Origin of the sequence: Saccharibacillus deserti (genome assembly GCF_013618475.1) — a bacterium.
GTDB lineage: Bacteria > Bacillota > Bacilli > Paenibacillales > Paenibacillaceae > Saccharibacillus > Saccharibacillus deserti.
The window spans coordinates 57,672-115,342 of the sequence record NZ_JABJVN010000011.1 but is presented as its reverse complement, the minus strand read 5'-3'; the positions used below and the strand labels follow the sequence as shown (position 1 = coordinate 115,342).

Genomic DNA, 57,671 nt, shown 5'->3' with positions numbered 1-57,671 from the left:
TTGGGAGCGCTGTTTACTTGGCTTACCGGCCATAATTATCGTGTTGGCAGAAAATCAGAAAAAAGGAATCGAAGAGTTGGAGAAACATGGAGCATTCATTAATTTAGGATGGTACAGCTCGGTAAATGAAGAAACGATCGGAGCATATTTGCGTGATTTATTCGATCATCCGCTTCGAATAGTCGAAATGAGCAACCAAGCTTTTAAATTGGTTAGTCGAAATTCTTTATGCGATGAGGAGAGTTGGAAAGAAATTTTTGACGGTTATATTTAAACTCCGACGGGTATGTCTTTTTGGCGCTTAGATGATGATGTCCAACAAATTGCCTTTACTGAAAATGATACTTCGTTTGCTTATGCGCAATTAAGACACGATATACACGAGATGAATGAAAATTGGAGAAATCGTTCGAAATCTCTTGTTTTTTGTTGCGGAAAAATACGTATTCGGCTATCTGCATTTATCTCCCGGCGCTACAGAGCAAGTATGTCGTTTGTATGCTGCCGTCTGAATTCGAACCAGAATTGCTTTCAAATCTCATCGAAAAATACGAACCGGAATGGATTGCGTTTGCCGATTCGTATACGTGGGCTGCTGGTTTGCGACAAGCAAAAGCGGTTCAGATCAATGACTACCGACTGCTGCATCTTGAGAGAAAAGCAGAAAAAATCCAATATCTGCAGAGCTTGCTGTACTTCGTTCGGCATTCGGAATGACCGGAAGTTCTAGAATGGTTAGATTGTCTTATGAAATTATATAATTATCGCATATTCATAAAGGGGTTCAGCCATGCTAAGCTTTGTTGCTATGAATAAGGATCATTTGGAAAAAGTTTTGCAATGGCGCACGTCGCCTGAAGTTACGAAGTATATGTTTACGGATATTCCGTACGATTTAGATAACCAGTATAAGTGGTTTGACAAAGTCAAAGAATCCGAAAAAGAAATATATTGGATGATTTGTTATAAAAACACCGAAATAGGCGTCGTTTCTTTGAATGATATTGATTTGAAAAACAGAAAAACGAGCGCCGGTTACTATATCGGAGAAAAGAATTTCAGGCGATTGGGGGGGATGGTTCTTCCTTATCTGTATAACTTCATTTTTTACGAGCTGGGTTTGAACAAAGCTACAGCTGAGATTATGTCAGAAAACAGCAATGTCATTAAACTTCATCAGATGTACGGATTTAGAGAAGTGGGGGTCTTCTATCAGCATATTTACAAGAATGACCGATATTATGATGTGAATGTACTTGAGCTTTTGCGCGAGGACTGGGAAGTTTCAGGTCAGAGGTATAAAAATTTATTACTGAGTTTTTAAATTCGAGGAGTTTACCGGGGGGGTTTTTTCGTGTCTAAATTTTTCGCAAACCATTCTAAGCCGTTTATCATTGCAGAAATGTCGGGGAATCATAATCACTCGTTGGAACGGGCCATGGAAATTGTGGATGCAGCTGCAGCGTGCGGCGTACAGGCGTTGAAGCTGCAAACGTACACCGCCGATACCATGACGCTTGATCTAAAAGAAGGAGATTTCTTTATTAGCGATCCCGACAACCTTTGGACGGGGCAATCTTTATACGAATTGTATCAGCAGGCCTATACGCCGTGGGAATGGCATAAGCCCATTTTTGACCGTTGTAAAGAGCTCGGCATCATTGGATTTAGTACTCCGTTCGACGATACGGCTGTCGACTTCCTGGAAACGCTGGACGTTCCATTCTATAAAATCGCTTCTTTCGAAATGACGGATCACAAGCTGATCAAAAAAGTGGCGCAGACCGGAAAACCGATGATTATTTCGACGGGAATGGCTTCGGTTCGAGAAATCGACGAGGTCCAGCAGACTGCTTATGAACATGGATGCCCGGAAGTGGTACTGTTGAAATGTACGAGCACTTATCCCGCGAAAGCTCAGTACTCCAACTTGTTGACCATTCCTAACATGATGGAAACGTTCGGCTGCGCAATCGGGCTTTCCGATCATACAATGGGTATTGGAGTTTCGGTGGCGAGCGTAGCTTTAGGCGCGCGCGTGATCGAAAAGCATTTTACGCTTAACCGTGCAGACGGAGGGGTTGATTCCACATTCTCTATGGAGCCCGCCGAAATGAAGAGTTTGGTTGAGGAAGCCAATCAAGCTTGGAGCGCGTTAGGGGAAGTGCATTACGGGTTGACTCAAGGCGAGAAACCGGAAGGACGCCGTTCGCTTTATGTTGCCGAAGACATTAAGCAGGGAGAAGTTTTTACTGCTGAAAACGTTCGTGCTATTCGTCCCGGAAACGGAATGGAGACCAAGTATTATGACATTATCATGGGCCGACAAGCCAAAACCGATATCAAAAAAGGCACACCGATGTCTTGGGATTTGTTTTAATTTGAAAAGGGAGGTCGATTTATGAATATCCTACTTACCGGAGGCGCCGGATTCATCGGCCGCTGGGTTGCCAAAAAGCTGCTTGAAGAAGGTCATCATTTATGGATTTTGGACGACTTGTCCAATGGACAAGAGTCTAATATTGCCGAACTGCGAGACCATGCCAACCTTAAAGGATTCGCTGAAGGAACCATTCTCGACGAAAAGCTGCTGGCAGAGTTATTCGAAGAACACCGTTTCGATATCTGCTACCATCTCGGTGCTTCCATCAATGTTCAGGATTCGATCGACGATCCGCGCACTACATTCAACAACGATACCGTAGGGACTTTCTATATTCTGGAGCAGTGCAAGAAATACAATACGAAAGTAGTATTCATGAGCACTTGCATGGTCTATGATCGCTGCAGCAACGAGACAGGGATCGATGAACTTCATCCGACTAAACCAGCTTCGCCATATGCAGGAGCGAAAATTGGAGCGGAAAACATGGTGCTGTCCTATTACCATGCTTATGGACTTCCTACCGTAGTTATTCGTCCGTTCAATACCTATGGACCTTTTCAAAAAACCGGCGGAGAAGGCGGCGTTGTGGCTATCTTCATCAAGAATGCGCTTGAAGGAAAAGAGTTGAACATTTACGGAGAAGGCACTCAAACCCGCGATCTTCTGTACGTGGAGGACTGCGCACGCTTTGTCGTGGATGCAGGATTCAACGACGCCGTGAACGGAGAAATCGTAAATGCGGGACTCGGACGCGATATTTCCGTCAATGAGCTGGCGCTTCTGATCGCAGGCGACGCTTCGAAAATCAAATATGTCGAGCATATTCATCCGCAGAGCGAAATTCAGAAGCTGCTCTGCAATTCGGCCAAAGCGAAAAACCTGCTAGGATGGGAACCTCGGGTTTCCTTGGAGGAAGGCATTGCGCGGACGCGGGAATGGATCAAACAGGGTGGGCTGGCTTAAGTCAGCCTTTTCTTTTTGGAAATCGAAGGAGGGACAGAAATGGAATGGACGGACAAGCGGTCGACGATGCTTCCCTACGGTCAACAGTGGCTGGACGAAGCCGATATCGAAGCCGTTGTGCAGGTGCTTAGAGGCGATTTTATTACGCAGGGACCGGCTATTCAAGCTTTCGAGCAAAAAGTAGCCGCTTATTCCGGGGCCAAATACGGTGTCGCTTTTACCAACGGAACGGCAGCGCTGCACGGAGCCTGCTTTGCGGCAGGAATCGGTCAGGGCGATGAAGTCATTACGACGCCGCTCACTTTCCTGGCAAGCAGCAACTGCGTGCTTTATCAGGGAGGAACGCCCGTATTTGCCGACATCGATCCGGAGACTTACAATATTGATCCTTCAGAAATCGAGGCCAAGCTCACTCCGCGCACGAAAGCCGTAATTGCCGTCGATTTCAGCGGGCAGCCTGCGGAAATGGACCGGATCATGGAGATCGGCAGGCGGCATCGGCTCGTAGTGATCGAGGATGCCGCGCATTCGATCGGAGCGGAATACCAAGGTCGAAAAGTCGGGTCTTGGGCAGATATGACGATGTTCAGCTTCCATCCCGTCAAACACGTGACGACGGCGGAAGGCGGCATGATCGTTACGGACAATGAAGCTTTTTATAAAAAACTTCTGCAGTTCCGCAGCCATGGGATGACGCGTGATCCGCAGGAACTTACCCGCAACGAAGGTCCCTGGTATTACGAGATGCAGTCGTTGGGTTACAACTACCGGATGACCGATATGCAGGCTGCGCTTGGAATTTCCCAAATGGACAAGCTGGATCTTTTTGTGGAACGGCGCCGCGCGATTGTGGAGACCTACAATCGGGAACTGGCCGGGATTCCGGGAATCGTGCTGCCCAAACAGCACCCCGATGCCCGATCCAGCTGGCATTTGTATGTGGTACGTTTTCTGCCGGAATATTTCAACGCTTCCCGGAAAGAGATCTTTGAAGCTTTTCGCGAAATGAATATCGGAGTGAACGTGCATTACATGCCGGTCTATCTTCAGCCATACTACGAGCAGTTGGGATACGTCAGGGAACTTTGTCCGAACGCGGAAGCTTATTATGAGACGGCGATTACGCTCCCGTTATTTCCGAAGATGCAAGAGACGGACATCTATGATGTATTACGAACTTTAAAGCATATATTAGCGTGATATAAAGTCCGTTTTTAGAAATTCACAAATATTAAAAGGCGGGTTTAATGTTGAATACCGATAAAGTAAGAGAAATCTCAAACGATAGCCGACTAAATGTCATGGAAAAAGAAGAAAGATTAAAAAGATTATTTGATTCAGCATACCTGGATCAGTCAACAACGGATACATTTGATTTTGCTGAAGAATTAGAAGATATGGATTGGCGTTTAAAAGTATATTTGGCTTCTTTTAAAGCTTTGCATACTAAAGAAGCCCAAGATTTCGAAAAACTGATTGAAGTGATTAATTCCGGCACATCGATAGATATCTCGGAACTCCACTATCTGTACTGGCAGTTAACCCGTACTCTTTTTATTTATTCGTCATTCAATACTCCAAATAATAGAAAGCTTTTAAAAGAAATTTATTCTAGCCTATATAATTTTTTTGATGAACAATTGGATAAAGAAAACCGATGGATTGTTGCGGAAGAAAGAGAGCCTGATACGTTTATCGTATTAATTAATCAATTTTTATCTTTACAGCACGCGCCTACAAAAATCGCGCTTGACCACTGCAAAAATATAATTGAAAAATTAGGGAAAAAAGTAATCTTGATAAATACTGCCGAAATGCCCCGTACAAAACATTTCCCTTATTATGACTACACGTTATTCAATTACGTAAAAGAGTACAATGGACAGAAAAAGGTGGATTACGAAGGCGTAGACATTCCTTTTTACCAAGTGGAAGGCGAGTTTCCAAGTACGGTGGAAATTAATGGAATCATTGAAATGGTCATGGATATAAAACCAACCTGTATTTTTTCCGTAGGAGATTCAAATATAACGGCTGATTTATGCTCCAATTTTGTTCCGGTCGTTACTCTACCTACAGTTAGCGATTTTCCGGTTACTGAAGGAACTTTTGTCGCGCTTTTAAAGAAACTGAGCGAATCGGATCCGAATAGAGTTTCGGAATATAAACATGGAGCAGGCAGTATAATCAATGTGGATGTACGTTATGTAAAAGCCAGGTCTGCAAAGACAATGAATCGGGAAGATTACGGCCTTCTGAAAGAGGATCTAGTGATCGCTATTGTAGGCAACCGTCTTGAACAAGAGATCGACACGGCATTTATGGAAAATCTGGATCTTCTGCTTGAGAGTGATCCTACATTGAAGATCATCTTTGTAGGCGGATTTAAAGAGTTTCACAAATATGCTCAAACGTATAAGAAGGTGTCTAAGCGGGCTAAAAATTTGGGCTATCAAGAAGATTTGATGGCTGTTTATAGCTTATGCGATATTTATTTGAATCCGAAGCGTTTAGGAGGGGGGATTTCGGCAGCATATGCTTTACAAGCGGGAATTCCTGTTTTGACTGCACCGTTCGGCGATGTTTTTGAAGTTGTCGGAGGTTTGAATACAGTAAATGATTTTGCTGATATCAAAAAATTTATTTTGAAATGGAGAGAGCATGATTTTAAAAGAAAAGTGCTGCATGATATTTCAAATCGCGCAAATCAAATTTTCGATCAAAATGACACTTTAGAAACGATTTTAAAGCAAATGGAAGAATCTCCTTACTTCAAATGATTATATTGATATTTTTGGGATGCAGAGAGCGACCTACGGATCGCTTTTAACAAAATCAGAAGTTATAGATGGGGAAGAAGAGTCGATAAACGAAGATATATTTGCTTGCTCTAAAACGGTGATTCGTTTTGTGAAAGATGGGTGAAATTATAGGCATCTGCGAAAATACCAGGTGCTGTTATTTTTATGGAATATAATTGCATGTAATCAGTTTATATTCCAATTGACAGCCCCGAAGACGCGATGGTATATTCGAAGAGCAGTTCATCATTTTTATCTGATAATGAAGGGAATGTTCGTGCATGCAAGGTAAAGTGAAATGGTTTAACGCGGAAAAAGGTTACGGTTTCATTGAAACGGAAGAAGGCGGCGACGTTTTCGTTCACTTCTCGGCGATTCAAATCGAAGGATTCAAAACGCTGGAAGAAGGACAATCCGTTGAGTTCGACATCGTTGAAGGCGCTCGCGGACCGCAAGCCTCCAACGTCACTCCTCTGTAAGTCGTCGCAGCCGTATACCTGACCTACATAGATGATTAAGGATTAATGATTTATGCTGGTTAGAGAACACATGGCTCAGCCGGAGGGTCCCGCTCGCGCGGGGCCTTTTTGATGTGCTCTTTTAGGCGTCGAGGAAATTATTGGTCTATTAAACAAATATTCATCAGTTTACTTTGCTCCCTTTGCGTTTAACGATTGGGTAGGACCAATTTAGCTTTTTTCCGCAAAGTTACTCGAATTTCGCTGCGCTTTGAACAACTCGGAACTACAGGAGGAATCATGAACGTGAAAAAAAGAATAGCGGCAGGCCTGATTGCCCTTATACTGATGCTGCACAGCCTGCTCGGGTTTGGAGCAGGCTTATCCCGCGCACAGGCTGCCGAAGCGCCACCGGATACGGCGGCTTCTGCCTCGGCACGGCCGCATGGCCTCCCCGCTGATACCGCCGCATCTCCAAGCGAGGCAACGCCACCAGCCCCGGCGGACCCTTCATCCGCTCCGGCCGGCACCGCTTCTTCAGCCGTACAGCCGGATAACGAAGCCGGTCTTACCATTCAGGAAGCCGTGTACGCCTCTCCTCAACCCGCAAATATTTTAACCTCGGTTTCCTTGACGGACGATGACGGCAATGCCATCGGAAGCAGCGGAAGCGACCCCGCAGATCGTATCGACCCTACCGAAGCGATCAATGTTCATTACCTCTGGGAACTGCCGAACGACCACACCTACAAGGACGGATCGACTTTTGAATTCAACCTGCCCGACTCTTTCCGTATTTATACGGACCTGCGCGACCTGCCGCTGTCTACGGGCGGAGATAACGGAGAATCGGTCGGAACGTTCAGTGTGAATACGGATGGACAAGTTACCGTGACATTCAATCGTTTCGTCGAAGAGTATTCAAATGTTTCCGGAACATTGACGATACGCTCGGAGCTAAAAGAAGAGATCGTCAAGAGCAGCACGGAAATCCGGGTGGACTTTCCAATCGGAGAATCCGGCCAGGTCTTCGTCTTGTATCTCCTGCCGCGCAGCGGCACGCTGATCGACAAAAAAGGGACGGCCGACAATACGACGGGGCGCATCAACTGGAGCGTCGATCTCAATACCTCGCTGCAAAAGCTGAACGGCGTTTCGCTGAGCGATCCGATTCCGGAAGGATTGACGCTTGATCCGTCTTCCGTGAACGTCTTTCGTTTGAACGTTTCGTCTTCCGGCGAACGGACGCTTGGCGAGAAGCTGTCGGCCGATCAGTATGCGCTTGGCGGAGAGAACGCTTCGGAGCTGCAGCTTTCTTTTAACGGAGCAGCGATCGACGGCGCTTACCGCGTGACGTACGCCACAGCCGTAGAATTGGGAACGCAGACACGCTTTACGAATACGGCGACGCTGGCAGCGGATGGCCGGGACCGCGTGTCGGCATCCGCAACCGTTACCGTGCAGCGAGGCGAACTGCTGGCCAAAGCGGTAGGCGGATACGATCCGGCGACGCAGTCGGTCGACTGGACGATCCGCTACAACGGCGGCGCCTTGGTGATTCCGCAGGCACAGGCGCTGCTGAAAGACCGTTTTAACGCTTCGCAGCGCCTGGTGGAAGACTCCCTTAAAGTGACGGAAACATCGAGCGGACGCCTTCTTGCGGCCGGCAGCGACTATACCGTCACGAATGTGCCGGTGTCGGGCGGGAAAGTCGGTTTCGATCTCCAGTTCCTGGGCGATGTGCGTTCCGCTTATACGATCGTATACCGGACGACTGCCGCAGGACCCGTGTACAGCAGCGAGAAGATTACCAACACGGTTACTGCAGGAACGGTCGTCAAATCCGCTTCGCAGACGCTGCAGCGCAGTTTGTTGACCAAAGTGAACACCGGCGTCAATTACAGCGCAAAAACCTCTTCGTGGCGCACCGTGATGAACGAAGACGCGTTTACGATGGAAAATGCGCGAATGACCGATACTTTCCCGAACGGCGGCCTGGAACTGGTGCCGAATTCGGTGAAAGTGCTCGACAGAAGCGGAGCGGCGATGAACCCGGCCGATTATACGCTGACGATTCCCGAAGGCGGCCGGTCGGGCTTCACGATCCAATTCAATCGTACGCTGACCGATCGGGTGACGGTTACGTACACCACGATGTTCAACCAGGAATGGAAAAACGACCGCAGCCAGAACAACTTCGTGAACGCGGTGCAGCTGACCTGGACGGAAAAAGGAACTTCGTACACGCGCGACGTGACGGCAAGTTTCGCTCCTGGTTCCCTGACGCTGCAAAACGGTTCCAAATCGGGCAGCTACAATCCGCAGACGAAAGAACTGACCTGGGACGTCAAGCTCAATTATAACAAGCTGACGCTGGACGAAGCGGTCTTGTCCGACGTCATCCAGCCGGGGCAGCGGTTCGTGGAAGGCTCGCTGAACGTGAACGCGATGACGCTGACGAATTCGAAAGACGGTTCCCAAAAAGGAGCGGCGGTGCCGCCGTCCGACTACAGCGTCGTATCTCCGAGCGCAGAGAACGGTCAGCGGCTTGAGGTCGCGTTCAAGAACACGATCAACACGCCTTACTGGATTACGTTCAAAACGACCGTAGACGGCCAGATTGTCGGTCCATCCGCTTCGAACGAAGCGGTACTGACCAGTGCCGGAGCGGCTCTCGGAAGCTGGAAAGGCACTGTACCGATTCCCGGCGGAGGCGAATATGTAGCCAAAACGGGCGTCCAGCAAAACGGCAAAATCGCGTGGAGCATTACGATCAACAAAGGCCAATCCTACGTGGAAAACGCCAAAATCATCGACACGCCGACAAGCAATCAGATCCTGGACGAATCTTCGTTCCGCCTCTATTCGGCCGTGACTTCGGCAAACGGAGCGCTGAGCAAAGGCACCGCGCTTGTCAAAGACCGGGATTACCGGTTGACCCTGACTTCGGGGGATACGGAACGGTTCGAACTGACCTTTGTTCAGCCGATTCGCAGTGCTTTTATTCTGGAATATACTTCTACCGTATATGCCGCGGACCGCGAGACGGTCAGCAACAAGGTAAGCTTCGAAGGTACCGGCGTCACCACCGGCAAGACCGATACGACCCAGGCGATCGTCGTCCGGGCGTCTTCCGGATCGGGGACGGGCGGCGGCGTTCGCGGAGCGCTTGAAGTGACGAAAGTCGACGCGGCCGATAAGGCTAAACTTCTGCCGGGCGCCACATTCGTTCTGCAGGATGCCGGCAAACGCCGCCCTGCGATTACCCGCACGACCGATGCGGACGGCCGGATCGTATTCGGGCAGCTGCTTCTCGGCCGGTATATATTGACCGAAACGCAGGCTCCGGCAGGATATCTGCTGTCGTCCGAACCTCAAAGCATCTTGATCGATTCCGCCGTGCGTCAGGGCGTTGGAGCCAAAGCCGTTATCGTAAAAAATGCAGCCGCACCTCCAAAGCCGCCCGAAACTCCGGTGACGCCGGAAACACCGGTAACCCCCGGAACTCCCGATGATCCCACTCCGGGAACTCCCGAAACCCCGGTAACCCCGGGGACGCCCGAACAGCCGGTAACGCCGCCAAGCGGCGGCGATACGCCGGTTGTCCCGGCAGATCCGGTAACGCCGCAGCCGGAAGTTCCGCTTCCGGACGGCGACGTACCCGCAGGCGTTCCGGTTGTGCCCGCAACGCCAGTCACCCCCGTTACTCCGGGAGACGTTCCTTCCCTGCCGGCGGTGCCGAATGTTCCGGCAGATCCGCAGACACCGGGAGATCCGGAAGTTCAGATCCCCGATGGCGGAACTCCGGCAGGGACTCCGGAACTGCCGTCGACCCCGACCGGCGAACCGGGGATTCCGGTTCCGGGCGAACCGATTCCTCAAGGCACAACGCCGGTTGTACCGGGCGAACCCGAAATCCCGGTTCCGGACGAAGCCGTGCCGCAGGGAACGCCTCCGGTTATTCCCGGAACCGTGGTTCCCGGAACGGTTGTACCGAGCGAGCCGGAGCACGTTCCGGGTTCCGTACTGCCGCAAACGGGCGAGGAAAGCCGGCGGCCTTACGTCCTGGCCGGGGCTGCGCTGATTCTGGCCGGATTGTGGCTGCGGCTGCGCATGTCCCAAACGGCGAAGCGGCATCTGTAATCAAGAAGCCGGCACAAGTGCCTTCTGTCCGCTTGCGGGGACGGCCGATACCGGAGAATTTCGACGCTTAAATCAAATGATCCGTTTTCCCGGCCGTTTTCCCGGTTAAGATAGAGAAAGCGGCATCGGTCGGGCAGACGCTTTGCGTCCAAAGACTTAATTTATCGCTTGGCGTTAACACTCTTTTTACTCGGCGTTGACGCTGTGTTATAATGGTGACATAAGGAGGAGTGCCCTATGGATTTTGCGATTCGAGGACAACAAATTGAGGTTACTGACGCTCTGAAAGACTATGTCGACAAGAGACTCAGCCGACTCGACAAATACTTCGATATTCCCCCTGCTACGGAAGGCACGGTTACGCTCAGCGTGACCCGAGGTATTCACAAGGTAGAGGTGACGATTCCTCTCCCGGGCGGTATTTTCCTTCGTGCGGAAGATCGGAGCGACGATATGTACACGTCGATCGATTCAGTATTGTCGAAGCTGGAGCGCCAGATTCGGAAACACAAGACCAAGATGAACCGCAGATTCCGTCAAGACGAGAGCCTCAAAGGCTTGTTCGTGGACGAAGGTGCCAATGCTTCCGTTTCCCCGTCTACCGACGAGGAAGAGGACGAACTCCAGGTTGTGCGCAGCAAGCGATTCCTGCTTAAACCGATGGACGTGGAAGAAGCCATTCTGCAGATGAACATGATCGGCCACAACTTCTTCGTATTTTCGAACATCGAATCCGAAACGGTCAACGTGGTTTATCGCCGGAACGACGGCAAATACGGCCTGATCGAACAGGAATAAGGCATAACTTTCACAAAAAATAATTTTTTTAAAGAAAAAGGGCCTTATCCGCATCGGATGAGGCTCTTTGCGCGTATATAATATGTCGGAAAGTTTTACGGAAGAGCGGCCAGGCGGCCTTTTGCGCGGTTGCCCGTGCCCGCTCAAGCTGGTACAATTTAGGCAAACCATCCGTTTTGCACGAAAGGGGCACAACATGTTAGGACTTGTCAAAAAAATCTTCGGGGATATGAACGAACGGGACGTCAAGAAGTTCATGCGTACCGTAGAGATCATCAATAAAATGGAACCCGATTTCGAAAAGCTTACAGACGAACAGTTGAAGCATAAGACCGTCGAGTTCCGCGAGCGTCTGAACAAAGGAGAAACACTCGACAGCCTGCTGCCGGAAGCTTTTGCTACGACGCGCGAAGCTTCCAAGCGCACGCTCGGCAAGCGCCATTACGATGTGCAGCTGGTCGGCGGTATCGCCCTGCATAACGGCCGGATCGCGGAAATGAAAACGGGGGAAGGCAAGACGCTGGTAGGCACGCTCCCGGTTTATTTGAACGCGTTGACGGGCCAAGGCGTTCACGTCGTAACCGTCAACGATTATCTCGCCCAGCGGGACAGCGAGGAAATGGCCCAGGTCTATAATTTCCTCGGGATGACCGTCGGTCTGAACCTGAGCGGGATGGAGCATTCGCAGAAGCAGGAAGCCTATGGCTGCGATATCACGTACGGAACGAACAACGAGTACGGATTCGATTATCTGCGCGACAACATGGTGCTGTACAAAGAACAAATGGTACAGCGCCCGCTGTACTTCTGTATCATCGACGAAGTGGACTCTATCCTCGTCGACGAAGCGCGTACGCCTCTGATCATCTCCGGTCAGGCACAGAAATCGACGGAACTGTATTTCCTCGCGGATCGCTTCGTCAAGCGTCTGCAGGCGGAAGAGGATTACACCGTCGATATCAAGATCAAATCGGTTTCGCTGTCGGATAAAGGCGCGGCCAAAGCCGAACGCGATTTCGGCATAGACAACCTGTACGACCAAAAGCATGTCATGTTGAACCACCATATCGTACAGGCGCTCAAAGCGAACGTGATTATGCGCCGCGATGTCGACTATGTCGTGGTCGAAGACGAAGTCGTCATCGTCGACGAATTCACGGGCCGTCTGATGGCCGGACGCCGTTACAGCGACGGTCTGCACCAGGCGATCGAAGCGAAGGAAGGCATCACGGTTCAGAACGAGAGCATGACGCTTGCGACTATCACGTTCCAGAACTACTTCCGGATGTACCGCAAGCTTGCCGGCATGACCGGTACGGCGAAGACGGAAGAAGAAGAATTCAAGAAGATCTACGGTCTCGAAGTGCTGCAGGTACCGACCAACCGGCCGAACCAGCGGGTCGACGCGCCGGATATCGTCTATAAGAGCGTGCCGAGCAAGTTCCGGGCGGTCGTAGCGGAGATCGAAGAACGCCATGCCAAGAATCAGCCGATTCTGGTCGGTACGGTCTCGATCGAGAACTCCGAAGTGCTGTCGGAAATGCTGAAGAAAAAAGGCATTCGCCACCAGGTACTGAACGCCAAGTATCATGCCGAAGAAGCGGAGATCATCTCGAGTGCCGGTCAAGCAGGTTCCGTGACGATCGCGACCAACATGGCCGGACGCGGTACGGATATCGTGCTGGGCGAAGGCGTCTCCGAAGTCGGCGGTCTGCATATCATCGGTACGGAGCGTCACGAATCGCGCCGGATCGATAACCAGCTGCGCGGCCGCGCCGGACGTCAGGGCGATCCGGGCTCGACCCAATTCTACCTGTCGCTGGGCGACGAATTGATGAAGCGGTTCGGCGCGGACAACGTGCTGAACATGATGGAACGTCTGGGCTTCGAAGAAGACCAGCCGATCGAGAGCCGCATGATTACCCGCGCGGTAGAATCGGCCCAGAAACGGGTCGAAGGCAACAACTTCGATACGCGCAAAGTCGTTCTCCAGTACGATGACGTGATGAATCAGCAGCGCGGCGTAATCTACAAGCAGCGTTTTGAACTGCTGGAATCCGAGAACGTGAAGCAGATCGTGCTGGATATGATCCGCGCCACGATCGAACGGATCGTAACGGTCCATACCGGCGACGATATCCCGGAAAACTGGGAATTGGAGCAGGTAGCCGATTACGTCAATGCCAAGCTGCTCGAAGAAGGCGAAATTACCCGCGACGAGCTGTGGGGCAAGGAAGCTTCGGAAATTACGGAATATCTGTATGACCGGGTTCTGCAGCGGTACAACGAACGCGAAGATTCGCTCGGCGAAGCCATGGTCCGCGAATTCGAGAAAGTCATCGCGCTGCGCGCGGTCGACCGGAAATGGATGGACCATATCGACGCGATGGATCAGCTGCGTCAGGGTATCCACCTTCGCGCTTACGGCGGTACCGATCCGCTGCGCGAATACCAGTTCGAAGGGTTCGAGATGTTCAATCAGATGATCGCCAGCATTCAGGAAGAGGTTGCGACGTATATCATGAAAGCCCGCGTCGAATCGAACCAGCAGCGCGAAGCGGTTATCGATGAGAAGAAGATCAGCACGAACAGCCCGACACCGGACAAGAAAGCTTCCCGCAAGGAACGCCGCGCTCAGCGATAATCTCCCGGGCTAGGCAGCAAATCAGTGAAAGCTCTCCCGGCGCATGCCGGGGATACGGCCCGGTTTCCGATATGCTTTTCGGGGGCCGGGCCGAAGGGCTGTTTACGGGCGGTTTATCCGCCGACATAAACCAGAGAAGCCGCAAGCGGCTTTTTAGACTACCAACGAGGTGAAGAAAAATGATCGATCCGAATGTCAGACACGATCTGCGCGAGTTGACGCAGAAATTAACCAACCTTAGGGGGTCACTTTGACTTAGATCTCAAAGAAGAAATGATCTCCAACTTCGAAGAGAAAATGGCCGCTCCCGGTTTTTGGGACGACAGCGATAAAGCGCAGGCACTGATCGCGGACATGAACGCGGTCAAAGGCTCGCTGGACCAATACTTGAAAATGCAGCAGGATTTCGACGATGCCGTGCTGATGGCGGAACTCGCCGACGACGAAGACGATCAGGAAATGGCTGACGAAGTAGCGGCAAGCGTGGCCGATCTCATGACGCGCATGGGCGAGTTCGAACTGCAGCTGCTGCTGAGCGAACCTTACGACAAGCTGAACGCCATCCTGGAGCTGCATCCGGGCGCCGGCGGTACCGAGTCGCAGGACTGGGGACTTCAGCTGCTGCGGATGTACACGCGTTGGGCCGAGAAGCGCGGCTTCAAAGTCGAGACGCTGGATTACCTGCCGGGCGAAGAAGCAGGCATCAAAAGCGTCACGCTGCTCATCAAAGGCCATAACGCCTACGGCTATCTCAAAGCGGAAAAAGGCGTGCACCGTCTGGTCCGTATCTCGCCGTTCGATTCGTCGGGCAGACGCCATACGTCGTTCGTATCGTGCGACGTCGTGCCGGAGATCGACGACACGATCGATATCGATATTCGTACGGAAGACCTGAAGATCGATACGTACCGCGCCAGCGGCGCGGGCGGTCAGCATATCAATACGACCGATTCGGCCGTCCGGATTACCCACCTTCCGACCGGCGTGGTCGTCACCTGCCAGAACGAACGCTCGCAGATCAAGAACCGTGAACAGGCCATGACGATGCTCCGTTCCAAGCTGTACGAGCGGGAGATCGAAGAACAGAAACGGCAGTTGGCGGAAATTCGCGGCGAACAGTCGGAGATCGGCTGGGGCAGCCAGATCCGCTCGTACGTGTTCCATCCTTACAGTATGGTCAAAGACCATCGTACATCGCATGAAGTCGGCAATATCGGCGCGGTCATGGACGGCGATTTGGACGGATTCATCGACGCTTATCTGCGCAGCCAGCTGAAGATCGAACCGTCGGAGTAAGCGGGAGCCATGTCAACGAGCAAAGGCGGCAGAAAGCCGCTGGTCCCGCTTCACGGCGCCAAGCGAAACGTCCTCGACACGACGCTTATCGTCGTGGGCGCTTTTATTACGGCGATCGCGTTCAACCTGTTCCTGCTGCCCAATCAGATCGCGTCCGGCGGGGTATCCGGACTGTCGATTATCATCAAGGAATGGTTCGATTTCGAACCTGCTTTTACCCAATGGATCTTCAATATTCCGCTCTTTATCGCCGGAGTGATTTTCCTGGGCAAACAGTACGGAGCGCGTACGCTGGTCGGTACCGTCTGTCTGCCGCTTTTCATTTTTCTCACGCGCGACTGGCCGATCTCCACGACAAATCCGCTGCTCGGCTCGCTGTACGGCGGAATCGGCGTCGGCCTGGGACTTGGGCTCGTGTTCCGCGGGCGCGGTTCCACCGGCGGACTCTCGATCGTCGCTCAGCTGCTGCAAAAGTTCAGCGGACTCAGCCTCTCGCTGTGCGTGATGCTGGTCGACGGCACGGTCATCGTGCTGGCGGGCTTTACCTTGTCGCTCGAGAATGCGCTGTACGCGCTGATCGGCTTATACGTGACCGGGAAAGTGATCGATGCGGTCGAGATGGGGTTGGGTTATACCAAAGTCGCCTACATCATCACCGATAAACGCGAAGAACTCACACAGGTTATCTTGAAAGACCTCGACCGCGGCTTGACCGAACTCAGCGCGCGCGGCGGATATACCGGCGAATCCCGTCCGGTGCTGATGGTCGTGATCGGCCAGAGCGAAACCAGCCGCCTCAAAACGCTGGTCCGCTCGGTGGATCCGGAAGCTTTTGTCGTCATCAGCAACGCGCAGGAAGTGCTGGGCAAAGGGTTCAAGATTCAACTGTAACCGCAGCTCTTGATTCGTAAGAAGACCGTTTCCAAAGTCCAGAGACTTGGGAAGCGGTTTTTTTGTAAAAACGCACGGATTCCCCTTCCTCCCGCAGAATGTGAACTTTTCCTCTAAAGGTTGTATTTATATGACTCCGAACGTATAATAATACATATTATTCGGGTTCTATACAGCCTATATGCATGGATGTGCAGCAGGCATGCGTTTGAACCCTACAGAGCGGAGGCCGGAAAGAATGAGCAAAGACAAGATCAAAGCGGCGATCGTGGGCGCGACCGGTTACGGCGGTGCGGAGCTGATCCGTCTGCTGCAGGCGCATCCCCAAGTGGAAGTGAGCGGTGTGCTGTCGTCTTCGAGCAGCGGTACGCCGCTGAGCGCAAGCTTTCCCCACCTGACGGATATCCTCGAGCTGGAGCTTGGGCAGATCGAACCGGCGAAGATCAAAGCCAAAGCCGATGTCGTCTTCCTGGCCACACCTGCCGGCGTAAGTGCCGAGCTGACCCCCAAGCTGCTGGAACAAGGACTCAAAGTCATCGATTTGTCGGGCGATCTGCGTCTCAAGGACGGAGCCGTCTACGAGAAATGGTACAAGCGTCCTCCGGCGTCCGAAGAGGTGTTGGCCCAGGCGGTATACGGGTTGAGCGAAATCTACGGAGAGTCGTTGGTGGGTCGTGCGGCGATCTCGAATCCGGGCTGTTTCCCGACGGCGACGCTGCTCGGCTTGATCCCGGCAGTCAAGGCGGGCTGGATCGATCCGGCGACGATCATCATCGATGCCAAAACCGGCGTGTCCGGAGCGGGGCGCGGAACGGGGCTTGGCACGCATTACAGCGAAATCAACGAAAGCGTGAAAGCCTACAAGGTCAACGCGCATCAGCATATTCCGGAGATCGAACAGGTGCTGGGCGAGACGGCCGGCCAAGAAGTGGTCGTGACGTTCACCTCGCATCTGATTCCGATGACCCGCGGTATTTTGAGTACGGTGTACGCTTCGGTCAACGAAAAGCGGAGCACGCAGGAATTCATCGATTTGTATCGAACCTTTTATGCAGGACGTCCGTTCGTGCGCATCCGGGACAACGGCGTCATGCCGGCAACCAAAGAAGTCTCGGGCTCGAACTACTGCGATATCGGCTTTTCGGCGGACGAACGGACCGGCCGCGTTACCATCGTGTCGGTCATCGACAACATGGTCAAAGGCGCCGCCGGACAGGCTATACAGAATCTCAATCTCATGATGGGCTGGGATGAGGCGGCAGGTCTTCGTTTCGTTCCGATGTATCCTTGATTCCACAGCGATTATACAGCGAAAGGCGGAAGCGGCTCATGGCAGTTCCTTCTTATACCGTCGTCGAAGGCGGATCGATCATTACGCCGAAGGGATTCCGGGCATCCGGTCTTCACTGCGGTTTGAAAAAAGCGGACAGAAACGATATCGGCGCCATCGTGTGCGAGGTTCCCGCTTCGGCGGCTGCCGTCTATACGACGAACCTGTTCCAGGCGGCCCCGCTGCAGACGACACGCGACAGCCTTGTGAACGGCGTGCTGCGTGCGGTCATCGTGAACAGCGGGAACGCCAATGCCTGCACGGGTACCCAGGGCGACGCGGACGCAGCGGAAATGCGCGATCTGGCGGCCCAAAGTTTCGGAGTGAACCCGGAAGACGTGGCGGTCGCTTCGACCGGCGTCATCGGCGAGAACCTGAAGATGGACTGCGTACGAAGCGGAATCGCCCGTCTTGCGGATGTGCTGGCAAACGACGCGGACGCCGGAGAACAGTTCAGCCAGGCCATTCTGACGACCGACCTGGTCAAAAAAGAACTGTGCGTCTCGCTGCCGATCGACGGACAGACCGTAACGATCGCGGGCGCGGCCAAAGGCTCCGGCATGATTCATCCGAATATGGCGACCATGTTGGCCTTTATGACGACAGATGCCAAAATCGGCAGCGAAGCGCTGCACAAACTGCTGCGGCGCACGACCGAAAATACGTTCAACATGATTACGGTGGACGGCGATACGAGCACCAATGACATGCTGGTCGTGATGGCGAGCGGATTGTCCGGCCAAACCGGGGAATTGGACGAAACCCATCCGGACTGGCCGGCTTTTGCCGAAGCGTTCGTGCGTGTCTGCGAGCATCTGGCCAAAGCGATCGCCCGCGACGGAGAAGGCGCGACCAAGCTGGTCGAAGTGACCGTAAGCGGCGCGGAGAGCGAAGAGTCCGCACGGGCGGTCGCGAAGACAGTTATCGGCTCAAGCCTTGTCAAAACGGCCGTATACGGCGCGGACGCCAACTGGGGACGCATCATCGCGGCGGTTGGACGCGCGGGCGTGCCCGTTCATCCGCATACGGTCGATATCAAGCTCGGCGATATTGTCGTGCTGACCTCTTCCCAACCGGTTGCATTCGATGAAGAGCTGGCGCTGGATTACTTAAAAGGCGATACCGTAACGATCTCGGTCGAGCTGAATATGGGCGACAAGCAGGCGACGGCGTGGGGCTGCGATCTGACTTACGATTATGTGCGCATCAACGCGGCGTACCGGACATAAGCTTGATTTTCATGAAAAAAGCGCAGCCGGCTGCGGCCGTACTGCGAATCGATACTTAGCCGGAACTCTCCGGCGCTCCTGGAGGGATAGTCATGCAGCGACAGGTATACCGGTTCCCGTACGACAAGGGGGCTTCGGCCCCGCTTCTGAGGGGCACGGACCAACCGAACGTGCAGGCCTCGTTCGTCATGAAATGCGGAGGCAGCACGCTGGCCGCTTTACCGGAAGCTTTTTTCACCGATCTGGCGCGGCTTCAGGCAGACGGCGTGCGGCCGGTGATCGTGCACGGCGGCGGACCGGCCATCTCCGGGAATCTGGATAAGCTCGGTATTCCGACGGAATTCGTCAACGGACTTCGGCGTACGACCGAAGAAGTGCTCGACGTCGTGGAAATGGTGCTTGCCGGAACGATCAACAAGCTGATCGTGCGGCGGATCCAGTCCGCCGGAGGCAGGGCGCTGGGACTGTCCGGCTCCGACGGTTCGCTGATCCAGGCCAAGCCGGTTGCCAACGCCTCCGAAGTCGGCTTGGTCGGCGACGTCGTACACGTGGAAGCGGGGATTGTCTCCGGCGTGCTCGGTATGGGCTACATGCCGGTCATCGCTCCTCTGGGCGTCGATGCCCAAGGACAGCGCTACAACATCAACGCCGATACGGCGGCCGGCGCGGTCGCTTCCTTTGTCGGTGCGCCGCGCATGATCGTCGTGACCGACGTGCCCGGCATCTTGAAGACGGTGGACGGCGTCAAGACGGCGCTGCCGTCCGTTACCTTTGCCGAGATCGAAGACATGATCGCAAGCGGCGAGATCTACGGCGGGATGATTCCCAAAGTCCGCGCCGCGATGAAATGCATCCACGGAGACGTGCAGGAAGTCGTGATCGTCGACGGCAGCGAAGAGCGCGTCCTGAGCCGGCTCCTGTCCGGCGAACAGATCGGCACCGTGATCCGACGATGAGGTCGAAGGAACTGGCTTGAACAACCGCGATTGCCAGGTTTAAATAAAAAACGAATGCTTAACGAAACAGAATCGATCGAGCCTTTTCCCTATCCTAATCCCTGATTTTTTTGAATGATCACCGCGATGAATCGTGCCAAGCGGAGAGAGAAACGCAGTGAAGGAGCGTGCAAACCCATGACTCAAGAAAAAAGTTCACTCTTCCAAACCTACGCCCGCAACCCCCTCGCCCTTGTCAAAGGCGAAGGAAGCTGGCTGTGGGACGACCAGGGCAACAAGTATCTCGACTTTATGAGCGGCCTGGCCGTCACCAACCTCGGCCATGCGCCGAAGAAGGTCGGAGACAAGCTCAAGGAGCAGATCGATACGCTGTGGCATACGTCGAACCTGTTCGTCATTCCGAAGCAGGAAGAAGCCGCCAGCAAGCTGGCCGAAGTGGCGCAGGCCGACGCCGTATTTTTCTGCAACAGCGGCGCCGAATCGAACGAAGCCGCGATCAAGCTGGCACGCCGCTATTTCCAGAAGGTCAAAGGCGAAGATCGCTACGAGATCATCACGCTGGGCAAATCGTTCCACGGCCGCACGCTGGCTACACTGACCGCGACGGGACAGGACAAGGTCAAAGAAGGCTTCCTGCCGCTGCCGGCCGGGTTCGTTACGGTGCCTCCGCATGATATCCAGGCGATCGAACAAGCCGTAAACGGGCATACGGCCGCCGTCATGATCGAAATGGTACAGGCCGAAGGCGGCGTCTATCCGCTGGACCCCGAATATGCACGGCAGATCGAGCAGCTGTGCCGCGACAAAGGCATCCTGCTGATCGTCGACGAAGTGCAGACCGGCATGGGCCGGACCGGAGCCTGGTTCGCGCATCATCGCTACGGCATCAAGCCGGATATTTTCACCGTCGCCAAAGGCATTGCTTCCGGCTTCCCGGCCGGGGCGATGATCGGGCGCGCCTATCTCAAGGAAGCGTTCACCGCGGGCAGTCACGCCACGACATTCGGCGGAACGCCGCTGGCTTCGTCCGCGATCATCGCGACGATCGAGACCATGCAGGAAGACCGCCTGCCCGAGCGGGCCGCGGAAATCGGCGGCCTGCTGATGGACAAACTGCGCAAGCGCCTGCACGGCAATCCTTTTGTCAAAGAAGTGCGCGGTCTCGGTCTGCTGATCGGCATCGAATGCGCGGAACCCGTGGGCGAATTGGTCCTGGCCGGACAGCAGCGCGGTCTGCTGTTCGTGTCGGCCGGTCCGAACGTCATCCGGCTGCTGCCGAATCTGTACGTGACGGAAGAAGAAGTGCAGCAGGCGGTCGATATCGTCGCTTCGGTAATCGAAGAGAAAGTGCCGACCCCGAGCGCCTGAGCTGCGGATTCGCAGTCTTTGGCTCAAAAAGCCGGGCGGAATCTGCGAACATGCGCGGCTGGCGAAGCACAAACAAGCGACGCCGACGGAGCGTTTGGCGGACCGGGATGCAGCATCCGGCTCGCGGACGCTCCCTTTTTACGAAATCGATGAATTCCAGGAGGGTTTGATATGGATCTGAATCAACAGGCGCATGGGCTCGCTCTCAAAGGACGCGACCTCGTCGAACTGACCGACTATACGACGGAAGAAATCCAGTACCTGCTCGATCTCGCGATCGAACTCAAGCGCAAGCAGAAAGCGGGCGAGACGTTCCGGCCGCTGGAAGGCAAGACGCTGGGCATGATCTTCGAGAAATCGTCCACGCGCACGCGCGTTTCGTTCGAAGTAGGCATGTTCCAGCTTGGCGGACACGCCCTGTTCCTCAGCAAAAACGATATCCAGCTTGGACGCGGCGAAGCAATTCCGGATACGGCCGGGGTCCTGTCCCGCTATCTGGACGGCATCATGATCCGGACGTTCGGCCATGAGAACGTGACGGAGCTGGCGAAATACGCGGATATCCCGGTCATTAACGCGCTGAGCGATCTTGGCCATCCGTGCCAGGTGCTGGCGGATCTGCAGACGATCCAGGAGCATAAGGGTTCGCTGCGCGGCCGCAAGCTGGCTTATATCGGCGACGGCAACAATATGGCCCATTCGCTGCTGCTCGGCGGCGCGAAGATGGGCATGGACGTCAGTATCGCAAGTCCCGAAGGCTACGAATCGGATGCCGATATCGTGCGTCAGGCCCGCGAGATCGCGAATCTCACCGGCTCGAAGATCGCCATTGTGCGCGACGCGCGCGAAGCGGTCGAGAATGCCGATGCCGTGTATACGGACGTCTGGGCGAGCATGGGCTTCGAGGAAGAACAGAAAGTGCGCGAACGGGCATTTAAAGACTACCAGGTCAACGAAGAGCTGGTGCAGCACGCCAAATCGGATTACCTGTTCCTGCACTGCCTGCCGGCCCATCGCGGCGAGGAAGTGAGCGCGGGCGTGATCGACGGCAAAAACAGCGTGATTTTCGACGAGGCCGAAAACCGGCTGCACGCGCAAAAAGCGGTTATGGCGACGTTGATGGCGTAACGGCCTGCCCGGATTTCGGATCGGAGCGGGGAAAAAAGACGGCGGATTCGGCCCAGGCAGGAGATCGCCGCTTCCGCGCCGAACAGGAATAGATCGGATTTTAAAGGATCGCATACAGACATCGAACTTGGAGAGCGGAGGAATATAGACTTATGGCAAAAGAAAAAATCGTACTCGCCTATTCCGGCGGACTGGATACCTCGATCATTCTGAAATGGCTCAAAGAAACGTATGACGCGGAGATTATTGCTTTTACCGCGGATATCGGGCAAAAGGAAGAGCTGGACGGCCTGGAAGAAAAGGCGCTTGCCACTGGCGCTTCCAAAGTGTACATCGACGACCTGCAGGCCGAATTCGCTTCGGACTTCATCTACCCGATGTTCCAATCCGGCGCCCTGTACGAAGGCCAATACCTGCTCGGTACCAGCATCGCGCGTCCGCTGATCGCCAAGCGGATGGTCGAAATCGCCCGCGCCGAAGGCGCCACGATGATCGCCCACGGCGCAACAGGCAAAGGCAACGACCAGGTTCGCTTCGAACTCGGCGTCGCGGCGCTTGCCCCGGACATTCAGGTGGTGGCTCCATGGAGACTCGACACGTTCCGCGAGACCTTCCCGGGCCGCGCCGAGATGATCGCCTATGCCGAGAAGCACGGTATCCCGGTCACCGCTTCCGCCGCCAAGCCGTACTCCACCGACCGCAACCTGCTGCATATCAGCTATGAGAGCGGCGTGCTGGAAGATCCTTGGTTCGATCCGAGCGCTCCGGAAAACAAAGAAATGTTCCTGCTCAGCGCCGACCCGCAGGACGCGCCCGACGAGCCGGAAATGCTGGAGATCGAATTCGAGCAGGGTAATGCCGTCGCCTTGAACGGTGAAAAGCTCAGCCCGCTGCAGGTGATGGACAAGCTGAACGAACTCGGCGGCAAGCACGGTATCGGACGCGTCGATATGGTCGAGAACCGCTTCGTCGGCATGAAGAGCCGCGGCGTGTACGAGACGCCGGGCGGCACGATCCTGTTCACCGCTCACCGCAAAATGGAATCGCTGACCATGGACCGCGAAGTCATGAACCTGCGCGACTCCCTGCTGACCCGCTACAGCACGCTCGTGTACAACGGCTTCTGGTTCGCGCCGGAACGTCTCGCGCTCCAGGCGCTGGTCACCGAAAGCCAGAAAAACGTGACCGGTACCGTCCGCGTGAAGCTGTACAAAGGCAACGTTATCGGCGCCGGCGTCAAAAGCCCGGTCAGCCTGTATAATCCCGACATCGCTACCATGGAAGCCGATCCGAGCCAGGCTTACGATCAGAACGACGCGACGGGCTTTATCAGCCTGAACGCGCTGCGTCTGAAAGTCGCAGCCAGCGTAGAGCAGAATAAATAAGATTGAAAATCGAAAGCGAAAAAGGCTTCCCCACGAACGGGAACCTGGCCGCACAGGAACAATGAAATGTTCCGCCTGCGGCCCCGGCTCTACCCGGTCGAACAGGAGCTGCGACAGCGCTCCGCCTTCGACCCCCGGCCTTAAGTCCCGGCCGCGCGCCGCACCAGGCAGCGAACAGCTGCCCGCATCGAGCGCACCCGCACCGACGACAGCCGCGGCCGCCGAAGGCAGGCCAAAAGCGGCGGCACATACCACCGACATAACCACTAAACTAAAACAAACCTCCCGCCAACAGCGACTGCAAGCTTTGCCCCTTACGGGTGTCCAGAGGGCAGTCGCCCTATGGGGCCCTCCCTCGGGGAGGGTTTGGGAGGGGAGGAGGAACGATGACAAAGTTATGGGGAGGCCGCTTCACGAAGCCGACCGACCGTCTGGTGGAGGAATATACCGCCTCCATCAATTTCGATAAAGCGCTGGCCGAGGAAGACATTCAAGGCAGTCTGGCGCACGTGGCCATGCTGGGCAAATGCGGCATCATTCCGCAGGAAGACGCCGATACGATCGCGGAAGGCCTGATCAAAGTGCTGCACAAGATCGAAGCCGGGCAGGTGGAATTTTCCGTCTCCGACGAAGATATCCATATGAACATCGAGAAGCATCTGATCGAAGAAGTCGGTCCGGTCGGCGGCAAGCTGCACACGGGGCGCAGCCGGAACGACCAGGTGGCGACCGACATGCACTTGTATCTGCGCAGCCGCGTCGTCGAGCTGACGGGTCTCGTGCAGGCCGTGCAGCAGGCGCTGATCGACCAGGCGAAGCAGCATACGGCAACGATCCTGCCGGGCTACACGCATCTGCAGCGCGCGCAGCCGATCCTGTTCGCGCACCATCTGCTCGCTTATGTCTCCATGTTCCAGCGCGACGCGGAGCGTCTGATGGACAGCTACAAGCGGATCAATATCCTGCCGCTCGGAGCGGGCGCGCTTGCAGGCACGACATTCCCGATTGACCGTCATTTCGTCGCCGAACAGCTCGGCTTCGACGGCGTGTACGAGAACAGCCTGGATGCCGTCAGCGACCGCGACTTCATTCTGGAGTTTCTGTCCGGCGCGTCGATTCTCATGATGCATATGTCCCGCCTCTGCGAAGAGCTGGTGCTGTGGAGCAGCACGGAATTCGGGTTCATCGAACTCGATGACGCGTTCTGCACGGGCAGCAGCATCATGCCGCAGAAGAAAAATCCGGATGTGGCCGAACTGGTCCGCGGCAAGACCGGACGCGTGTACGGCAACCTCATGGGACTGCTGACCGTGCTGAAGTCGCTGCCGCTCGCTTACAACAAAGACATGCAGGAAGACAAAGAAGGCATGTTCGATACGGTAGCGACGCTCGACGGCGCGCTGCGCCTGTTCGCTCCGATGATCGCGACGATGAAAGTCCGGACCGGACGCATGCGCGAAGCGGTCAACAAAGACTTCTCGAACGCGACCGATATCGCGGACTTCCTCGTCGGCAAAGGCCTTCCTTTCCGCCAGGCGCATGAAGTGATCGGCAAAACGGTGCTGCATTGTATCGAGAACGGCAAATATCTGCTCGATCTCAGCCTGGAGGAGTTCAAAGGCTTCTCCGACCTGTTCGACGAAGACATCTATGACGTGCTCCAGCCGGAGAACGTGGTCAATGCCCGCAGCGTATACGGCGGAACCGCGGCTCCTCAGGTGGAAGCGGCGATCGTTCGTGCGGAAACGACGCTCGGGCTGACGACGGAATGGCTGAACGGCAGAGCCTGAACCCGGGCAGACGGGCAGTTCGGCCTGGCTTAAGCGCCTCTTTCGGGAGGCGCTTTTTCGTATACAAATTCTTCCATGAGTAGACGAGTCTTTGCAGAGCTGTGGGAATGGAGTAAACTAGGGAAAAGCGGCTGGAAGAAAGACAGACGGCCGGCCGTTTAATTTGCATGGCTGCAGACTGCGAGGCCCTTCATGTTCAGAGAACTTTTTGTTAACTTCACCATTTTGGCGACCCTGCTGTTTTTCGGCAATATTTTTTTCAACCGTTTTCGCAAAGCTTCCCGGAAATCGATGGCCAAAGCTTTGCTGCCCTGGGGAGCGGGGGCTGCACTGGGAATCGTAGGCATTGTCCTGATGGAATTTTCGTTCCGGGTCGATGACCGTGCAATGATCGACCTGCGTCAGACCGCTATCCTGATCGCCGTTTATGCGGCAGGCATCCCCGGAGGCTTGGTCGCAAGCCTGCTGATCGGAGTAGTCCGCTTCTTTTTCTTCGGACCGATCGGCGTGTCTTCTTATGCAGGCGCAGCCAATGCGATCGTGACTTTTTTATTGGTAGCGCCCGTTCTGAGAAAAGGAAAATTGGAGCCGGGCAGATGGGCGGCGGCTTTTGCCGTTCAACTGATCGTGCTTATCGGCAGTTTCCTGGTGATCATCGGAACCGATGCCGTGCAGAGAATTCCGATATTCGCCGTCATCGCGGCGGGCACGGGCATCTTTACTTTTTTTCTGCTGCGTCACCTTAATAACTCCAACGAATTGTTCGCTTTCATGGAAGATGCCGCGCACCGCGACTTTTTAACCGGCCTGCACAATACCCGTTCGTTCCACCTGGCGTACGACCGCCGGCTCAGGCGCGCACTGAGGAATGAAGAAGGGTTCGGCCTGATTCTGCTCGACATTGACCATTTCAAACAGGTCAACGATACTTACGGCCATCAGGCCGGAGATTTGGTCCTGCGGCAGCTGGGAACGATCCTGACCTCCTGCTGTCCGGCCGACGGTTACTGCGCACGCAACGGCGGAGAAGAATTTGCGGTTCTGGTCGACCGCGCGTACGAAGAGGAAACGGGCCGCGTTGCGGAAAGGATACGGACAGCCGTCGAAGGGTATTTCTTTTTGATGGAAGACGGCACCCGGTTGGAGCTGACCGTGTCGCTCGGGTTCGGCCTGTCGGCGGCGGGTTCGCCCAAAACGCTGTTTCGCCGGGTCGACGACGCGCTGTACCGTTCCAAAGAAAGCGGCCGGAACCGGACAAGCCAAGCTCTTTCCGAAGTTCTGCCTTCCAAACTTTGAATCGAATGATCCGGCAAAATCAAAAAAGAAAAGCCTTTGTTCCGTTTCCGGGGAACAGGGCTTTTCTTTTTTGATTTTGCATAATGCGTCCGCTGCTGCGGACCGCGGATAGGGACTGCTTTGCAGGGGGACCGCTCCGGATCGGACAGACGGCCGTATCCCGACCAGCCTCTTTTATTTCTGCGTTTCGCCGAGCGGCAGCCAGGCCAATACGCGCTGGATCATCGTATCCCAGTAGCCCCATTCGTGCTCGCCTGGACCTTCTTCGTAAGTGAAATCCAGGCTGCTTTGCTCCGCGGCTTTTTTGAACGTCTGATTATCCGCGTACAGGAAATCTTCGGTGCCGCAGCATTGATACAGCTTCGGCTTCGGAGCTTCCGCCTTGGATACGCGGTCGAGCAGGAACAGCAGATCGTCTTCAGTGCCGCGGACTTTTTCCTCGCCGAAAATCGTATGCAGCAGACCCGAACGCGGATTGTCCGGATTCTCCGTCATCGCGGCAATATCGAGCGCTCCCGACAGGCTGGCACCCGCCGCGAAGCGGTCAGGCCGGCGCAAAGCCAGTTTGAAAGCTCCGTATCCGCCCATCGACAGACCCGCCGCAAAGTTGTCTTCGCGCTTATCCGACAGCGGGAAGAACGAACGGGCCAGCTCCGGCAGTTCTTCGCTGATGAACTCCCAGTATTTTTCGCCGTAAGCCATATCCGTATAGAAGCTCCGGTGTACCTGAGGCATCACGATCGCGATCCCGTAAGCGGCGGCATAACGTTCGATCGATGTGCGGCGTACCCAGATCGTATCGTCGTCGGACAGTCCGTGCAGCAGATACAGCGTCTTGTGCGGGCCGGGTCTTTTTACATTGGCCAACCCGATCTGCGAACGCGTCTGCTGCGGCAGAATAACGTTCATCGAGGTGCTCAGTCCAAGCGATTCGGAATAAAAATTGCAGGTAAGCAAAGCCATGGTCGAATGGGCCTCCTTCATGAAGCGTGCTTCATATTTGGTTGGAAAACGCTTCCCTTTATCTTTTTCCCTTTGGGAATGCCGTTCTCCTTCCCGGAGCATGAACTAGGGTCGAAAGACCCAAAAAATCGTTGCTTGCTTTCCGGGAAGGCACATATAATGAAAGAAGCGAAAGAGGCCGATATATAAACGGATGCCGCCGCTTCGAACCTGTTTCGCAAAGGAAAAGCAGGCATGCCGAAAGGAGGGGGCTTTTTTGGGGCGTTTTAAAAAAGAAGAAGGATTTACGCTGATCGAAGTCTTGGCCGCGCTGCTGATTTTGTCGATTGCGGCTCTGGCTTTTACGGCTTACTTCAGCAGTGCCCTGACATTCGCCAAAACGAATCAGAACAAGACGATCATGTCCAATCTGGCGCGCAACGCGCTTGTGTATATGCAAAAGCAGGATTTCAAACGGCTGGATGAATACTTCAAATCGGGCAGCGCCACGGTTCTGGAGGCTTCGACTTCTTCAAGCGGGAATCGTGTCGGCATCACCCCGGAGACGTTCAAGACCTGCAGTACGGCGATTTCGGGAACGTGCGCTTATCGGGATATGTTTCCGAGCGGGAATCTGCAGCCGATCCTGGCGGTGCTGGAACCGCAGGTCAACGGGATCGCTTATCGGATCGTGATCGAATATCAAAAAAATCTGAATCGCACGGCGGCCGACGGAGGAGCTCTGCTGCTGCCGATCAGCGCGACGGTTACGCCGGTCGAGACGGGCAGAAGCGGGCCGGGAGCGGATTCGGTAACGGTGGAGGGGTATGTCAATGCGAAGTCGATTCGTTAAAATGCTCAGGCGCGAAGAAGGCTTTACGCTGATCGAGTTGATTGCCGTCCTATCGTTGACGTCGATGGTTCTCGGCATTATTTCGACCACGTTGTTCTTCGGTTTCCGCAGCTATCATCAGGTCTCGGCGGAGAACAAACTGCGTGAAGAAGGCGATATCCTGATGTCGGCGATCATTACGGAACTGTACGTTTTTTCGCCGGATCGGATCTATGCGCTGCCGGGAGGCAGCGGCTTTCGGATGCTGCATGTGACGGAAGACGGGACCGAGATTCCCGCGGAAGAAGTCGCGGTCGAGATTGTGGAGGGTCAACTGCAGATCCGCAGGCCTGGAACGGCCGCATCGGCCGATCCCTATCAGACGACCCGGACCGATTCGCAGATCGTACCCGGTGTATCCACCATGACGATCGAAGGCGAGAGAACCGGCGGATTCGAGTATTATACGACCGGGCTGATCAATATCAAACTTGCGCTCGAACTTGAAGAAGGTTCCGGACGTTCCGGGATCGACCTGGAGAGCCGATTCGGATTCTGACAGGAGTTCCGGCGCGAAATGCAGGGGAATTATGCGAAAAAAGGAGAGCCATTCATGAAAAGGTTGCGTGGGGAAAAAGGCTCGGCACTCGTCATGGTGATGTTCATGATGCTGGTTCTTACCCTGTTGGGCGTGGCGGTACTGAGCGCGGCGGTCGGCGGAGCCAGACGTACGCTGACGCGGGAGAACGATATCCAGAGCCTCCAGCTGACGCAAAAAACGCTGGACGAGTCGGTCGCTTATATCGCCGCGAATCTGGACGGCAAAGCGATCGACCCGGACGATCTGTCTGTGACGCTGAATCGTCTGGTCGCTCAGATTCCGGCGTTGGAAGCGGAAGAAACGGCGGAAGGCGGAGGCGTACAGACGGAGCTCGATCTGGCTTCGGGACGTCTGCTGTCGGCCGTGCCGGTGCCCGATTTCCCGAGCGGTACGATTCGGGGCAATGCGTCCTACACGGTCACACTGACGGCGGAAGGCAGCGTGAACGGGGTCAAGCGTACGATGAAGCAGGATGTCAAAGTCAGCATGTATCCGGACTTTCTGAACTATGCGTTCGGATCGGAAGAAGATCTGATCCTGAACGGGTCGCCGCAGATCCGGGGCAATATTTACGCCGGCGGGACGCTTCGGGTCAGCAATGTGGCGAACTACGCCTACAAAGGCAGCAGCCTGAAGCAGAACAGTTTGTTCCCGGTCATGAAAGAGCGCAGCGATAATGCCCTGCCGCTGGCTTTTGTGCAGTCGCTGGACCGGTTCACCCTGTCGGAGAACAATTATCCCGAAAGAGCGGTGAACCGCGGAACAGACGGCGCCGTCTTGAGCGGGGAGCTGACCAAAGCCAATGTAGGCAAAGCACTGGGCATCGACTTGAGCCAGATCCGGATTCGCAGCAACGAGCAGTTTATCCGGGTAGATGTCGGGCAGTCGTTCCGGGACAAGCTGTCCCGGGCGCTCGGAGTCAGCCCGGCGGCACTGCCGGACGACAATGCCGGAATCGCTTCTTATTTGAAAAGCTACGAAAAAGCGCTGCGCATGCCCGTCAAGCCGATCGAGCCGATTGAGCCGGTCAATCCGAATTCGGCAGACAAAGAAGCGCAGAAGCGGTACGAAGAAGAAGCGGCCGTCTACGAGAAAGCCCGCGCCAAATACATCGAAGAATTGACGCTGTACGAGACCGCTTTGTCCGAGCTGTCACAGGCGCTGTCGAACATGACGGGTACGGTGGTGTTCGACGGAGACTTGAACGTGGACGGCGAGTGGTCGAGGGATCTGGTTCTGGCCAACAAGAGCAATTCCTCCTTGTCGGCTGATTCATGGCTGATCGTCAACGGCAATCTGACGGTCGGCAATACGGTGGACAATTCCGCTTTGCGGTTGTACAGCAATATTCTGGTTACCGGTTCGGCCAATCTGGCCGGGGCCATCAATGTCGATTCGACGATGTTCGTTCTGGGCGGTACGACGATCCAGGATGCGGTCATTACGGGGGCTTCGGCAGGCGGCGAAGGGGAGAAAGAGATTGTCCTCATCTCCAAAGGACCGATTCTGCTCAACCGGATCGATGCGTTCAGCAGTACGGCCCAGACGCTGCGCGGATTTTTCTATACCGACGATACGGCGGAATTGTACGGAGTCGGTTCGAATTTCGATCTTCGAGGCGGTTTTTTTGCCAAAAAGAACCTGACGGTCAATGCGGTTGTCGGAAATTCGACGGAAGATGCGGGAGGTCAGCGTATTTCGTTCGATGAGCAATCTCCCGGCCAGCCGAGCCGATTCAAGGTCGATTACAACAGCGAAGTGTTCGAGCATCAGGGACTTGCGCTGCCGAGAGTCGACAAAGTCAGAGTCAAAGCCGACAAGATCCGGCTGGCCGATACGCCGCCGGATTAACCCGGGATACAGCAAAGCCCCGTACCGGAGTACGGGGCTTTTACTGTGTTCGAAAAGTTCCTGCGGTCTCCGGCGCTTCAGTAACGGTCGCCGTCACCCGGTGCGTTGGGATCGGCAGGCTTGGCTACGATAATCCGCGTCGAGGCCTGGACCGGATCGGAAGTCGGCGTCCGCTGATACAGGACGGTGACCACGGCTTCCCGGCCGGGCAGCAGGCCGGTGACGATGCCGTTCGGATCGACGACGGCAATGTCTTTGTCGGCGACGCTCCATACCAGTTGGTCTTTGATATCCCGGGCCGAGATGGAAATCGGATTTACCATCAGCGGAGCGCCCGCGATCAAGTCGAACGGGACTCCCTTTTCAACCCGGATGGTCGGCGGAAGCAGCAGGGCGGTCACGACCGGTTTGACCGTAACCTGCCGGACGGCCGTAAGGTCCCCGGCAGGCGTTGGCAGAATCGCGGTGAGGGTGACTTTGCCGGGAGCTTGGCCGGCCAGGGAGATCTTGTTGCCGTCCGTGGACGGCGTGCCCAGCGAAGCATAAGGGCCTGTGAACGGTCCGGAATCCTGGATGTCCGCGACCGACCAACGAACGGCTTCTTTGGCACCCGGATATTCGGCCGGGAGCACCAGTGCGTCGAAGTCGATCGAGTCGCCGACATACACGGTGTCTCCTCCCCGCACCGCGAAATCGAGCACCCAGATCTGTTTGGTTTGAGTCAGCTGGGACGGATTGTCGCCTGCGGTCCGAACCGTGACGCTGACAGTTACCGGACCGGGAGCCACTCCTTCAAGAACGGCCGCTGTCGGCCGCTGCTGCTGCGCAGGCGTAACCGGGGTCAGCTTCGCCTGGTCGGCTCCGTTTGCGAGGCTCCAGACGATGCTGCCGATATTGGCTTCCGCAGGCAGGATAACGGTATTCAAGTCGATGGTCCCGCCTTTGAGAACGCTGCTCGGTCCTTCGATCTGGATGCTGCTCAATCTGTCGGTAATGATCAGATCGTGGTGAGCGTCGAGCACTTTGGAAGTATTGGTTCGCGTATTAGTCACATATACCGTAGCCCGCAGCGTGACGCTTCCGCTTTGAAGACCCGTTACGAACAAGGAAGAAGGATCCGCCTGGGGATTCAAATCCACCTTTTCCCGGCCATCGCCGGCAACTTCCCAGACGATGCGATCGATTCTGAGATTGGAAGCGTTGGTGGTCAACCGAATGTCTTCAATCGTTTGGCCCACATTGACGGAAGGGCTGCCTGCAATCAAAATCGCAGGCGCTTCGACACTCACGGTTGCCGTTCCCGTTACTCCGCTTCCGTCGGTCGCGGCGGCCGTAATAACGGCTTGTCCGGCTTTCAGGCCTTTTACGGTGATGCTGTCCGCTTTGTCATTTTGTGTTCCTTCCGGATAGATGATCTGCACCGAAGGGTCGCTGCTCGACCAGATCAGCGGAGGGTGCTCCGCAATGGTGCCGTCGGACAGAGTCACTGCCGGAACGAGTGCCGTGGAATCATCTACCCAAAGAGCCTGATCCGGCATCGTAATTCTTTGCGTTTTGACAATGGCATTAAACAGAACATCCGGGAACTGAACGGTGCGCGGTTCGCCCGGTACCGGTTCGGACGGAGGCTCGGCTCCCGCGAAGGGCGCGCGATGCAGCGTAATGCTGCCCGAAGAAACCAGGTTTTTCGCTACGATTGCTCCGTAGACCGCTCCGTTGCCGTTTTCGTAATTTACCGTCGCATAGGGAGCCAGCACGCTGCCGTCCACTTTCGACCCGTTTCCGCCTTTCGGGAATTGGGAGACAGGGGCATTGCCGACATACAGGGTGTCCGTCCCCGTGTAATTGATAAGCGTGCGGGCCGGATCGGCGGATACGATATTCGACAAACGCAGGGCTCCGCCCGAGACATTGACGACGGCCGAAGCGCCGGCGGGTACTATGATCTTGAGATCGTTCATATTGACCGTGTCTGCGCTGTTCAAGTCGAATACGTTCAAATCGGGATCGGCACCGGTCAGGGTAATCACGCCGCCGCTGTCGCTTCCCGATGCGGGCTGCCGGGTCCCGTTGGACGGCATGGACGCATAGGCGGAGGACAGCGCGGTCAATTTGCTCTCCGTCTCGCTGAAGCTGAAGGCGCGGCCGATTTCGTTTTTGAGAGCTTCCGCATCGCCTTTAACCGGGGCGGGCTTAAGGTAACCCGGTCCGCTGTAGGTTCCGCCGTAAGACATCTTGGCAGCGTCTCCGCTGCCGTAGCCGAATTTGACGTCTCCGCCGATTACGGCGCGGGTGAACTCCGAGAAAGCGAAGCCCGGCGCTTCTACATTGCCTTTGGCCAGAATGGCTCCCTTGGAAATCGTGCCGCCGCTCAGGGTCAAATTTCCGTTTGTGACGAGAGCCACGGAAGAAACGGAAGAATCCAGTTCGCCGCCGATCGTAGCCGAGGTCGTAACGGATCCGTTGACGGCAACGCCGCCTTTGATTTGTCCCTGTGCCAAATTAACCGGCGAGTTTCCGAGTACGATCAGGCTGTACTTTTGCAGCTGCTGCAGAGGAGCGGCATACGGCGACGAAGCATGTAAATCTTCGTAATCCAGTTTGGCCTGGTTCAGGTTATACGAACCTTTTTGGGTAGGAACGACGTCGAGATGGAACGAAATGCCGCTGTCTTTGTTCGGCACATAAGAATTTCCGTCCAGCGTATACCTGATTTTGTCGAAGCTCCCCGCGAGGGTGTAACCTTCGGCGGCTGTGCCGGTCTTGGTGAGACCTGCCGGAAGGGCGCCCTGAATTTCAAGGCCCGCCGGCATCTTCTCGCTGTATTTGATGTTCGAGATCTCGAGGGTGTTCAGTCCGCTCTCGCCTGTCCGGATGTCGGCGGCAGGAATCGTCTGCGGTGTCACGGTATAGGTCATGCCGACCTTGCTGCCGGCCATAAACTCGTAATTGGCCGGAACCGTATCGAGCGTGCGCTCCGTGAGCAGATTGGCCGAGACCTTTTTCATCGTAAGATCGATGGTTTTGACGGCGGTTGCGCCCTGCTTGTCACGGGCCTTGATTTCGATCTCGATCTTTCCTTCTTTGAGCAGGAGCGGATTCTTGAATTTCTCGGTAATGACGGAGCCTTTGGAAACGGGTTTCTCCGCAATTGTCATCTCGTCCACATAGCTGCCGTTGACCTTGAAGCGCACCGAAGCGTACATATTCAAATCGTACAGATCGAGGTCATCGACCTGATAGCTGAACACAAGATCTTTCAAATAAGAAGGCTTGGTCGTTTCATCGGCCGTCGGTGCGAGAACGCTGATCGTCGGCGCATGGTTGGAACCGATAAAAGCGCGAAACATCGTATTGACAAACAGTTTCTGTTCCCACTCGGGGAATTTGATATTGGTGTGTCCGGTGCCGGAGTACGTCACATTGCCTTTGGAATAGGTGTAATAGTGATTGTAGCTGTCTTCGCTGTCGCGTTTGTTGGCATCTCCGCTCTCGCTCACGATGTTGTACCACGGCACGATCTCCGGATCTTCGAGATCCAGCATGTAATACTGATCGTGGGTTTGGGCAATCTGGCCGACGAATCCGCCGGTATTACCCGGTTTCTGCGAAAGATCGAACGGGAACTGCGTCAGCATGCCGTTGTTGACCACCTGGGTCCGAATCGATTTGTTGGGAGCGCCGAGACCCATATTGGTATACAGGCCGGTCTGCCCGGTGGTCTGCTGGAAATTCCGGATCCACGGATTCCATCTGTCGCCGATCATGGTGTCGTGCGTGAACATGACGGCCTGGCCGGTCTTGATAAAAGCATTCACGCTCGCCGCCGCATCATCGGACAGATTGCTGGCCGTCTGCGAATTGTAATTGTCCATGAATCCGAATATAAGCATGTCGTACTTTCCGTTCAAGTTGGCGTACGAATTGGCGCTGCCTTTGGTATTGAACGAACTGAACAGTACCGGAGTGATCTGAATATCGTAATCGCTCGTACGCAGATAGGAAGAATTCATATTGGTTTCCTTGAGCAGGCTGCTGGCGTCGCTATTCGGCAGGATCTGTAGCACCCGAATCACCGTCTGCTTGTCGTGTACACGGAACGCTCCTTCGGCATAGTCGTTCAATCCGTTGGCCGTGAGTTCCAATTTCCAGTAGATGGGTCCCGAAAAGGTCTGGGGTAGGTTGTACGCCAATTTGCCGCTTCGGGCAGTCAGGGTGGAGCTGGCAACGATGTTATCGTTGGAAAGCGCGAATACCTTATCGACACTGGCATACAATTTGGCGTTTACCGGCGTGTTAAAGTCTTTGACATTGTTGGCGTTGAACGTGAAAGTCAGCTTGTCGCCGGTCGTATAGATCCGGTTCGAACCGTCCAGAAAGTTGTCTGGTTTGGCGGTTACTTCGATCCGCGGGCGCTGTTTGTACAGGGCGTTTCCGTCTTTGACCGCCTGTGCCACATCGGAGATCAGGGTACTGTCGTCGACGAACTTTACGCTTCCCGGCTGTGTGGAAGCCGCCGAATATTTGCTGTAGAGCGCGTACAGGTTGCCCGAAGGACTCTGGGCAGCGATCGAAGTGTGAAAAATGACAGGCAGGCCTTTACGGATATAGGCGTTCTCGATCTGGCCCGATTTGAGTTTGGTAATGTCGTTCATGACGGCGGTGGTATTATGGGCGGCGCGCTGCGCATCCGTCGGACCGGTCGCAAAGGTCTTCGGCTGGGCGGTACTGTAGGCGCCGGAACCGAAATATATCGCATCGTATTTGCCGTCCAGTTCATCGCGCTGGGCGACGAAAGTTTTCATTCGCATCGTATCCACGGTAACGTTCTCGGTCCCGGCCAGCGCATTCTTGAGCGCATAGGTCCCGGTATCGGAAATTTCGAGGATCTTGATCCGGTAAGGCGGCTCGGTATCGGCCATGACTTTCCATACCCCGAAAGGCACGCTGGTCAGCACGAATACCAGGATAACCCCCCATAGGATAAGAGACTTCTTTTTCACTGCTGTTCCTCCTTGAAGATCGCCGAATTTAAGTACACATGCAGATAAATCCGCTGGCCGGGTGAGAGGGCCTTTAAGTCCCGATAACAGACAATTTTGCTAAATGGGTAGCGCAAGAAAAGGTTGTATGGTATATCATTATTTTAGGCCATAAGCCTTACGTTCTCAAGGATAAATGCTCGGTGAACAACAGGAATTTCAAATTTGCGACTTTTTTCGGGCAAATTAAAAAAAAATTTGAAACCCCCTAAAAAAAACCTCTTCTTTCTGCGATATATAGAAAGACGCCACAGGCCAATGGACCCAAAAAAATGGAACATACGACTTATGCGCTAGAAGAGCCTTGTTATATTGTCGGCTTGCTTGAGCAAACTCTTAATCTCAATTTCAATAAATACGGCGGAGATGAAACGGGCATGGCAATCATTAAGAAAAGACTCGGCGACCTGCTTGTCGAGAACGGCATTATTTCCGAGGAACAGCTGCAGCAGGCGCTTGTCGAACAGCGGGAAACCAAGCGCAAACTTGGCGACCATCTGATTGCCCAGGGGACCATCACGGAGCAGCAGCTGATCGAAGTGTTGGAGTTCCAGCTCGGCATTCCCCACGTCAGCCTGTTCAAATACCAGATCGATCCGGCTATTACCCAGATCATTCCGGAGAGCATGGCCAAACGGTATCAAGTGCTTCCTTTCATGAAAGAAGGCAGCAAGCTGATGGTGGCCATGGCCGATCCGCTGGATTATTTCGCGATCGAAGATCTGCGCATGAGCACGGGCTTCCGGATCGAACCGGCCATCTGTACGCGCGACGAACTGCAGCGGGCGATCGCCCGCCACTACGGCCTGCGCGATTCGATGAACCAGATGATGGGCGAGCTGCCCAGCGTCGAAGAGATCGAAGAGACCGAAATCACCGACGAAGATTCGCCGATCGTCAAGCTGGTCAACCAGATGATCCAACAGGCCGCCCAGCTTCGCGCTTCCGACATCCATGTGGATCCGGGCGAGAACAATCTGGCGATCCGCTACCGGATCGACGGTTCGCTGCGGACCGAACGGATGATTCCGAAACAGATGCAGGGCTTTATTACGGCGCGTCTGAAGATTATGGCGAAGCTGAATATCGCCGAGCGCCGCCTGCCGCAGGACGGACGGATCAAAATGCTGGTCGACTATCGCATGATCGATATCCGGGTCTCGTCGCTGCCGACCGTACACGGCGAGAAAATCGTACTGCGTCTGCTTGATTTGACTACAGGCGTGCAGTCGATGGACAAGCTGGGCTTCGACGAACGCAATGCAACTGTGTTCAAGGAAATGATCGAACGTCCGTACGGAATCATGCTGCTCACCGGTCCGACCGGCAGCGGCAAGACGACCACCCTTTACTCGGCGCTGGCTCACCTGAACACCGAGGAAGCGAATATCATTACGGTCGAAGATCCGGTCGAGTACCAGATCGAAGGCATCAATCAGGTTCACGTGAACCCGGCGGTCGGTCTGACCTTCGCGGCCGGTCTGCGTTCCATTCTCCGGCAGGATCCGAATATCGTCATGGTCGGGGAAATCCGGGATACGGAAACCGCCGAGATTGCGGTTCGCGCTTCGCTGACCGGCCACTTGGTGCTGTCGACGCTGCATACGAACGACGCGGTCAGCAGCGTGACGCGCTTGCGCGATATGGGCATCGAGCCGTATCTGATCGCCTCGTCGCTGATCGGCGTTGTCGCCCAGCGTCTGGTCCGCAAGATCTGTCCGGAATGCAAAACGGAGTATGCGCCTTCGGAACAGGAAAAAATTCTTATGCACGAACAGGGGATCTTCGTCGATAAGCTGTATAAAGGCCGCGGATGCGGCAACTGCAGTACAACCGGTTACCGGGGGCGGGTCGCGATCCACGAAGTGATGCCGATGACGGATACGCTGCGCCGGTTGGTCAACGAATCGGGCAGTATCGAAGATATGCGCAGGGCCGCCAAGCAGGGTGGCATGAAGTCGCTGCTGGAAGACGGCTTCCGCAAAGTCGGTCTGGGGATTACGACGCTGCAGGAAGTGATGAAAGAAACGGTCGCCCATTAAGCGGGCTTCCGATGAATGGCGGAGGAGCTGCTGAAGATGAACGAACACAACCGGACAATCGAAGAGCTGCTGCGCGAAATGCATGCCCGGGGAGCCTCCGATCTGCATATTGCGGTCGGAGCGCCGCCGAGCGTCCGTATTCACGGCGCGCTGACGCCGCTGGCCGGCGAGCCGGTCAGCGGCGATGAAGCGGAGCGGATGGCTTCCGATCTGCTCGGCGAAGAGCGGACTCTTCGGTTCCGCAGTGTCGGCGAGCTGGACTTCGCTTATGCCCTTCCCGGTGCGGACCGGTTCCGGATCAACGTCTACCGCCAGAAAGGGTATGCGGCGATCTCGGCCCGCTCCATTCCGGAGAAGATTCCGACGATGGAGCAGTTGGGGCTTCCCGGAGCGCTGGCTGCGCTGGCCCATCGGCCGCAGGGACTGATTCTGGTCACCGGTCCGACGGGCAGCGGCAAATCGTCGACGCTGGCCGCGATGATCCACGATATCAATACCAAAACAAGCAAACATATCGTCACGCTGGAAGATCCGATCGAATTCATGCACGACCATCGCAAATCGCTTGTGCACCAGCGCGAAGTCGGCCTGGACACGGCAAGCTTCGCGGACGGTTTGCGGGCGGCGCTCCGGCAGGACCCGGACGTCATTCTGGTCGGCGAAATGCGGGACCTGGAGACGATCTCGGCGGCCATTACCGCTGCGGAGACGGGCCATCTGGTCCTGGCGACGCTCCATACGACGGACGCGCCCAAGACGATCGACCGGATCATCGACGCTTTCCCGGGCCACCAGCAGCCGCAGGTGCGCACGCAGCTGGCCTCCGTCCTGACCGCCGTGATCTCGCAGCGCCTGCTGCCGAACCGCGGCGGTCAGGGGCGGACGTGCGCGACCGAAGTGCTGGTCAATACGCCGGCCGTCGCCAACCTGATCCGTTCGGAGAAGATCCACCAGATCCGCAGCGTGATGCAGACGGGCAAGGCGCATGGCATGCACACGCTGGAGATGAATATCCGCGAGCATCTTCAGCGCGGGCAGGTTGATCCTTCCGCGGCCAAGGAATATATGACGGAGGTGACCGCCTGATGGCCCAGTTCGAATATCAGGTGCGAACCGGAAGCGGCAAACGGCTTAAGGGCAAGATGAACGCAAGCGACAAAGCCGCCGCCATGGAAGAACTTCGCAAACGCGGACTGAAAGTCTTCTCGCTCGTCGAGAAAAACAATACGGTATTGTCCAAAGAAATCTATATCGGCAACCCGGTCAAGTCGATCCATTTCATCATCTACTGCCGCCAATTCGCCACGCTGATCCGTGCCGGAATCACCATCGTGGACGCGACGACCATCCTCGCGGGGCAGACCGAGAGCAAAGCGCTCAAAGGCGCTTTGATCCAGGTCGCCTCCAGTCTGCTCAAAGGCATTCCGTTCTCGCAGGCGGTGCAGGAGCACCGGCGGATCTTCCCTTCCCTGTTCGTGAGCATGGTGCGGGCGGGCGAAGAAACGGGGGATTTGGAAGGGACGCTGGAACGTCTGGCCGTCTTTTTCGAAAAGCAGCATTCCACCCGCGAAAAAGTGAAGTCGGCGCTGACTTATCCGGCTACGGTCGCGATTCTGGCCATTGTGGCGACGGTGTATCTGCTCTGGGCTATCGTGCCGCAGTTTATTACGATGTTCGATTCGTTCGATGCGGAACTGCCGGCGATTACGGTCGCGGTTCTGGCGCTCAGTAACAGCATCCAGCATTATTGGTACTTCTGGGGGCTGGGCATTCTGGTTCTGGTCATTGCCTTTTTCATGGCCAAGCGTACCGAGCAGGGGGCTTACTGGATCGATTATATGAAACTGAAAGTCCCGGTCTTCGGCAAGCTGAATCAGAAAAGCTCGATCGCCCAGTTTACCCGGACTTTCTCTTCATTATATGCAAGCGCCGTTCCCGTGCTCCAGTCGCTGACGATTGTCGAAGACGTCGCCGGCAACCGGGTCATCGGCCAGGTCATCCGAAGTGCGGGAGACTCGCTTCGGCAGGGCCGTTCGCTGGCCGCTCCTCTGGAAAAGTCGTGGGTCTTCCCGCCTCTGGTCACCCAGATGATCGCGATCGGCGAAGAAACCGGGGCGTTGGGGGATATGCTGGGTAAAGTGGCGGATTTCTACGAAATGGACGTGGATAACACGGTCGATCGTTTGAAATCCCTGCTCGAACCTCTGCTGATCGTATTTTTGGCAGCAGTGGTCGGCACGATTATGGCAGCGATTATGCTTCCGATGTTTACGCTGTACAGCAGTGTGTCGGGGGGGTAAAAGCGCGGCTCTGTATGAAGTGCTCGAGGAAAGCTTCGAGATATGTACGGAGCCACGAATCCGATTTTGGAAAAACTCGGAGGCAAGAACCGGATAATCAAAATCCGGAAAAAATCACGGGAGTGAAGACAAAATGAATCAAGCAGCAGAGATGGTTAACGAAGTAGAAATGAAGGAAACCCGCAAGTCGACCTTTATGCAGCGTGTATGGGCAAAAATGGGCAAAGACGAAAAAGGCTTTACCCTGATCGAACTCTTGGCAGTACTGGTTATTATCGCGATCATTGCCGTTATTGCCGTTCCGCTGATTAGCAATATTATCAACAACTCTAGAAGCAGCGCAGACGTAGCAACTGCACGTCAAGTCTATGACGCAGCCCGCTTGTATGTCATTGGCGACAAAGCAGGCGATTTCAAAGGTGCCGGTAATATTACAGTGTCCACATTGATCACAGCCAAGTATTTAGAAGCAACAGTAGCACTTCCTAGTACGAAAAAGGCTTTGGCTGGAACCAGCCAAGTAACCTTTAGTACAACAGGCGACTTGACCAATGTGATTTTGACGGATACTACGTCGGGAACTGCCAAGACCAAGACATTCACGGCGGAAGAAGTATTGTCTGCGACTCCGACAGATGCCAATAAATAATAAATGCTAGAAGGTGAGAACCGGAAAAACCCACCGTTTTTCCGGTTTCTCTTTATCCCTTAATCTTTTCCTTCTGCACTTACCTAACTTGGAATTCCTCATCTCATCAGGAAATTGGAGGGCAACAGCGATTGGAACAACCTTTTAGGCTGGAGCGCTTTATTCCAATCCCATACACCTTATGACCATTTTCATCGCGATCTACATCACCGTCGTGGGCCTGTTGTTCGGCTCTTTTTTCAACGTCGTGGGCCTCAGGGTTCCCGTCGGCGAATCCGTCGTCCGTCCGCCTTCCCGCTGCGGGAACTGCGGCACGCGTCTCGGCGCCAAAGACATGATTCCGGTATTCAGCTATATTTTTTCAAAAGGTCGATGCAGGCACTGCGGCACTAAAGTCTCGCCGATCTACCCGCTGTTCGAAGCGGCGACCGGGCTCCTCTTCCTATGGATGTTTCTCCGCTTCGGTCTGACGGGAACGGCGGCGCTCGGCATTGTACTGGCCGGCCTGTGCATCGTCGTCACGATCGCGGATTTGAAATATATGCGTATTCCCAACAAGGTGCTGCTCTTTTTCGCGCCGATTCTGATCGTGCTGCGCCTGGCGTTCATGGATGCGCCGTGGTGGCATTACGGATTGGGCGGACTTTTCGGCGGCGGACTGATCCTGTTGATCGCTCTGCTGACCAAAGGCGGCATGGGCATGGGGGACGTCAAGCTGTTCGCGCTGTGCGGAGTCGTGCTCGGGATCGGTCCGGCCGTTCTGGCCTTCATGCTCGCCTGCGCCTTCGGCACGATCGTCGGCATGCTGCTTATTTCTTTTAAAATCGTTCAGCGCCGCCAGCCCGTTCCGTTCGGACCGTGGCTTGCGCTGGGCACAATGATCGCTTATCTCTACGGAACGCAGATTATCGGCGGGTATTTCTCGCTGATCGGTTAGGAGGACATACCAGGCATGCGGGGAATCGGCAGCAAAAAAGCGGGACTTACCATCGAACAGACCGGGGTCCGCTTCATCCAACTCAAAAACAGCAAAACCTGGGAGATCGAAAAGCAGAGCTATCTGCCGCTCGAGCCCGGTACCATCATCGAAAACCAGATCGCCGACGAAGAAAAGCTGCGCGCGCAGATTCGCCAGTGGGCCGAGCAGGAAGGTCTCAAAGGCAGCCGCGTCTCGCTGTCCGTACCGCCTTCCCAGGTCATTATCCGCAAAATGAACATTTCCGCGGTCAATTCGAAGCAGGTGGAGCAGCTCGTCGCGCTCGAAGTGGAGACCGGTCTGCATCTGCCTTTCGAAGAACCGGTATACGATTATATTCCGATCGGCCGGGACAAACTGCTTCAAGGCGACGGTCTCGAGGAAGAAGTGACCCGGGTACTCGTGTTTGCGGCTCCGAGCCGGCTGATCAACGAGTACGTGGGCATTCTGGACGAAGCGGGCATCAAGACGGACAGCGTGGAAGTGTCGGCGACGGCGCTGGCACGCATGACCGAAAGCGCGCAGGGCAAACCTTTTGCCGATACGATGCTGGTGCACCTCGAGCATTCGCAGATGGACGTCTATATGTTCCGCGAAGGCAACCCGGTGTTCATGCGGACCATCAACTTGCTCGACCTTGCGGACGAGACGCCGTTGTTCCAGTCCGAATCCTACTTGGCGCATAAAGCGGCTTTGGGGGAAGACAGTTTGTCCACCGAGCAGATTGTGGAGATTACGGCCGAAATTTCGCGGATGCTCAACTTCTATCAGTACAGTCTGCATGACGGAGCCGCGCGGATCACCGGGCTGGCCGTCACCGGCCCGGACCGGATCCGGCGTCAGCTCGTCGGCGAACTGCGGCAGGCGCTGGCGGAGATCGATATTCAGGAGCTTCAGCTGGAAGCCGTGCCGGGCAGGGCCGAAGACCCATCGCTGAACCTGTACCGGGTGGCGGTCGGTGCCGCGCTGCGCGATGACAAGAACAGTCTGATCGATCTGCTGCCGCGGGAAGACCGGGAAGCGAAAGTGCTTCCGTACGCCCTGGCGTCGCTGCTGCTGATCTGGATATTGGCGGCCGGAACGGTCGTGGCTTTCTATATGATTCAAAAAGACGGTCTGGCCGGCCAGGCTTCGCAGCTCGAGAGTCTGCAGGCGGACAACCAGCTCAAGCAGCTCGAACTGGTCGGGCTTCAAGGCAGCGGAGGCTCGCCCGCGGCGCTGATCGCCCAACTCGAAGCCTCGCGCATGGACGCCGTATCGGTGCTCAAACAGCTGGACGCCGCTCTGCCGAAACGCGCCGTAATCCGAAACATCGCCTACTCGCAGAACAGCACGATCGATTTGACGGTCGACGTAAACCGGATCGACCAGGCTTCGGTCTATCTGGCGGCACTGAAGAAGCTGCCTTTTGTAAAAGGGGCTGCGATCACGGATCTCTCGGAAGAGCGCGACACGGGCGGAGGAAGTACGGCGGGAGCGGCGGGGCTGTATGCGGCCGTGTATACCGTCTCGATCGGGAGCGAAGCGGCTCAAGCATCGGATGCGGCCGCCCAGTCCGTAGAATCGGTCGGCCATGCGATTGCCCCGGACGCCGCCGCTTCGGATCTTACGACACAGGAGGAAAGCGTCAATGATGGAACGAATCCATAACAACCGTCAGGCGCTCGTGCTGGGCATCGCCATGCTGTTCCTGCTTCTGCTGGTGCCCTATATGCTGCTGCTTCGTCCGCAGACGGAGCAGCTGACGGCCAACGAAAGCGAGATTGCCCGTCTGGAGCAGGAGAACGGGATTTATCAGCGCAAGATCGATGAGCGGAAAGCCGAGAGCGCAAACCGGTTGAGCGACGAAGAGATTGCGCAAAAGCTGCCGGCGGGACCCGACCAGGAACAGATTGTCAAAGATCTGTACAAGATCGGCATGGCGTCCGGGGTCGTGCTGGCGGATGCGGCGTTCTCGAATGAAAGCACGGCCGCCGATCCCGCCGCGCAGAATGCGGACGCGTCCGCTTCAAGCGGGACCCGTTCGGTGTATGTGACCGCCCATGTCAAAGGCGGCTACGCCGGCATCAAGGATTGGATGGCGGCGCTCCAGAAGCTGCCGCGCCTGACTTCGGTCGAACAGTTTACGATCGATAAGCCTTACGTATTCAACGGCGTGCTGCTTGAAGCCACGGTGACTTTTACCGCGGGCTATCTGCCGCCGGCCGGCGCTTCGGCCCCGGATACCGCGCCCGGCGAGGCCGTCGTACCCGCGCCGTAATCCGGCGTGGACTGTGGCCGATAAAGTAGACGCGCCGCGAAGGTTTGGGTTATACTGGGTTTGCGCGATTTGGGCGGCCCGTTCTGTCACAGCTGCGGATTGCACCGGGAGAACGTGCCGGTTACATACGGATTAGGCCGGGGAAGCCCCCCGTAAGCTTCGGAGCCGCTTGCTAGCGTGCCCGGGGCTTTTTTTCAAGGGTAAGAAAATAAGAAAAACCTCCCCCCGGCTTTATGCATGATGGGAAGTCCGGCTCTCTACTCATGCACGTACAAATTTGTTACAATGGGATACATAAGCAGAAGCATAGGCTGTACGACCGATTGACGATCGACGGTCGGGCTGGAAGATAGATGAAATGTGCCGGACAGGCGGTACCAAGGAACGAGAGGCGCGCGGGGGACGCGATTGCGCCTTGAGCTTCAAATCCAAATTCGGGAAGTGATACCGTGATCGACATGCAGGATGTGTGGAAGACCTATCCGAACGGAACCCATGCGCTTCAAGGGGTTTCGCTCCAGATCGACCGCAGCGAATTCGTCTACGTCGTCGGTCCTTCGGGCGCCGGCAAATCGACGTTCATGAAGCTGATCTATAGGGAAGAAGTTCCGACAAAAGGGCAGATTTCCGTAAACGGATTTAACCTGGGCAAGCTCAAGCAGCGCAATATTCCGCTGCTGCGCCGGAATATCGGGGTTATTTTCCAGGATTATCGGCTGCTGCCGAAGTTGACCGCCTACGAGAATGTGGCGTTCGCGATGGAAGTCATCGAAGCGCCGAGAAAGATCATGAAGAAAAGAGTCATGGAAGTGCTCGACCTGGTCGGGCTGAAGAACAAAGCCAACCGCGAACCGGCCCATCTGTCGGGCGGCGAGCAGCAGCGGGTCGCGATTGCCCGTGCGATCGTGAACAACCCGTCGGTGATCGTCGCGGACGAACCGACCGGCAATCTGGATCCCGAGACGTCCTGGGGCATCATGCAGCTGCTCGACGAGATCAATTTCCGCGGCACCACGATCGTCATGGCGACCCATAACAAGGAAATCGTCAATACGATGCGCAAAAGGGTGCTGGCAATCGAGAACGGACATGTCGTCCGCGACCAGCTGAGGGGAGAATACGGTTATGAATTTTAATACCCTTCTGCGGCACTTTCGCGAGGGCACGAAAAACGTATTCCGCAACGGCTGGATGTCGGTTGCTTCGATGCTGTCCATCGTCGTCTCGCTTTCGCTGCTCGGCGTCGCGCTGCTGCTCGTCCTGAACCTGGACCGGGCGGCCGACGAGGTCGACAGGCAGGTCGAGATCAGCGTATATCTGAATCTAGACATTCAGCAGGCCGACCGCGACCGGGTCGAGCAGGAGATTCGGGACATGCCGGAAGTGCAGGAACTCACCTTCGTCTCCAAAGAAGAAGGGCTCGAGGAGATGCGCGAAACACTCGGCGATGCCATGGTCAAAGGATACGAAGAGACGGGAACGAACCCGCTTCCCGACATGTACAAGGTTCAGGTGATCGAAGCCACGACGGTGCCGTTCGTGGCGGACAAGATTCTGGCGCTGAACGACGGACGCCCGGAAGCGCCGATTTACGAAGTCGATTACGGCAAAGGAACGGCGGAGAAGCTGTTCCAGTGGACGCAGACCATCCGCATCGTCGGACTGGTGCTCGTCATCGGACTCGGCGTTATGGCGATGTTCCTGATCGCGAATACGATCAAAGTCACGATTATCGCCCGCCGGAGAGAAATCGCGATCATGAAGCTGGTGGGCGCGACCAACCGCTTTATCCGCTGGCCGTTCTTCATTGAAGGCGTGCTGGTCGGCATGACGGGTTCGGCGCTGACGCTGGCGATTCTGCTGTACGCCTATTCCAGGGTCGAGCTGGCCGCATCCAGCTGGAAAGCCGCCCTGTTTACGATGATTCCCCTTCACGAGATCTGGCTCTGGTTCAGTATTCTGATCCTTGGGCTGGGATTCCTGATCGGAGCCTGGGGCAGTACCATTTCGATCCGTAAATTTTTGAAGGTCTGACGGTAAGCTGCCCCAACAATTCGGAAAAAAGGATGGGAACCCGCTTTGAAAAAAACAGCTTCGTTATTGGCCGGCGTGTTGTTGGCCGCAGTAATCGTTCAACCCGCAAGTCTGCATGCCGCGCCTTCGACGGACAAGATCGACCGTCAGCTTCAGGAACTGCAGCAAAAAGAAAAAGAAGCACAGGCGCAAAAAAAGGCGGCCGAATCGGACAAGCAGGAAGCCGAGCATTATAAAAACAAAACCAACGAGTATCTGGAGCAGGTTCTCGCGAATATCGAAGCGGTCGGCAGCAAGCTGACCCAGGTCAGCATGGAGCTGTCGGAGACCGAAATGCAGCTGCAGCAGACCGAGAAAGAACTCGAAGCCGCCAAGCAGCGTATCATTGAGCGCGAAGGACTGCTGGATACCCGGGTTCGGATGATGTATACCGACGGTGCCGTTTCCTACCTGGACGTGCTGATGGCTTCGGCCGACTTCGGCGACTTCCTGAGCCGGGCCGATTCGATCAAGCGGATCATCGGGCAGGACAATACGATTCTGGAAGATCACAAGCGCGACCAGGAGATCGTGATCGAGAAGCAGTCGGAACTGGAAAGCCAGCATGCCCGCCAGAAGACTCTTCTGGCCGAAGTCGAGTCGCACAAGAAAGAGCTTGATGCCAAGGAAGAAGAAAAGCGCAAGCTGATTGCCAAGTTCGAACTGGATATCGAAGAAGCGGGAGAGATCAGCCAGGAGCAGGATTCCATGCTGGTCGAGTTCGCCACCAAGCGCTCCGATCTGGAACGCGAGAAGCGCGAGATCGAAGAAGCCCGGCGCAGAGCCGCGGCGGAAGAAGCGCTCCGCGTGGCCCAGGAGAAAGCGCGTGCGGCTGCGGCGGCGGAGAAAGCCGAAGAACAGCGTCAGGCGGAAGCCGAAGCGGCGCGTGCGGCGGCCGAAGTTCAAGCGGCTCAAGCGCCTTCCGCAAGCGACTATTCGTACAAAACGGGTGACCCGGCTCCGACTGCGACACCGGCACCGGAAACCCCTCCGACTTCCTCGGGGTCGGCTTCTTCCGGCGGCGCGATGCTGACTCCGGTCGACAGCTTCCGGATGTCTTCGGGCTTCGGAACGCGCGTACACCCGATCACCGGCAAAGTGAAGAAGCATACCGGCGTGGATATGGCGGCTCCGCAGGGAACCGATATTCATGCGGCCGAAGGCGGCGTCGTTACGGTCGCCCAGTGGTGGAACGGTTACGGCAATACGGTCGTTATCGACCATGGCAACGGAATCTGGACGCTGTACGGCCATATTCGCGACGGCGGCGTCATGGTATCTTCGGGACAAACGGTCCAGCGCGGACAGAAGATCGCCGAAGTCGGTTCGACCGGCAACTCGACGGGACCCCATCTGCACTTCGAGGTGCGGCAGAACGGCGAACCGGTCGATCCGGTACCTTATCTGGGCTGGTAAGCCCCAGCACTTCAAGTTCCCGCCCGGCGTATGTCCGGGCGGGTCTTGCGCTTTTTCCGGGCATCGTACACAATAGAAAACACGACAATTCCAGGATTCTGCCAAGGAGGCTTGCACCATGATAAAAAAACGGACAGCGATTCTGTTGGTCATTGTCGCAATGATCATCGGAGGGGGAGCGGTGCTTGCCTTGACGAACTATCCGATCTTCGCGAGCAGCGGAGCAAGCGCAAGCACGGGGCTCAATACGACCGAAATAAACAAACTCAACGCGGCGGTCAAGCTGATCGAAGACAATTATTATAAGGATGTGGACCACGAGAAGCTGGTGACGGGAGCCATCAACGGCATCGTCGGTGCGCTGGAAGATCCTTATTCCGCGTACATGGCGGCCGAACAGGCAAGCGAATTCAACGAATCGATCGAAGGTTCGTTCACGGGAATCGGCGCCGAAGTCGAACTCAAGAACGAGAAAGTGACGGTCGTATCGCCGATCAAGGGGTCTCCGGCCGAGAAGGCGGGCATTCAAGCCAAAGACGTCCTGCTGTCGGTCGACGGCAAGTCGTTGGCGGGCCTAGATCTGCAGACGGCCGTGTCGAAGATTCGCGGTCCGAAAGGCAGCAAGGTAACCGTTATGGTTCAGCGTCCGGGTACGCCGGATCCGATCAAATTCGAGATCAAGCGGGACGATATCGAACTTGAAACCGTCAATGCGCATATGGAAAAAAGCAAAATCGGCGTGATCGAAGTGACGCAGTTCTCGGCCAATACGGGCGAGCGCTTCAAACAGGAACTGACCAAGCTGGAGAAGCAGGGCATGGAAGGCCTGGTCATCGACCTGCGCAACAATCCCGGCGGCCTGCTTAATGTCGTGGTCGACATGGCCGAACAGTTCGTGCCGAAAGGCAGCATCATCGTACAGGAAGAAACACGCGGCGGCGCACGTCAGGCTTTCCGTTCCGAAGGTCGGGCCAAGGGCAAGGATTATCCGGTTACCGTGCTGATTAACGGCGGCAGCGCAAGCGCTTCGGAAATCATGGCGGGCGCATTGAAAGAATCCGCGGGAGCGAAGCTGCTCGGAGAAAACTCTTTCGGCAAAGGCACCGTGCAGACGAGCATTCCGGACAGCCTGGGCAAAGGAACGCTGCTCAAACTTACCATCGCCAAATGGCTGACGCCGGACGCCGAATGGATTCACGAAAAAGGAATCAAACCGGACGAGAAAGTCAGCCAGCCGGATTATTTCAAGGTGGCGCCGATCGACAAAGAGAAAACGCTCAAATACAACATGAACAACGAAAATGTCAAAAGCGCGCAGATCATGCTGAGCGGACTCGGTTACGAGACCAAACGCAAAGACGGTTATTTCGATGCCGAGACCAAAAAGCAGGTTCAAGCTTTCCAGAAAGCGCAAAAGCTGACGGTCAGCGGCATGATCGAAGCCAAAACGGCAGCCGCTCTCGAAGCCGCTACGCTTAAGCAGATTACCGATCCGACCCACGACACCCAGTTGAACAAAGCGATCGAAGAATTGAAGCAGGAAACGCTTGCTCCGGCGTCGAACTCCTAAACATAGCGGTTTGAACAAAGGGAAGGCGTAAGCCTTCCCTTTTTTAGAAGCGGGACGAAAAGGAGAAACCGATGAACGAATACCTGGAAATCATCCTGTCGGCACTGCTGGAACTTGTGATTCAGCCTTTCTATTGGGCAGGATTGTTGATTCTGCTGTTATATTATCGCCGTCAAGGCATTTTGGAGCGAAAGCTTTTCCATATCCGCCTGCATGGATACGGCGGATATGCGGCGCGTGCGCTGCTTGGCGGAATAGGGGCCGGTGCGGCCGTATCGCTTATCATGGCCGGGCTCGGATTCACTTTGACGGTGCAGGGCGCGACCCTGCTCTGGGTCACTGCCCTTGTACTGCTGGTGTTCCGGATCCGGTTCGCCAACTTCGCTTATGCGGTAGGCGTATTGGGCGCCCTGCAGTTCGTCCTGCGTCTGATTCCCGGACTGCCGGATGAGGGCGCCGCAGGCAGCATATTCGCTGCCCTGAGCGGCTTGAACATCGCCGCTCTGCTGCTTCTGGCCGCTCTGCTGCATCTGGCGGAAAGCGGATTGATCGCCTGGCAGGGCAAAGACTTCGCCCTGCCGACGTACATTCCGGGCAAGCGCGGCCGACCGGTCGGGGCTTACGTGCTGCGTATGCTCTGGCTGGCGCCGACGCTGCTGCTTGTGCCGGCCGAAGGCGGTCCGATCGGTCCGCTGCCTTGGCAGCCGCCGCTGAATACGTGGCTGGGCCTGCCGGAGGCGGCGAGCTATACGCTGCTCGCCCTTCCCGTCATGCTGGGCATGGCGGAAGCGACCTGGACGCTGCTGCCGGAGCGCAAAGCCGCCCGCGCGGCGCGGCGCGGCCTTATGTTCGGCGCGGCGCTGCTGGTGCTGGCGCTCGGGGCCGTATTCTGGCCGCCGATGACGGTGATTGCCGCCGTCGCCGGCATCGTGCTGCGCGAAGCGCTGATCCGCGACGGTGTCCGCGAAGAAGACGGACAGCCGGCGATGTACGCGCACTCGGGGCGCGGGCTCAAGATCCTGGCCGTTCAGCCCGGCAGTCCGGCCGAAGACATGGGCATTTTGCCCGGCGAGACGCTGCTAAAAGTCAACGGTCTTCCTGTAGGCACTACGCAGCAGATGCACGAAGCGCTGCGGATCAATTCGGCTTTTTGCAAGCTTGAGGTTCAGAACCGCAGGGGAGACAGCAAGTTCCTGCAGCGGCCTATCTATGCGGGCGATCACCATCAGCTCGGCTTTGTTTTTGCTCCGGATGCGGCTTCGGCTTCGGAGCAGCCGTTCCGGCCGCTTTCGCTGCCGGGCTTGTGGAGCGTGCAGGCCGAGCAGGGCCGGGGGCCTTCGGAAAGTCTTCAGCTTCCGGCCGCGGCCCTTCCCGCTCCCCGAGGCAGTGAAGAGAAACCGGTCGAACCGCTGCCGGCAGACGGTCCGCCGCGAAGCGGAGCAGCCGCCGACCCGGCGCAGCGGGAGGTTTCGGAACAGGTTTCTTCCAACGAACAGCAGCCTCTGCCCAAGCAGCCGGACAAGACGGAATTTTCCCAGTGAAAATTCCGTCTTTTTTTGCGCCTTTTTAATCCGAATCTGCCGCTTGAAGTCAAGTGGTTCTTAAGTCTCGATGCTGTCCTGATATGTATTCGCTTACGCGAAAAAACGACGATAATTCGGAACTTTATTCATAAAACTCGTGCACAGATTTTACGGGAAGCTGATAAAATGGAGGGAAATAAGCGAGTTAGAGACTTTTAGACTAGACGAAAAGGCGGTGGGGCAATATGAGAAACCTGAAAGTGAAAACAAAGATTCTGCTGCTGGTCGTGCTATCGGGGGTCATGCTTCTGGCGGTGGGATACACGGGGTTTGCCACCATGGAAAAGATGGCGCAGACGTCGGAGACTATGTATCAGAACAACCTGAGGTCCCTCAATGCGATCGGGCAGGTCGGTTCGAACAACAGCGCGATCGAAGCCTACGTGATGGAGATGATGCTAAGCGAAGACTATACGGCAGACCAGAATTTGTCGATGAGCATCAGCGACCGAACGGCCCGCAATGCGATGGCCTACGCCGAATTGGAGAAAATCCAGTTGAGCCCGGCCGCCCAGGCGCTGTATGCCGAATACAATCGGCTGACACCGAACTATTTTAATGTCCGCTCCCGGATCGTGGACTTGGCGACGCGCAACCAGAGCGAAGAAGCTTACCGCCTGTTCCAAGAAGAGCTGCAGCCGATCCGCGAACAGGTCAACCAGACGATGAACAAACTCAACTCGCAGCTGCTGAGAGAAGCGCAGAGCGGCAATGACGCTTCGACCGAGCTGGCGCAAAGTTCGACCGTTCTTATTGTGATCTGTATCGGAGTCGGCGTTCTGCTGATCGCGGCCGGCGGTTTGTTGATCTCCCGCCTGGTGTCCCTGCCGCTGAACCGGATGCAGAAGCTGATGCAGCGGGCGGAAGCCGGCGACTTGAGCGTGCAGGGCACCTATTTGTTCCGCGACGAGATCGGGCAGGTGACCTTGTCGTTTAACCGGATGATCGAAGGGCTGCGCGATATGGTCCGCCGGGTCGACGAAAGCGCCGTAACCTTGTCGGCTTCTTCGCAGCAGCTTGCCGCGGGGGCGGAGCAGACGACCGAAGCCGCCGCGCATATTGCCACTTCGTCTTCGGAGCTGTCGGCCGGATTCGAGCAGCAGGTCAACACCATTGCCGATGTCGGCGGATTCGTCGACGAGATGGAAAAGGGCATGCGGCAGTTGGATCGAAGCGGCGAAGAAGTGGCGGTCTCGGTAGACTCCGCTAATGCCGCGGCGGAGCTCGGCAGCCGGGAACTTGAGAAAACGATCGGCCGGATGAACGAGATCGACCGCAGCGTCAGTCACGCGCTGGACGTGGTAACCGCCCTGCGCCGCCGTTCGGAGGAGATCGGCACGGCCGCCGTATTGATCGATCAGGTGGCGAGGCAGACCAATCTGCTGTCGCTTAACGCTTCGATCGAAGCGGCAAGAGCCGGGGAAGCGGGCCGGGGATTTGCGGTCGTCGCCCAGGAAATCCGCAAGCTGGCCGAGAGTGCGGCGGCTTCCACGCGGACGATCGGGGAGATTATTGCCGCGATTCGCGAAGAGTCGGAAGCTGCGGTCATCTCGCTGAACGAAGGGGCGGATCGGGCCAAGCTCGGTGTGGAGAGCGGCCGGGAGATCTCGGAAGTGTTCGGACGAATCCGCAGTACGGTCTCCGAAGTGCGGCAGGAGACAAGCGAGACGAGCGGGCTGATTCGCGTTCTCTCGCAGCAGACTTCGCGGATTGCCGAGGCTATGCGCGAAGTCAACGCGATTGCCCGCCAAGGGGCGGCCGGGATCGAGGAGGTCAGTGCCGCCGGAGAAGAGCAGCTGTCCACCATGGAAGAAGTGCAGGGATCCGCAAAATTCCTCTCCGGACTGGCCGAGGAGCTGCAGACGACCCTGTCCCGTTTCACGCTGGAAGCATCGTCCGGGGAGGAATGCGCTGCGCCGCAGTCCGCCGAACCGGACAGTCCCGAAGAAGCCGCAGGGGAGGGCGGCCTGACGGAGACGGAGAAGAGTTCCGACCCGAAGCCGCTCCATACGGTAGCTTAACTTCCCCGCAGATACCAGATCGCGATCTGGGTCCGGTCCCGCAGCGACAGCTTGGACAGGATTTCGGTGATGTAATTCTTGACCGTGCCTTCGCTCAGATAAAGCCGGCCCGCGATTTCGCGATTGGACAGCCCTTCGGCGATCAGGCCAACCACCTGCCGTTCCGAAGGGGTCAGGCCGTAGGCCGCCAAACGTGTGGAAGCTTCCGTGTCTTCGGAGCCTTCCGCAGCGAGCGCCTGGACCGGCGGAGCGGAAGGAAGCAGCAGTCCCGCAAGCTTGGCCGCGATATCGGGATGGATCAGCATACTGCCTTCGTGCACGGTCTTGATTCCCTGGATGATCCGGTCGGGTGCGATATTCTTGAGCAGATAACCGCTGGCGCCGCCGCGGATCGCCTCGACGATGAACTCGTCATCGTCAAAAGTCGTCAGGACCAATACCCGTACCTGGGGAAAGCGGGCTTTGATCTGCCGGGTTCCTTCGACCCCGTCGCAGACCGGCATACGGATATCCATCAGGACCACATCCACGGCCAGGCCTTGTTCGAGCAGCAGCAGCGCTTCCCGGCCGTTGCCGGCTAAGCCGCTTACCTCGATCCCGGGATCCATGCCCAGCATGATCTGCAGGCTTTCCCGGATAAAAATGTCGTCGTCCGCGATGATGATCCGGATCATGTTTGTTCCTCCTTGGAGCGAAAAAGAAGGCAGTCCGCTGCCTTCTTTTTCGCTTTTTTCTATTCGATAGGGATGGGCGAACCGGAATGCGGCCGGCCTCATCGGTCCGGCCCGTCCTTCGGACGTGCTTATTCCGCCGTTCCGGTGCGAATCGGCAGCCGCGTCACCACGGTAAAAGGCGGACCCGGATCGATCCGCAGTTCGCCGCCCAGATGACGGGTGCGCTCGGTCATGCCGCGGATGCCCATGCCGGCCCGGACGGTCGGCGTTACCCGGGTCTGCAGGCCGTCTGGTTTGATGTCGCCGGCCCGGCCGCTGCACACTTTCATTATGACGGCATCCGGCTCATAGATCAGGGTCAGTTCGATGTATTCCGCCCGACCGTGCCGCAGCGCGTTGGTCAGCGCCTCCCGGGCATTCTGATACAGGGCGACGCGGTAGCTCGGGTACAGCGCGTAGGGAATGCCCTGAATACGGTACGCCGTCCGCATGCCGGTTTCGCGGCCCGTATCGTCCAGCAGCCGGTCCAGCGCATATTCGTGCTCGGCCCGGCTGACGGTGGTTCCTTTTTTGACCGACAGCCGGATTTCTTCCATACTTTCTTCCAGCTGCCTGCGGATTTGTTCCAGCATGTGGGAGGCCCGCTCGCGCTCCGTCGGCAGAATGCGCATCGCCGCTTCCATCATCATCTTGATCCGGATCAGCCGGTGACCGATATCGTCGTGCAGTTTTCGCGCAAGCCGTACCCGTTCTTCGTCCTGGGCTTCTTCTTCGATGCGCAGGGCAAAAGCGGCCAGGCGCTCGCGTTCTTCGCCGAGTTCGAAATGGTGCATCCGAAGCTCGTCGTACCGCACCACGCCTTCAAGGCGGCGGCGTTCGCTGATTTCAAGCATCAGAAGCAGAACCGCGCTGAGCAGAAAAGCCAGATCGGCATTGAGCCGCACGGAGATTTCCGCTCCCGCGAGCGCAAGGTTCAAAGCCAGCAGGTGGCCGGCGGTCATCAGCCCTTTGGAAAACGGATCGCTCTGCCTATAACCGGGCAGACTGGACAGCGACAGAAACAGCAGAGCCGGGCCGAAACGTTCGACGAGCCAGAAAGAAACCAGAACCTGCACGGCTTGAAACGCAGTCCTCAGCCGCTCCGGCAGACCGAAACGTTCCGCAGCCGTCAGAGCCGCAAACAGCAGAACGCCCGCTACATACGTTTTGGTCTCCCCGCTTGGCGCCGTGTACAGGCCTGCGGCGGCCGAAATCAAAATCAGAACTCCGCGTATCGCAAACCTCAATATCTCCCACTCCCGTCTCCATCCCTGCATTTTGCCGCGGCATCCTGTCTTTTTTCGATTATAGCATGCGGGTCCGGCCGGAGCGGAGGTGACTTTGGTCATCTCCCTGCGCCCAACCCATGACTTTCTGTACCTGTGCCGGCGAAGAAAGCCCCGTACAATACGGATATAACCGGTGAAGCGGAAACCGCGAAAGGGGAGAAGAAGATGTCTTTTGTAGAAATCAAAGATGTCGTCAAGCGTTACGGAAGCCGGATTTCGGTCGATCATCTGAATTTGAATATCGAAGAAGGCGAAGTACTGGGGCTGCTCGGGCCGAACGGCGCGGGGAAAAGCACGACAATCGGGATGATCTGCGGACTGATCGGAATCGACAGCGGCGGGATCCGGGTAGGGGGCCTCTCGGTCAAAGAATCGCCGATGGAAGTCAAGCGCATGCTGGGCCTGGTGCCGCAGGATCTGGCGCTGTACGAGAAACTGCCTGCCGAAGAAAACGTGATGTTTTTCGCCCGGCTGCACGGTCTGCGCGGTTCCCTGTTGAAGCAGAGCGTGAAGGAAGCGCTGGAATTCGTCGGTCTGGAAGACAAGGCCAGAGAGCTGCCGGCGACCTTCTCGGGAGGCATGAAGCGGCGCCTGAATATCGCCTGTGCGATTATGCACCGGCCCAAGCTCGTCATTATGGACGAGCCTACCGTAGGGATCGATCCGCAGTCGCGCAATCATATCCTGGAAGCGGTACGCGAATTGAACCGTGCCGGTTCGACCGTTATTTACACGAGTCATTACATGGAAGAAGTCGAAGCGGTCAGCTCGAGGGTCGCGATTATCGACCGCGGTCATCTGATCGCTTCCGGCACCCAGTCGGAACTGCGCGAACGTGCCGCCCAGCAGGAACGCATTCTGCTGCAGGTCACGCCGGTTACGGAAGAACTGTTGAAAGAACTGAAAGAGCATCCGCGGATCGAAGCGGTCGAGGCCGACGGCGACCGGATTACGCTCTACCTGTCTTCGGCGCAGCGCAGTCTGCAGGATGTCCTGTTTATCTGCGCCCGGCACGAAGCGCTGATCGGCTCGCTCGAATGCGAAGCGCCGAATCTCGAATCCCTGTTCCTGAATTTGACCGGACGCACGCTTAGAGACTGAGGAGGAATAGACGATGCGAACCTTTTATATCGTGGCGCTCAATCAGCTCAAACGGACGCTGCGGATGCGCACGGTGCTGATCAATATGTTCCTTCTGCCTCTGATCGTCATCTTTCTGCTGGGGACGGCACTCGGAAGCGTGGAAGATATGGGCGGAGCCGAAGACGCGAAGATCGATCCGGTCACGCTTGCACTCGTAAAAAGCGAAGACTCGCCGCTGCTGGACGGGTATCTGTCGGACGAAGGCGTGGCGCGTTATCTGAAGGTTGTCGAAGTGCCGGACCGGCCGCAGGCTCAGGAGAACCTGCGCAGCGGAGAAGTGGATTATGCCCTGATCGCGGCTCCGGGTTTCGATCGGGCGGTCACGTCCGGCCGTCCCGCTTCGCTTGAGCTGATCCGCGGCAGCAGCCATTCCGAGAACCGGGTAGCGGAAAACGTGCTTCGTCCGTTCATCGATGCGCTGAACGACCGTTCGGCGGCAGCCAAGCTGCTGGGGCCGCAGGCGCTGCAGACCTACGAACAGCTGCCAGCTGCGTCAGCGCAGGTGCAGGACGGCGTGCTCGGAGCGGAGGGCGGGAATTATACGGCGTTCCAATATTATGCGGCAGCCATGCTGGTCATGTTCATGATGTATTCGGGACTCAGCCTCAGCGGAAGTCTGCACGGGGAAAGGGAGAACCGGACGCTGCAGCGGATGTATGCCATGCCGATCCGGCCGATTCATCTGTTCGCGGGCAAAGTGGCGGCTGCCGGTGCCGTAGCGGGCCTTCAGGCGCTCAACATTATCCTGATATCCAAATGGGGCTTCGGCGTCGATTGGGGCGGGCGGCCGTGGATGCTGGCGGCGGTATGCCTGCTGATGGTTGTTTTCACGATGGGCATGGCGATTACCGTTACCTTCCTGACGACGACTCAGCCGCAGAGCGCTTCGATCATGCAGGGGCTGATCGTGGCCATGACGTTTCTCAGCGGAGGATTTGTTCCTTTTGAAGGCTGGATCCAAAAGATCGGCAACTTCACGGTAAACCGTTGGGCTTCGGAAAGTATTCTGCGTATGATGCTGCACGAACCGGCCGGGCATATCGGGGCTTCGATCGCCATACTGGCGCTCGTCAGCGCGGCGCTGCTCGCCTTGGCGCTTACGGTATACAGAAGAAAGGGGTACGCGTATGAATAGCATATGGATCGCCCGGAATCTGGTTCAGCGGGCTTTGGGGAACTTCAGGGGTATTCTCTCGTACCTGATTCTTCCGGTAGCGGTGGTGTCGGGAGCCGTGGGACTGCTGGGCGGCGGAGTGTCTTCGCCGGATGCGCCGATCGCTTACGTCAACTTGGACAGCGGTCCGGCGGGCGAGCGGCTTCTGGCCGGGTTGGGTGTCCGCGAAGGCCGGGAACTTCAGGCCGAACCGGACGAGGCGGCGATCAAGCAGGGCGTGACGGATCGCGATCTGAAGTTCGGCGTCGTGATCCCGGAAGGATACAGCCGCTCCCTGATCGAAGGAGGCTCCGCCGCGCCGATCTATTATCAATTGAATCCGACCGAAGATT

Annotated in this window: 44 protein-coding genes (2 of these 44 cut by a window edge); 40 read left to right on the top strand and 4 right to left on the bottom strand. The window is 56.1% G+C overall.

Annotated elements, in window-relative coordinates:
* The 21 genes from pseG to HOP44_RS21065 all read left to right on the top strand — a co-directional run.
* Window positions 1-274 carry the 3' end of a UDP-2,4-diacetamido-2,4,6-trideoxy-beta-L-altropyranose hydrolase gene (pseG, locus tag HOP44_RS21165; RefSeq protein WP_246369995.1) on the top strand. Its footprint begins 821 nt before the window's first position, so 274 of the gene's 1,095 nt are visible here — the last part of the coding sequence; its start codon lies off the left edge, out of view; it ends in the stop codon at window positions 272-274.
* Window positions 275-396: 122 nt separating this feature from the next.
* Window positions 397-717 (top strand): hypothetical protein, encoded by a 321-nt coding sequence (locus HOP44_RS21160; RefSeq protein WP_172257158.1) that lies wholly within the window; start codon window positions 397-399, stop codon window positions 715-717.
* A gap of 73 nt (window positions 718-790) precedes the next feature.
* Window positions 791-1,324 carry a UDP-4-amino-4,6-dideoxy-N-acetyl-beta-L-altrosamine N-acetyltransferase gene (gene pseH / locus HOP44_RS21155; RefSeq protein WP_172257156.1) on the top strand — a complete coding sequence of 178 codons (534 nt, stop codon included), beginning with the start codon at window positions 791-793 and terminating at the stop codon, window positions 1,322-1,324.
* Window positions 1,325-1,354: 30 nt separating this feature from the next.
* Entirely contained in the window at window positions 1,355-2,380 is a 1,026-nt protein-coding gene (gene pseI / locus HOP44_RS21150; RefSeq protein ID WP_343059998.1) for a pseudaminic acid synthase, read from the top strand.
* Window positions 2,381-2,401: 21 nt separating this feature from the next.
* Window positions 2,402-3,349 (top strand): dTDP-glucose 4,6-dehydratase, encoded by a 948-nt coding sequence (locus HOP44_RS21145; protein WP_172257154.1) that lies wholly within the window; start codon window positions 2,402-2,404, stop codon window positions 3,347-3,349.
* 39 nt (window positions 3,350-3,388) lie between these two features.
* Complete coding sequence (gene pseC / locus HOP44_RS21140; RefSeq protein WP_172257152.1) at window positions 3,389-4,549, top strand: UDP-4-amino-4,6-dideoxy-N-acetyl-beta-L-altrosamine transaminase; 1,161 nt, start codon at window positions 3,389-3,391, stop codon at window positions 4,547-4,549.
* A 47-nt stretch (window positions 4,550-4,596) separates the two neighbouring features.
* Window positions 4,597-6,129, top strand: a complete 1,533-nt coding sequence (locus HOP44_RS21135; RefSeq protein WP_172257141.1) for a glycosyltransferase family 4 protein — start codon at window positions 4,597-4,599, stop codon at window positions 6,127-6,129.
* Between the two features lie 302 nt (window positions 6,130-6,431).
* On the top strand, window positions 6,432-6,629 hold the full coding sequence (locus HOP44_RS21130) for a cold-shock protein (protein ID WP_037287260.1): 198 nt from the start codon (window positions 6,432-6,434) through the stop codon (window positions 6,627-6,629).
* A 285-nt stretch (window positions 6,630-6,914) separates the two neighbouring features.
* Entirely contained in the window at window positions 6,915-10,751 is a 3,837-nt protein-coding gene (locus HOP44_RS21125) for a collagen binding domain-containing protein (RefSeq protein ID WP_172257139.1), read from the top strand.
* 237 nt (window positions 10,752-10,988) lie between these two features.
* Window positions 10,989-11,549, top strand: coding sequence for a ribosome hibernation-promoting factor, HPF/YfiA family (gene hpf / locus HOP44_RS21120; RefSeq protein ID WP_172198277.1), 561 nt, complete (start codon window positions 10,989-10,991; stop codon window positions 11,547-11,549).
* A 196-nt stretch (window positions 11,550-11,745) separates the two neighbouring features.
* Window positions 11,746-14,193 carry a preprotein translocase subunit SecA gene (gene secA / locus HOP44_RS21115; RefSeq protein WP_172257137.1) on the top strand — a complete coding sequence of 816 codons (2,448 nt, stop codon included), beginning with the start codon at window positions 11,746-11,748 and terminating at the stop codon, window positions 14,191-14,193.
* A gap of 179 nt (window positions 14,194-14,372) precedes the next feature.
* Window positions 14,373-15,489, top strand: a protein-coding gene (prfB, locus tag HOP44_RS21110; protein ID WP_237401851.1) for a peptide chain release factor 2 whose coding sequence is annotated in 2 segments (ribosomal slippage) — window positions 14,373-14,444 and window positions 14,446-15,489 — 1,116 coding nt in all. Because the reading frame shifts where the segments join, the coding sequence is not laid out codon by codon here.
* Window positions 15,490-15,498: 9 nt separating this feature from the next.
* Window positions 15,499-16,380 (top strand): YitT family protein, encoded by an 882-nt coding sequence (locus HOP44_RS21105; protein ID WP_172257129.1) that lies wholly within the window; start codon window positions 15,499-15,501, stop codon window positions 16,378-16,380.
* A 238-nt stretch (window positions 16,381-16,618) separates the two neighbouring features.
* Window positions 16,619-17,671: an N-acetyl-gamma-glutamyl-phosphate reductase gene (gene argC, locus HOP44_RS21100; protein WP_216667682.1), complete on the top strand. Its 1,053-nt coding sequence runs from the start codon at window positions 16,619-16,621 to the stop codon at window positions 17,669-17,671.
* 38 nt (window positions 17,672-17,709) lie between these two features.
* Complete coding sequence (gene argJ / locus HOP44_RS21095) at window positions 17,710-18,939, top strand: bifunctional ornithine acetyltransferase/N-acetylglutamate synthase (RefSeq protein ID WP_172257127.1); 1,230 nt, start codon at window positions 17,710-17,712, stop codon at window positions 18,937-18,939.
* Window positions 18,940-19,127: 188 nt separating this feature from the next.
* A complete protein-coding gene (gene argB, locus HOP44_RS21090; protein WP_246369990.1) occupies window positions 19,128-19,895 on the top strand; it encodes an acetylglutamate kinase in 768 nt (255 codons plus the stop codon).
* A 177-nt stretch (window positions 19,896-20,072) separates the two neighbouring features.
* Window positions 20,073-21,263 carry an aspartate aminotransferase family protein gene (locus tag HOP44_RS21085; RefSeq protein ID WP_172257123.1) on the top strand — a complete coding sequence of 397 codons (1,191 nt, stop codon included), beginning with the start codon at window positions 20,073-20,075 and terminating at the stop codon, window positions 21,261-21,263.
* A gap of 171 nt (window positions 21,264-21,434) precedes the next feature.
* Window positions 21,435-22,391 (top strand): ornithine carbamoyltransferase, encoded by a 957-nt coding sequence (gene argF / locus HOP44_RS21080; RefSeq protein WP_172257121.1) that lies wholly within the window; start codon window positions 21,435-21,437, stop codon window positions 22,389-22,391.
* 152 nt (window positions 22,392-22,543) lie between these two features.
* Entirely contained in the window at window positions 22,544-23,776 is a 1,233-nt protein-coding gene (locus HOP44_RS21075) for an argininosuccinate synthase (RefSeq protein WP_172257119.1), read from the top strand.
* A gap of 386 nt (window positions 23,777-24,162) precedes the next feature.
* Window positions 24,163-25,566, top strand: a complete 1,404-nt coding sequence (gene argH / locus HOP44_RS21070) for an argininosuccinate lyase (protein WP_172257117.1) — start codon at window positions 24,163-24,165, stop codon at window positions 25,564-25,566.
* Between the two features lie 192 nt (window positions 25,567-25,758).
* Window positions 25,759-26,862 (top strand): GGDEF domain-containing protein, encoded by a 1,104-nt coding sequence (locus HOP44_RS21065; protein ID WP_172257115.1) that lies wholly within the window; start codon window positions 25,759-25,761, stop codon window positions 26,860-26,862.
* 174 nt (window positions 26,863-27,036) lie between these two features.
* Here the strand turns inward: HOP44_RS21065 and HOP44_RS21060 are convergent, their stop codons facing one another.
* Window positions 27,037-27,825: an alpha/beta hydrolase gene (locus HOP44_RS21060; RefSeq protein WP_172257104.1), complete on the bottom strand. Its 789-nt coding sequence runs from the start codon at window positions 27,823-27,825 to the stop codon at window positions 27,037-27,039.
* 256 nt (window positions 27,826-28,081) lie between these two features.
* Here HOP44_RS21060 and HOP44_RS21055 point away from each other — a divergent pair, with 256 nt between their 5' ends.
* From HOP44_RS21055 to HOP44_RS21045, 3 genes are read left to right on the top strand one after another with little or no spacing between them, the layout of a single operon-like run.
* Window positions 28,082-28,657 (top strand): type IV pilus modification PilV family protein, encoded by a 576-nt coding sequence (locus tag HOP44_RS21055; RefSeq protein WP_172257102.1) that lies wholly within the window; start codon window positions 28,082-28,084, stop codon window positions 28,655-28,657.
* Window positions 28,638-29,195, top strand: coding sequence for a type II secretion system protein (locus HOP44_RS21050; RefSeq protein WP_172257100.1), 558 nt, complete (start codon window positions 28,638-28,640; stop codon window positions 29,193-29,195). The genes HOP44_RS21055 and HOP44_RS21050 overlap by 20 nt, the downstream gene beginning before the upstream one ends.
* A gap of 54 nt (window positions 29,196-29,249) precedes the next feature.
* A complete protein-coding gene (locus HOP44_RS21045) occupies window positions 29,250-31,088 on the top strand; it encodes a hypothetical protein (RefSeq protein WP_172257098.1) in 1,839 nt (612 codons plus the stop codon).
* 77 nt (window positions 31,089-31,165) lie between these two features.
* Here HOP44_RS21045 and HOP44_RS21040 read toward each other — a convergent pair whose 3' ends face one another.
* Window positions 31,166-36,091 carry a DUF5057 domain-containing protein gene (locus tag HOP44_RS21040; RefSeq protein ID WP_172257096.1) on the bottom strand — a complete coding sequence of 1,642 codons (4,926 nt, stop codon included), beginning with the start codon at window positions 36,089-36,091 and terminating at the stop codon, window positions 31,166-31,168.
* Between the two features lie 416 nt (window positions 36,092-36,507).
* Here HOP44_RS21040 and HOP44_RS21035 point away from each other — a divergent pair, with 416 nt between their 5' ends.
* The 13 genes from HOP44_RS21035 to HOP44_RS20975 all read left to right on the top strand — a co-directional run bounded on the left by HOP44_RS21035 (window position 36,508) and on the right by HOP44_RS20975 (window position 53,020).
* A complete protein-coding gene (locus tag HOP44_RS21035) occupies window positions 36,508-38,172 on the top strand; it encodes a GspE/PulE family protein (RefSeq protein ID WP_172257094.1) in 1,665 nt (554 codons plus the stop codon).
* Between the two features lie 36 nt (window positions 38,173-38,208).
* Window positions 38,209-39,258, top strand: coding sequence for a type IV pilus twitching motility protein PilT (locus HOP44_RS21030; RefSeq protein ID WP_172257092.1), 1,050 nt, complete (start codon window positions 38,209-38,211; stop codon window positions 39,256-39,258).
* Complete coding sequence (locus HOP44_RS21025; RefSeq protein ID WP_172257090.1) at window positions 39,258-40,472, top strand: type II secretion system F family protein; 1,215 nt, start codon at window positions 39,258-39,260, stop codon at window positions 40,470-40,472. Before HOP44_RS21030 ends, HOP44_RS21025 begins: the two co-directional genes overlap by 1 nt.
* Window positions 40,473-40,605: 133 nt before the next feature.
* Complete coding sequence (locus HOP44_RS21020; RefSeq protein WP_246369986.1) at window positions 40,606-41,121, top strand: prepilin-type N-terminal cleavage/methylation domain-containing protein; 516 nt, start codon at window positions 40,606-40,608, stop codon at window positions 41,119-41,121.
* Window positions 41,122-41,302: 181 nt separating this feature from the next.
* On the top strand, window positions 41,303-42,058 hold the full coding sequence (locus HOP44_RS21015) for a prepilin peptidase (protein WP_172257088.1): 756 nt from the start codon (window positions 41,303-41,305) through the stop codon (window positions 42,056-42,058).
* Between the two features lie 15 nt (window positions 42,059-42,073).
* The gene (gene pilM / locus HOP44_RS21010; protein WP_172257086.1) at window positions 42,074-43,747 is read left to right on the top strand and encodes a type IV pilus biogenesis protein PilM; all 1,674 of its coding nucleotides are present in this window, start codon (window positions 42,074-42,076) and stop codon (window positions 43,745-43,747) included.
* A complete protein-coding gene (locus HOP44_RS21005; protein WP_172257084.1) occupies window positions 43,728-44,357 on the top strand; it encodes a hypothetical protein in 630 nt (209 codons plus the stop codon). Before pilM ends, HOP44_RS21005 begins: the two co-directional genes overlap by 20 nt.
* A 449-nt stretch (window positions 44,358-44,806) precedes the next feature.
* Window positions 44,807-45,493, top strand: a complete 687-nt coding sequence (gene ftsE / locus HOP44_RS21000) for a cell division ATP-binding protein FtsE (RefSeq protein ID WP_172198334.1) — start codon at window positions 44,807-44,809, stop codon at window positions 45,491-45,493.
* Complete coding sequence (gene ftsX / locus HOP44_RS20995; RefSeq protein ID WP_172257082.1) at window positions 45,483-46,391, top strand: permease-like cell division protein FtsX; 909 nt, start codon at window positions 45,483-45,485, stop codon at window positions 46,389-46,391. Before ftsE ends, ftsX begins: the two co-directional genes overlap by 11 nt.
* A gap of 45 nt (window positions 46,392-46,436) precedes the next feature.
* Complete coding sequence (locus HOP44_RS20990) at window positions 46,437-47,846, top strand: murein hydrolase activator EnvC family protein (protein ID WP_172257080.1); 1,410 nt, start codon at window positions 46,437-46,439, stop codon at window positions 47,844-47,846.
* Window positions 47,847-47,964: 118 nt separating this feature from the next.
* Window positions 47,965-49,416, top strand: a complete 1,452-nt coding sequence (locus HOP44_RS20985; protein ID WP_172257078.1) for a S41 family peptidase — start codon at window positions 47,965-47,967, stop codon at window positions 49,414-49,416.
* Between the two features lie 71 nt (window positions 49,417-49,487).
* Window positions 49,488-50,957, top strand: coding sequence for a PDZ domain-containing protein (locus tag HOP44_RS20980; protein WP_172257076.1), 1,470 nt, complete (start codon window positions 49,488-49,490; stop codon window positions 50,955-50,957).
* A gap of 227 nt (window positions 50,958-51,184) precedes the next feature.
* The gene (locus HOP44_RS20975; protein WP_172257074.1) at window positions 51,185-53,020 is read left to right on the top strand and encodes a methyl-accepting chemotaxis protein; all 1,836 of its coding nucleotides are present in this window, start codon (window positions 51,185-51,187) and stop codon (window positions 53,018-53,020) included.
* On the opposite strand, the gene HOP44_RS20970 is transcribed toward HOP44_RS20975, so the two are convergent.
* Together HOP44_RS20970 and HOP44_RS20965 are read right to left on the bottom strand one after the other, a co-directional pair.
* A complete protein-coding gene (locus tag HOP44_RS20970) occupies window positions 53,017-53,694 on the bottom strand; it encodes a response regulator (protein ID WP_172257072.1) in 678 nt (225 codons plus the stop codon). The genes HOP44_RS20975 and HOP44_RS20970 overlap by 4 nt on opposite strands.
* A gap of 128 nt (window positions 53,695-53,822) precedes the next feature.
* Complete coding sequence (locus HOP44_RS20965) at window positions 53,823-55,010, bottom strand: sensor histidine kinase (RefSeq protein WP_172257070.1); 1,188 nt, start codon at window positions 55,008-55,010, stop codon at window positions 53,823-53,825.
* A 177-nt stretch (window positions 55,011-55,187) separates the two neighbouring features.
* On the opposite strand from HOP44_RS20965, the gene HOP44_RS20960 reads away from it, so the two are divergent.
* The 3 genes in view from HOP44_RS20960 to HOP44_RS20950 are tightly spaced (at most 13 nt apart) and all read left to right on the top strand, a layout consistent with a single transcriptional unit that may run on beyond the window.
* Window positions 55,188-56,123: an ABC transporter ATP-binding protein gene (locus tag HOP44_RS20960; RefSeq protein ID WP_172257068.1), complete on the top strand. Its 936-nt coding sequence runs from the start codon at window positions 55,188-55,190 to the stop codon at window positions 56,121-56,123.
* Window positions 56,124-56,136: 13 nt separating this feature from the next.
* Window positions 56,137-57,300, top strand: coding sequence for an ABC transporter permease (locus HOP44_RS20955; RefSeq protein ID WP_172257066.1), 1,164 nt, complete (start codon window positions 56,137-56,139; stop codon window positions 57,298-57,300).
* Window positions 57,293-57,671: the 5' portion of an ABC transporter permease gene (locus tag HOP44_RS20950; protein ID WP_172257064.1), read on the top strand. Its footprint extends 791 nt past the window's final position; the window shows 379 of its 1,170 coding nt (coding positions 1-379); it begins with the start codon at window positions 57,293-57,295; its stop codon lies beyond the right edge, outside the window. The genes HOP44_RS20955 and HOP44_RS20950 overlap by 8 nt, the downstream gene beginning before the upstream one ends.

What these genes read in the sequence shown, in the direction of transcription:
- ftsX (WP_172257082.1), top strand. Translation starts at nt 45,483, where the DNA reads ATGAATTTTAATACCCTTCTGCGGCACTTTCGCGAGGGCACGAAAAAC.
- HOP44_RS20960 (WP_172257068.1), top strand. Translation starts at nt 55,188, where the DNA reads ATGTCTTTTGTAGAAATCAAAGATGTCGTCAAGCGTTACGGAAGCCGG.
- HOP44_RS21020 (WP_246369986.1), top strand. Translation starts at nt 40,606, where the DNA reads ATGAATCAAGCAGCAGAGATGGTTAACGAAGTAGAAATGAAGGAAACC.
- argJ (WP_172257127.1), top strand. Translation starts at nt 17,710, where the DNA reads ATGGCAGTTCCTTCTTATACCGTCGTCGAAGGCGGATCGATCATTACG.
- HOP44_RS21145 (WP_172257154.1), top strand. Translation starts at nt 2,402, where the DNA reads ATGAATATCCTACTTACCGGAGGCGCCGGATTCATCGGCCGCTGGGTT.
- HOP44_RS21050 (WP_172257100.1), top strand. Translation starts at nt 28,638, where the DNA reads ATGCGAAGTCGATTCGTTAAAATGCTCAGGCGCGAAGAAGGCTTTACG.
- HOP44_RS20955 (WP_172257066.1), top strand. Translation starts at nt 56,137, where the DNA reads ATGCGAACCTTTTATATCGTGGCGCTCAATCAGCTCAAACGGACGCTG.
- HOP44_RS21130 (WP_037287260.1), top strand. Translation starts at nt 6,432, where the DNA reads ATGCAAGGTAAAGTGAAATGGTTTAACGCGGAAAAAGGTTACGGTTTC.
- HOP44_RS21085 (WP_172257123.1), top strand. Translation starts at nt 20,073, where the DNA reads ATGACTCAAGAAAAAAGTTCACTCTTCCAAACCTACGCCCGCAACCCC.
- HOP44_RS21135 (WP_172257141.1), top strand. Translation starts at nt 4,597, where the DNA reads ATGTTGAATACCGATAAAGTAAGAGAAATCTCAAACGATAGCCGACTA.
- HOP44_RS20985 (WP_172257078.1), top strand. Translation starts at nt 47,965, where the DNA reads ATGATAAAAAAACGGACAGCGATTCTGTTGGTCATTGTCGCAATGATC.
- argC (WP_216667682.1), top strand. Translation starts at nt 16,619, where the DNA reads ATGAGCAAAGACAAGATCAAAGCGGCGATCGTGGGCGCGACCGGTTAC.
- HOP44_RS21015 (WP_172257088.1), top strand. Translation starts at nt 41,303, where the DNA reads ATGACCATTTTCATCGCGATCTACATCACCGTCGTGGGCCTGTTGTTC.
- HOP44_RS20980 (WP_172257076.1), top strand. Translation starts at nt 49,488, where the DNA reads ATGAACGAATACCTGGAAATCATCCTGTCGGCACTGCTGGAACTTGTG.
- secA (WP_172257137.1), top strand. Translation starts at nt 11,746, where the DNA reads ATGTTAGGACTTGTCAAAAAAATCTTCGGGGATATGAACGAACGGGAC.
- argH (WP_172257117.1), top strand. Translation starts at nt 24,163, where the DNA reads ATGACAAAGTTATGGGGAGGCCGCTTCACGAAGCCGACCGACCGTCTG.
- HOP44_RS21035 (WP_172257094.1), top strand. Translation starts at nt 36,508, where the DNA reads ATGGCAATCATTAAGAAAAGACTCGGCGACCTGCTTGTCGAGAACGGC.
- pseC (WP_172257152.1), top strand. Translation starts at nt 3,389, where the DNA reads ATGGAATGGACGGACAAGCGGTCGACGATGCTTCCCTACGGTCAACAG.
- HOP44_RS21030 (WP_172257092.1), top strand. Translation starts at nt 38,209, where the DNA reads ATGAACGAACACAACCGGACAATCGAAGAGCTGCTGCGCGAAATGCAT.
- HOP44_RS20975 (WP_172257074.1), top strand. Translation starts at nt 51,185, where the DNA reads ATGAGAAACCTGAAAGTGAAAACAAAGATTCTGCTGCTGGTCGTGCTA.
- HOP44_RS21060 (WP_172257104.1), bottom strand. Translation starts at nt 27,825, where the DNA reads ATGGCTTTGCTTACCTGCAATTTTTATTCCGAATCGCTTGGACTGAGC.
- argF (WP_172257121.1), top strand. Translation starts at nt 21,435, where the DNA reads ATGGATCTGAATCAACAGGCGCATGGGCTCGCTCTCAAAGGACGCGAC.
- HOP44_RS21005 (WP_172257084.1), top strand. Translation starts at nt 43,728, where the DNA reads ATGATGGAACGAATCCATAACAACCGTCAGGCGCTCGTGCTGGGCATC.
- HOP44_RS21025 (WP_172257090.1), top strand. Translation starts at nt 39,258, where the DNA reads ATGGCCCAGTTCGAATATCAGGTGCGAACCGGAAGCGGCAAACGGCTT.
- HOP44_RS21065 (WP_172257115.1), top strand. Translation starts at nt 25,759, where the DNA reads ATGTTCAGAGAACTTTTTGTTAACTTCACCATTTTGGCGACCCTGCTG.
- HOP44_RS20965 (WP_172257070.1), bottom strand. Translation starts at nt 55,010, where the DNA reads ATGCAGGGATGGAGACGGGAGTGGGAGATATTGAGGTTTGCGATACGC.
- HOP44_RS20970 (WP_172257072.1), bottom strand. Translation starts at nt 53,694, where the DNA reads ATGATCCGGATCATCATCGCGGACGACGACATTTTTATCCGGGAAAGC.
- argB (WP_246369990.1), top strand. Translation starts at nt 19,128, where the DNA reads ATGAAATGCGGAGGCAGCACGCTGGCCGCTTTACCGGAAGCTTTTTTC.
- pilM (WP_172257086.1), top strand. Translation starts at nt 42,074, where the DNA reads ATGCGGGGAATCGGCAGCAAAAAAGCGGGACTTACCATCGAACAGACC.
- hpf (WP_172198277.1), top strand. Translation starts at nt 10,989, where the DNA reads ATGGATTTTGCGATTCGAGGACAACAAATTGAGGTTACTGACGCTCTG.
- HOP44_RS21105 (WP_172257129.1), top strand. Translation starts at nt 15,499, where the DNA reads ATGTCAACGAGCAAAGGCGGCAGAAAGCCGCTGGTCCCGCTTCACGGC.
- pseH (WP_172257156.1), top strand. Translation starts at nt 791, where the DNA reads ATGCTAAGCTTTGTTGCTATGAATAAGGATCATTTGGAAAAAGTTTTG.
- HOP44_RS21045 (WP_172257098.1), top strand. Translation starts at nt 29,250, where the DNA reads ATGAAAAGGTTGCGTGGGGAAAAAGGCTCGGCACTCGTCATGGTGATG.
- HOP44_RS21075 (WP_172257119.1), top strand. Translation starts at nt 22,544, where the DNA reads ATGGCAAAAGAAAAAATCGTACTCGCCTATTCCGGCGGACTGGATACC.